The organism is Mycobacterium sp. HM-7 (assembly GCF_053852335.1).
Genome location: NZ_CM132657.1, coordinates 1,921,992 through 1,979,250 on the forward strand (window position 1 = coordinate 1,921,992; position 57,259 = coordinate 1,979,250).

The following is a 57,259-nucleotide window of genomic DNA, read 5'->3' on the forward strand; positions in this document are numbered from 1 at the left end:
CTGTCGGCCGCGTTCGGGGCCGATGCCGCCGACGAGATTGCCGCTGCGCTGGCGTAGCCCAGCGCCTTCGGCACAGCCCTGGGCTGATCACCGCCGAGAGTGCGGGAAACGACCGAATTCACGTCGAATTCGCGGTCGTTTCCCGCACTTTCGTCGTAGTGGTCAGAGTTCGACGGGGTAGACGGGCTCGCTGATCTGCGGTGTGACGCTGCCCTCGATGAAGATGGCGTGCCACAGCATGAAGATGAGGACCGTCCACAGCCGGCGGCTGTGGTCGCTGACGCCATTGCGATGTTCCTCGAGCATCTGGCGGACGGCGTCGAGGTCGATCAGATGCCCGGCCTGCGACGCGTTGACCGTCGCGTAGGCCCACTCCAGCAGCTCGCCGGAGCGCAGCCAGTGCCGGATCGGCACCGGGAAACCCAGCTTCGCGCGGTGCAGCACATGCGCGGGGACGATGGGCTCCAGCGCCCGGCGCAGCGCGTATTTCGTTGTGGTCCGGGTGATCTTCTGTTCGTACGGCAGCTTCGACGCCACCGCGAATACCTCGGGATCCAGGAACGGCACGCGCAATTCCAGCGAGTTGGCCATGGTCATCTTGTCGGCTTTGACCAGGATGTCGCCGCGCAGCCAGGTGAACAGGTCCAGGTGTTGCATGCGCGCCACCGGGTCCCAGCCGGCGGACTCGGCGTAGATCGGCGCCGTCACATCGGTGTGGGTCCACTCCGGATCGAACTGCGCGAGAGTCGACTGCAGCTGCTCGTCGGAGAAGCTGCGGGCGTTGCCGTAGTAGCGCTCCTCGAGCGTCAACGACCCGCGGTGCAGCAGGCTCTTGCCGCGCATACCGTCCGGCAGCGATTTCGAAGCCTTGCCGAGCCCGCGCCGCAATCCCCGCGGGACGCGATCAAAGGCCTTGAGCGACAACGGTTCCCGGTAGATGGTGTAACCGCCGAACAATTCGTCGGCGCCCTCGCCGGAGAGCACCACCTTGACGTGCTTGCGGGCTTCGCGGGCGATGAAGAACAGGGGCACCAGCGCCGGGTCGGCCACCGGCTCGTCGAGGTACCAGACGATCTCGGGCAGCGCCTCGACGAACTCGGCCTGGCTCACCACCTTGGTCACATGCCGCGCCCCGATGGCCTCGGCGGAGGCGACGGCCACGTCGACCTCCGAAAAGCCTTCGCGCTCAAAGCCCGTGGTGAACGTGATGAGTTTGGGGTTGTGGCGCATCGCCAGGGCGGCGATCGCGGTGGAGTCGATACCGCCGGACAGGAACGCGCCGACGGTGACGTCGGCCCGCATGTGCTTGGCGACCGAATCCTCCAGAACTGCGGTGATCTCGTCGTACCGGGCCTGCTCCTGCCCTGTGACAAACGGCACAGCCGCGAATTTCGGCTTGAAGTAGCGCGTCACCTCGGGCTGCTGGCCCGGGTGGATGCGGGCGTAACTGCCCGACTCCAGCCGCCGGATGCCGCGCTGCAGCGTCTCGGGCTCGGGCACATACTGCAGCACTGTGTAGTGCTGGACGGCGCGCTCATCGATGCTCAGGTCGACGCCGGCCCGGGCCGCCAGGTCGAGGATGCACTTCTTCTCACTGCCCACGATGGTGCCGCCGGGGCCCGTCGCCAGGTACAGCGGCTTGATGCCGAACGGGTCACGCGCGCAGAACAACTCCCGGGTCTGGGTGTCCCACAGGGCGAAGGCGAACATTCCCCGCAAGCGGCCGAGGGCCGCGGTGCCCCAGTAGTGGTAGGCGGCGACGATCGTCTCGCTGTCGCCCTCGGTGGTGAATTCGGCCCCGAACTCGCTCCGCAGTTCCTCGCGCAGTTCCAGGTAGTTGTAGATCTCGCCGTTGAACACCAGCGCGTAGCGGTTCGGCGACTCGGGTGGACCCCAGCGCAGCGGCTGATGGCTGTGCGCGATGTCGATGATGGAAAGCCGGTTGAAACCGAATACGACAGCGGCCGAGCCGCTGAGATCGGCATCGGCGTGGTGTCCGCTTGCGTCGTCAGCCCAGGCGCCCGACTCGTCCGGACCCCGGTGGCGCATCGGATGCGTGGCATCCGAAACCGCGCTCACCAGGTCAGTCGAAGGGTCGGCAAGAGGGTCGGCCAAGTAGGCCAGCAGTCCGCACACGGCGCCAGTATGCCTGTTCAGGCAGGTGAACTCAGAACTGGCGCTGCCGATTGGCCGGTCGCTTCGCTCGGCGTCGCGGGCGTGGTCTACGCTGCGTAGTATTCGACCGGCTTGACCGACCTCTAGGAGGGCCTCAACGTGACCGCTCGCGGGCTCCGTTTGGTGGCGTTGTCCGCCATTCTCGGCGCGTCGACGCTGCTGCTCAGCGGATGCAGCTGGCAGGAAGTCTTCGGCCTGGGTTGGCCGACCGGCATCACCCCAGAAGCTCACGCGAACCGTGATCTCTGGGTGTGGTCGGTCATCGCCTCGTTCGTGGTCGGCGCCATCGTGTGGGCGCTGATCTTCTGGGCGATGGCGTTCCACCGCAAGAAGAAGACCGACACCGAGCTGCCCCGTCAGTTCGGCTACAACATGCCGCTGGAGCTGGTGTTGACGGTCGTGCCGTTCCTCATCATCTCGGTGCTCTTCTACTTCACCGTCGTGGTGCAGGAGAAGATGATGGACCACAGCAAGCCTGCTGAGGTCACCATCGACGTCACCGCGTTCCAGTGGAACTGGAAGTTCGGCTACCAGAAGGTGGCCTTCAAGGACAACACTTTCTCTTACGACGGCGCTGACGCCGCCCGCAAGGAAGCCATGAAGTCCAAGCCCGAGGGCAAGGACGAGCACGGCGAGGAGAAGGTCGGCCCGATCCGCGGCGAGAACCCCGAGGACCGCAGCTACCTCAACTTCGACAAGGTCGAGACCATCGGCACCAGCACCGAGATCCCGATCCTGGTCCTGCCGAAGGGCAAGCGCATCGAGTTCCAGATCGCGTCGGCCGACGTCATCCACGGCTTCTGGGTGCCGGAGTTCCTGTTCAAGCGGGACGTCATCCCGAACCCCGAGGCCAACCACTCGGACAACATCTTCCAGGTCACCGAGATCGAGAAGACCGGTCCGTTCGTCGGCCGCTGCACCGAGATGTGCGGCACGTACCACTCGATGATGAACTTCGAAGTTCGCGTGGTGGAGCCGGAGCAGTTCAAGGCCTACCTGCAGTACCGCATCGACCACCCGAAGGCGACCAACGCCGACGCGCTGGTGTCGATCGGTCTGCCCCCGGTGGCCCAGACGACGCATCCGTTCGACTCTCGCCGCGGCGAGCAGGCCGGCTCGCCGGCTCAGGCGAGCAAGTAGGGGATACGCAATGCATATCGAAGCCCGACTTTTCGAGATTCTGACTGCCTTCTTCGCGTTGGCGACCGTCGGCTACGGCGCGCTGACCGCGCTGTACGCCAACGGCGGCATCGAGTGGGCCGGCACCACCGCGCTGGTGCTGACCACCGGTCTGTCGCTGATCATCGGCACGTTCTTCCGGTTCGTGGCCCGTCGTCTCGACACCCGGCCCGAGGACTACGAAGACGCCGAGGTGTCCGACGGTGCAGGCGAGCTCGGCTTCTTCAGCCCGCACAGCTGGTGGCCGTTGCTGATCGCCCTGTCGGCTTCGACCACCGCGGTCGGTATCGGTCTGTGGCTGCCCTGGCTGATCGTCGCCGGTGTCTGCTTCGTGCTGGCCACCGTCGCCGGCCTGGTGTTCGAGTACTACACCGGCCCCGAGAAGCACTGACACGCACGGCCCCTGTGACCTGATCGCTCTGCGGTCAGGTCACAACCGTATGTCAGATGGTTCTCTGGCCCCGTCCGGTACGGCCATGCCGGGCCCATGTTGGGTAATGTCTGCCGAAGCGCTGGAATGTCGCCGCAGGCGGTGTTCCTCAGCTGCAGCGACACAGTGGTCGAGAGGGATAGGCGTACGTGAGCGGGTCACATTCCCCGGGCTCGGATGATGCGGCCCGGGAGCCATCGGGCGTCGGTGAAGGCACCGGCGAAACCGAGATCTATTCTCAGGCCTACTCTGCGCCCGAGTCCGAGCACTTCACCGTTGCTCCGTACGTGCCGCCCGAGCCGGGGCTGTACGACTACGACAGCTACGAGGCCAAAACCGACACTGACGACGCCCCGCCGCCGCGGTGGCCGTGGGTCGTCGGCGTCGTGGCGATCATCGCCGCCATCTCGCTGGTGGCATCCGTCGCCATCCTGGTGACTCGCAATACCGGCTCGGAGAATGTGGCGACGCCGTCGACGAGCACCACGTCGGCCCCGCCGTTCCAGGACGAGTTCACCACCACGACCACGCCGCCGCCTCCGCCCACGTCGACCGAGGCGCCTCCGCCGCCACCGCCCCCTCCGCCGCCGTCGACGGTGACGGTGACCCAGCCGCCGCCGACGTCGGAGGAACCTCCGCCACCCCCGCCGCCCAGCACGGCCGCGGCCGCACCGCCGGCAACGACGTCTGCCCCGCCGACCGGGCCGCGGTATGTCACGTACCGGATTTGGGGCACGAAGGCGCCGCTTGACCGTATTTCGGTGACGTATACCGACGCCGCAGGGCGCCAACGTACCCAGCAGAACGTCTACATCCCGTGGATGATCACTCTGACACCGATCTCGATGTCCGATGTGGGCTCGGTGCAGGCCTCCAGTCTGCTGCGGCTGAGCCACCTGAACTGTTCGATTGTGACCAGCGACGGCCAGACCCTGGCCTCGCAGACAAACGATGATTGGCAGACGAGCTGTTAAATGCCGTACAACGCTGAGACTTCAACCCGGTCGAGAGTGACCGGCGGCAGCCCCGAGCAGTTGGACCGTCTTCTGCTCGGCGGATGTGTCGCCCTGTGGCTGGCGGCCCTGGGCGCCGGGGTGGCGGCTGTCGTCGCGCTGGTGGACCTCGGCACCCGGCACCCGTCCGGCGCCGCGTCGTCGCACACGCCGTGGTTGCTGTATTCGGTCATCGGGGTATCCGCCGCGGTCATCGTGGGCGCCATCCCGCTGTTGTTGCGCGCCCGTCGCGGTGGAGCTGCACCGCTGCCGCTGCTCGGGGGCGGGCCTTCCGCGGCCGACGACCGTCGTCCCGGCGGTGAAGTCCCACAGAGCGCGCTGCGATCGTTCGACGATCCGGTGGTGCGCCGCTATTCGGCATCGCCGGCGACCAGCATGGTCGGCTTTCCGGTGGCGGCGGTGGAACAGCTGTGGCTGCGCTGCACGCTCGGGATTGCCGCCGCCATGGGCGGCGCGACGCTGTTTGTCTTCCTGGGTGCGTACATGCTGGCCGACCGCCATGACGAGCTGGCGTGGATTCTGTACGCCCTCGCAGTCCTCATCACCGCCGCCATGGTGGCCATTCCCTGGTACTGCCTGCGTGGTCTGCACGCCGTGCTGGAAGCGTCGGCCGAGGAAGCCCGGGCGGCGTAGCGCTCTAGTGCTCCGCGAAGGCGCGGATGGCGCGCCGAGCGGTCTCGCTGAGATATGCGGGTGTCACCGCGTCGACGGTGAACAGGGTGCGGAAATAGACCGGGCTGGCGGCCATCTCCAGCAACGCGCGCGGATCGGTGCCGGATGGGACTTCGCCGCGGGAGATCGCACGTTCGACGACCGCGCCGCTGTGCCGGAAGCGTTCCTCCCAGAACCTGGTCTGCGTGACCCGGACGTCGTCGCTGCCGTCGGCGCCGGTCAACGCGCCGTAGAGGACGGCTCGGACGGCCCGGTTGGCCAATGTGGTGACGATGTCGGAGAGCAACTGCTCGAGGTCGCTCTGCAGTGACCCGGTGTGACGAGGCGAATGGCTTCCATGCGCGGCTGTGCGTCGAATTCCCTTGGCTCACTGCGTCTTACCTGGTCGCTCAGCATCGATGGCACCTGGCGTGCGAGTTCGGCAACTGGATCGAAGCGGCGTTCGCGCCCCGTTGAGTCTGTGCCCAGGGCGCGGGTGGGGTAGGGGAGTGGACCCCAAAACGACTTCGGCCCGGTCTGGTGGAAACCAGACCGGGCCGAAACCGTGAAAGCGAACTAGTGGTGCCCGTTGGAACCGTTGGGCGAGATTTCGTCCTGGTATTCCTTGATGGCGGTGAGTGCCTTGTGCTCGGCGGCGTGTTCGGCGTCGGCGAGGGCGGCTTGTTCGACGGCGGAGTCGGCGAACAGGAAGCTGCCGGTGCCGGGGGAGCCGGCGGACCCGAGCTTGTTCATGCGCTTGGGCAGTGCGGCACCCTGGTATTCCAGCGGGAGCGGGTGGCCGTGGTCGTCGACCGGGCCGAGCGGCTGGTGCAGCTCGACGTACGCGCCGTGCGGCAGCCGCTTGATGATGCCGGTCTCGATACCGTGTTCGAGGACGGCGCGGTCGCTGCGTTGCAGACCCACACACCAGCGGTAGGTGAGGTAGTAGACGATGGCGGGCAGGACCACCATGCCGATACGACCGATCCAGGTGGTGGCGTTCAGCGAGATGTCGAACTTCAGCGCGATGATGTCGTTCATCGCGGCGAGGGTGAGCACCATGTAGAACGCGATGGCCATGGCACCGATGGCGGTGCGGACCGGTACGTCACGCGGACGCTGCAGCAGGTTGTGGTGAGCGTCGTCGCCGGTGAACTTCTTCTCCAGGAACGGCCACGCGATCAGCAGACCGAACACCACACCCATGAGCAAGGCGACGCCCATGACGGCGGGGATGGTGTGGCCGAAGGGGTAGAACTCCCACGCCGGCCAGATACGGGCGAGGCCTTCGGTCCACATCATGTAGAAGTCTGGCTGGCTACCGGCGGACACCTGCGAGGGCTTGTAGGGGCCCAGCTCCCAGATCGGGTTGATCTGCAGCAGACCACCCATGATGCCCAGGATGCCGGTGACCAGCGCGAAGAACGCGCCACCCTTGATCGCGAACACCGGCATGACGCGCACGCCGACGACGTTCTTCTCGGTACGGCCGGGGCCGGGGAACTGCGTGTGCTTCTGGAACCACACCAGCGCCAGGTGGGCACCGATCAGGGCCAGGATGATGCCCGGGATCAGCAGGATGTGCAGGGCGTACATGCGCGGGATGATGATGTTGCCGGGGAAGTCGCCACCGAACAGGGCCCAGTGCATCCAGGTGCCGATGACCGGGATGCCCAGGGTGATCGAGGACAGCGCGGCACGCAGACCGATACCGGACAGCAGGTCGTCGGGCAGCGAGTAGCCGAAGTAGCCCTCGAACATGGCCAGGATCAGCAGCAGCGAGCCGATCATCCAGTTGGCCTCACGCGGGCGGCGGAACGCGCCGGTGAAGAAGATGCGCGCCAGGTGCACCATGATCGACGCCGCGAACATCAGGGCGGCCCAGTGGTGAATCTGGCGGACGAACAGACCGCCGCGGACCTCGAACGAGATCTCCAGGGCCGACTCGTAAGCGCGCGACATCTGCACGCCGCGCAGCGGCTGGTAGACGCCGTTGTAGATGACCTCGGTCATCGACGGGTCGAAGAACAGGGTCAGGTACACACCGGTGAGCAGCAGCACCAGGAAGCTGTACAGCGCGATCTCACCGAGCATGAACGACCAGTGCGTCGGGAAGACCTTGTTCAGCTGCCGGCGTACGGCGGCCGACGGGTGGTACCGCGAGTCGATCGCGTCGCCTTGTGCGGCAGCGATGTCAGCGAGCTTGGGACTCATGATTTGCGCTCCCAGAATGCCGGTCCGACGGGTTCGATGAAGTCGCCGTTGGCGACCAGGTAGCCCTCTTTGTCAATCGTGATCGGCAGCTGCGCCAGGGCGCGGGCCGCCGGCCCGAAGATCGGCCGCGCGAAGTGCAGCGCGTCGAACTGCGACTGATGGCAGGGGCACAGGATGCGGTAGGTCTGCTGCTCGTACAGCGACGAGGGGCAGCCCAGGTGCGAGCACACCTTGGTGTACGCGAAGAAGTCACCGAAGTTGAAGCTCTCCTGGCCCTTGCGCTTGACCACGCGGGTCAGGTCCTCGGGCTTGATGCGGATGAGCATCACCGGGTTACGCACGCCCAGCGCGATCTCGGACAGCTTCTCGTGCGACTCGATGGTGGTGCCGTCGCCGTCGGACTCGCGCCACGGGAACACGGTCTCCATGCCGCCCGCGTCGAGGTCCTCGGGACGCATCTTCACGAAGGGGGACTCACCCGGCAGGCCGGTGGCCCGCGCCAGGTAGATCGTCTCGCCGTGGAAACGCGGGGTCCAGCCGGACGTCCACAGGACGGCCTTCTTGCCGTCGGCGGTCGGCACGACCGGCTTCCACGGGTTCTTGATCAGACCGCCGATGAAGGCGACCGCGGTACCCAGACCGAAGGCACCCAGGCCGACGCCGAGCGACAGGCCGATCAGCTTGCGGCGCTTGAGGGTCGAGCCCTCGAGCGCGTCGGTCAGGTTGGCCGCGACGGTGGCGCGGTGGACCTCGGGGGATGCGCCGTCGTGGCGGTCCTGGATCGAGATCTCCTCGGGGATGAACTTCTTCTGGAAGAGCACCGCACCGATGCCGATCGCCAGGATCGACAGACCGAAGGTCAGGCCGTACAGCGGAGTGGCCAGCGAGTAGATGAACTCGCCCTCCGACTCGAACGGCTTGTACTCCCACGGCCAGAACAGGAACACCAGCAGCAGAGCCAGGCCGGACAGGCCACCGAGCAGCAGCCAGGCCGCAACCTGACGCTCGGCGCGCTTCTCCGCCTTGGTGCCCTCGACGGGCCAGCGCGGTTCCTTGAAGACGGTCGTGACGCCGTCGATCTTTCCGCCCAGTTCGACGAGTTCCTCGCGCGACATCTCGCGCAGTTCAGCGTCGCTGGGAGTGTTCACGTTCTCGCTCATGCGCGAGCTCCGATCCACATAGCCGCGCCGATCACGGCGACCATCCCGATAATCCACATCGCCATGCCCTCGGGCGCGGGGCCGAAGCCACCGAGGCCGTAGCCGCCCTGGCTGCGAGCGTTCGCCGACTCGTGGACGTAGGCGACGATGTCGCGCTTCTCCTCCGGGGTCAGCTGACGATCCGAGAACTTGGGCATGTTCTGCGGGCCGGTGAGCATGGCGGTGTACACCTGCGCCGGCACTTCGGCGGCCTTGCCGAGGTCGGGCGCGTACTTGCCCGACGACAGCGCGCCACCCTTGCCGGTGAAGTTGTGGCACGACGCGCAGTTCAGGCGGAAGAGGTCGCCACCGCGGGCGACGTTCTCACCGAGGAACGAGTGCTGGTTGATCTGGCCGTTGGCGTCACGCGGGACCTGCGGGCCGCCGCCGTTGGCCTGGATGTAGGCACCGAGGGCGTCGATCTGGTGCTCGTCGAACGCCGGGTCCTTACGGGGCGCCTGGGCCTCACCGCGCATGGCAGGCATGCGGCCGGTGGACACCTGGAAGTAGACGGCCGCGTCGCCGACGCCGATGAGGCTCGGGCCGCGGTCCGTCACACCCTGCAGGTTGGCGCCGTGGCAGGAGACGCACGACGTTTCGAACAGCTGCTTGCCGGTGCGCAGCAGAGCCAGCTGCGACTCATCTGCCTTCGCGACCTGGGGCCGCGGAGTCAGGGTGGCCGCCAGGCCACCGGCGACTAGAAGTCCGAGCAGCAGCAGCATCGCTGCTGACAAACGTCGTCGCAACCGGCGCTGGCGCATTGTCGCCGGCCTCCCGGCTCCGCGGGACTTGCTGGTCATCGAACCCCTTCTCATAGGAAGCATCGGCGAGCCGATCAGCGAACGAAGTAGATGGTGGCGAACAGGGCGATCCACACGATGTCGACGAAGTGCCAGTAGTAGGACACAACGATGGCAGCGGTGGCCTGGGCCGGGGTGAACTTGCTCATCTTCGTGCGGGCCAGCAGGTAGATGAACGCGACCAGACCGCCGATGACGTGCAGGCCGTGGAAACCGGTCGCCAAGTAGAAGACCGAACCGTAGGCGCTGCTCGGGATCGTGGTGCCCTCGCTGACGAGCATGTAGTACTCGAACGCCTGGCCGCCGACGAAGAACGTGCCCATGATCAGCGTGATGACGTACCACCGGCGCAGGCCGAAGACGTCGCCGCGCTCGGCGGCGAACACGCCCATCTGGCAGGTGAACGACGACGCGATCAGCACCAACGTCACCGGCACGGCCTCAGCCAGATTCAGGTGCGTGGGGGGAGGCGGCCATACGCCGCCTGCCTGGGCGCGCGCGGTGAAATACATTGCGAACAGTCCAGCAAAGAACATCAGCTCACTGGAAAGCCACACAATGGTGCCGACACTGACCATATTCGGCCGGTTCAGCGAATGCACCCGCGACGTGATCGCGGTTCCGGAGGTACCTACAGCGCTCGTCACAGCGGTAAGTATGACGCTTTGTAGTTGTTGAACTCCACCCGGGTGCCGACATTGGCCATAATCAGGTCCGTGCCAACCACCGATCCTCATCAGGAACCGACCACCGACGGGCCGCTGTGGCCCCAGATCCTTGGCCGGCTGACCACCGGCCAGAACCTTGCCGCGGGTCAAGCGGGGTGGGCAATGGACCAGGTCATGACAGGTACTGCCACCCCGGCGCAGATCGCTGCATTCGCCATCGCGATGAAGATGAAGCGACCGACCTCCGCCGAGGTGTCCGAGCTCGCCGATGTGATGTTGCGACACGCCCGAAAGGTGCCCGCCGACGCGCTTGCGGCGATCGGCAGCGATGTGGTCGACATCGTGGGGACGGGCGGGGACGGCTCCAACACCGTCAACCTGTCGACGATGGCGTCGATCGTCGTCGCCGCGTGCGGCGTGCCGGTCATCAAACACGGGAACCGGGCCGCGTCGTCGTTGTCCGGTGGCGCGGACACCCTGGAAGCCCTGGGCGTCCGGATCGACCTGTCGCCGGGCGACGTGGCCCGCTCGGTCGCGGAAGTGGGTATCGGGTTCGCGTTCGCCCCGCAGTTCCATCAGTCCTACCGGCACGCGTCCTCCGTGCGGCGCGAGATCGGGGTGCCGACGGTCTTCAATCTCCTGGGGCCGCTCACGAATCCGGCGATGCCGCGGGCCGGCCTGATCGGCTGCGCCTGGGCGGAACTGGCCGAGGTGATGGCGGGCGTGTTCGCGGCGCGGGGGTCCAGCGTCCTGGTCGTCCACGGCGACGACGGCCTCGACGAGCTGACCACCACGACGACGAGCACCATCTGGCGCGTGCAGGCCGGCACCGTCGAGCGACTGACGCTGGACCCGAAGGCATTCGGGTTCGCGCGCGCCGAACTGAGCGAGTTGCGGGGCGGTGACGCCACGGCCAACGCGGAGTCGGTGCGTGCGGTACTGGCGGGCCAGACCGGGCCGGTCCGGGATGCCGTGGTGCTCAATGCCGCTGGGGCCATGGTGGCTCATGCGGGCCTATCCAGCGACGCCCAGTGGGTGCCGGCGTGGGAGCGGGGCCTGACCCGCGCCACCGAGGCGATCGATTCGGGTGCGGCCGAGCAGTTGCTCGCGCGGTGGGCTCGGTTCACCCAGAAGGTCTGATCGCTCCGCCTGCTGCGCCGCCGCCCGGGCCGACCGGGCGGTGGCGGCCCACTCGGCCCACCGTCCGGCCGCGGTGATCGGCAGGCAGTAACCGGCCCCAGAACCAGAACCAGAACCGGCACCGGAATCGGTGCGCACGATGCGCACGCCGGGCGCCGCCAGCCAGCGCACGATCAGCGCCACTTCCTCGACCGGTGCGCCGCCCAGTGGCCGCTCCGATGTCAGGATCACTTGTGCCGCAGCGGATATCGCGTCGACGACGGGCATCGGCGGCACCCGCCGCGGGGCGTTGCCTGCGGCCGCCAGCTGGCCGTACCGCACCACGATGAGATGCCAGCCGCCGGCGCCGTCGGGCCGGGCGGCCACGAGCTCCGGCAACGCGGTAAGGGCCCGCAGCCGTTGCCCGCGCCACAGTCCGTCGATCACGGTCGCGGCGTGGTCACGCAGTCGCGCAGCGGTCTCGTAGCGGCCCTCCAAGGCCAGTTCGTCGATATGTCTCAGCGCCGTACTGAGCGCGGAATCATCAACGCCGGCAATGTTTTCCGCGGCCCGCTCGGCGAATTCGGCGTAGGCGCCCGCGGTGATGCCGCGAGGTGCCGGGCATGGCGAGAGTTCACGCTCCGGGCACTGCGGCCCGTGTTCGGCAGCCCGCGCCAGCCGCGTCGTGCAGGTCCGCACCCCTGTGAAGCGAGCCAGCAGCGCGGCCGCGTCGACGGCGTCGGCATGGGCCCGGAACGGGCCGACCGCCTGATCGTGCCGCGGAGCCCGCACCACGCTGAATCGGGGGAATGCTTCGTCGGTCAGCACCACCCACCACCATTTGTGCGGCGCCTTGGAGCGCCGGTTGTAGGGCGGCGCGTGCGCGGCGAGCAGTCGCAGTTCGCGCACCCCGGCCTCCAGCTCGTGCGCACACTCCACGTGATCGACGCGGATGGCCAGTGACGCCATCTCTTTCATACGGGCGCGCGGGTCGGCGCCGGTGAAGTACTGCCGAACCCGGCGCCGCAGGTCGACCGCGGTGCCGACGTACAGCACCTCCTCGGACGGCCCGCGGAACAGATAGACGCCGGGGGAGTTGGGTAGCGCGTCGGCGAGCTTGCGGTTGCGGCGCTGCGCGTTGGTGACGTCGGGCAGGTAGCCGCGCAGTTCGGCCAGCGTGTGCACGCCCTGGTTGCCGATGCGCTCCAGCAGTCCGTGCAGCACGTCGACGGTGGCGCGGGCGTCGTCGAGGGCGCGGTGGGTGGGGGTGGTGGTGGCGCGGAACAGCCGGGCCAGCTCCGAGAGCCGGACGCTCGGCGCCTCGTCCCGGGTCAGGACGCGGCGGGCCAGCTTGACCGTGCACAGCACCGGTGGGCCGGGCCAGGGCAGCTGCGCCCGCTCGGCCGCGGCCCGCAGGAAGCCGACGTCGAAGCCCGCGTTGTGGGCAACCAGGACAGCGCCCCGGCAGAACTCCAGAAATGCGGGCAGCACCGATTCGATGCGCGGGGCGTCGTGGACCATCGCCGTGGTGATCCCGGTCAGCTGCACGATCTGGGGTGGGATGGCGCGGCCGGGGTCGATCAGGGTGGCCAGTTCGCCGATGATCTCGCCGCCGCGCACCTTGACCGCGCCGATCTCGGTGATGGCGTCCCAGCCGCCTCCGGTGTCGTCCGCGCGGGCCCGCCCGCCGGTGGTTTCCAGGTCGACCACCACGAACGTGGTGTCCCGCAGCAACGCCTCATCAAGATCGAATGCCAGCTGGTCGGTGGCGCTGCCGGAACCCATGACGTGACAGTAGGGGCCGGCACCGACAAGAAATCCCATCGATGTCATTCCGTTATCCGGTTGCTGATCACCCGCGCTTTTTGTCGGTGGACGTCGCTAGCGTGCGCCTCAACCGATGAAGGAGTCAGAGATGAAGTTCGACAACGGGCCAGTGAAGATCGACTGCGACGACTGCGCAGTGCGTGGTCCCGGCTGCGGCGACTGCGTGGTCAGTGTTTTGCTGGGCGTGCCCGAGACGTTGCTGGACGACGAGCGCCGCGCGCTGGAGGTGCTCGCCGATGCCGGACTCGCGCCGCGTCTGCGACTGGTGCCGATCGGCCGGCCGAAGGGTGCGGCAGACAGTCAATCCGGTCCGAAGTCAAGCACTACGGGCGTAGCGTGACGACCCTCACATTGTGATGCTGGTTAACGTGATCGAAGTCCGGGCTGATAGATTGGCCATTCCCGTTGGACAACGCCGATGCTGTTTCGTAACCTATTCGAGACCTGACTGAGTTCGAAGCGGCTCGAACCCGCAGTTGAAGGACGCGAAATCTTGAGTCTTCACCGCACGCACCGCACCATATGCGGTCTTAAACGACCAGTAGCCGGTGCGATCGCGGGGCTCACCATACTTGGCAGCGCATTTGCGGGCAACGTCCTGGCCGAGCCGGCGGACGACGCCGTAGCAAAGCTCAACGAGCTCTCGCGCCAGGCCGAGCAGACCACCGAGGCCATGCACGCCGCGCAGCTCGATCTGGACAAGAAGCTGGCTGCCGCGAAGGCCGCCGACACCAAGCACGAGGCCGCCGCCGCAGCCGCGGAGGTCGCCAAGGGTGACCTGGCTACCTATCAGACGTCTGTCGACCAGATTGCTGCAGCGCAGTACATGGGTGGCCGCACCGACGGCATCGACGCCATCCTGACCGCCGATTCCCCGCAGGGCCTCATCGACCAGCTCTCGGTCCAGCGTGTGATGGCCAGCGAGATGTCCGCGCAGATGGCCAACTTCCACAGCGCCTCCGACTCCGCCACCAAGGCCGAGGCCGACTCGGCCAAGTCGGCGTCCGAAGCCAAGACCGCAGCCGAGCAAGCCGCGGCGGTGCGGGCCGACCTGCAGTCCAAGCAAAGCAAGCTGCAGGTGCAGATCGCCATCGTCAAGTCCCGCTACACCGCGCTGACGCCGAGTCAGCGGCAGGCCCTCGCCGCGCTACCGCCGGCCCCGGCCGCCGCGCCGCCGGCCCCGCTGCCGGACGGTGTGCCGCCGGCTCCTGACGCGCTGCCGCCGGCACCTGGCCAGGATCCGTCCATCAACGCCGCCGGTCCCAACCCGCCGGCCGAGGGCGCACAGCTGCCGGACATCGCCGGCGGTACCGCCGCCGGACAGATCGCGGTACAGGCCGCACTGACCCGGATCGGTGACCCCTACTCGTGGGGCGCGGCCGGACCCGGCGCGTTCGACTGCTCGGGCCTCGTGATGTGGGCGTTCCAGCAGGCGGGCATCTCGCTGCCGCACTCGAGCTACGCGCAGGCCGCCGGCGGACAGCCGGTGTCGCGTGACCAGATGCAGCCCGGCGACGTCGTGACCTACTACTCCGACGCCTCGCACGTGGGCATCTACATCGGCGACGGCATGATGGTCCACGCCTCGACGTTCGGTGTGCCCGTGCGGGTGGCACCGGTCGACAACGCGCCGATCTACAACGTGCGTCGCTACTGAGCCTCTCCCGTCGCGTAGTTCTCGGCGTATTCGCCGCAGAGGCGGCTGCCGCCGCATTCGTGCTGAGGCGCGGCCACACCGTTGACGCTCCGGTCGGTCCGTCGCGGCCAGGGCCACCTCCGCCCGCGCCGCCGACCACCATACGGCTGGCCGACGGCCGGAGCGTCGACCTCCTCGTCCTGGATCCTGGTTCGACCCTGCCCGGACGAATCACCCGCGAACTCGACGGCGCGGCCGCCGCGATCACCGCTTTCTGGGGCGACGACTGGCGCCGTCAGATCACCATCGTGACCACCGGTACCGACGAGGAATTCCGGGCGCTGGCCGGTGGGAAAGAGGAGTTCGCCGCCGCCACCACCGTCGATCGCATCGTGTTCGCGCCCGGTGCCGCCGCGATGGGGCCCGGCGCGCTGCGAATTGTGTTGCGCCACGAGCTTTTCCACTACTCGTCCCGGCCCGTCACGGCCGCCGACGCGCCATGGTGCCTGACCGAGGGCCTTGCGGACTACGTCAGCCGCCCGCGTACCGCGCGACCCGCACCCGCAGACATGGCCGTGCTGCCCGGTAATGCCGATTTCCAGGTCACCGGGCCGGCGCTGTCGTTGGCGTACGACCGTGCTTGGTGGTTCGCCCGGTTCGTCGGTGCGCGGTTCGGCGATCCGGCCCTGCGCCGGCTGTATCTGGCCGCGTGTGGCGTCGGACATCCCGACCTCGACACCGCGTTGGCCGCGACTCTCGGCTCGGACCGCGACGCTTTGACCACCCAGTGGCGGCAGTGGCTCGCGGCCCGGGGCTGACGCGATAACCTGACCGCGATGTCATCCCCGTCGCTCCGCTCGCCCCAGACGTCCCGGGTGCTGCTGCTGACCAACGATTTTCCACCCCGCCGCGGCGGCATCCAGTCGTATCTGGAGAGCCTCGTCGGCGAGCTGGTCGGTCGCGGGTCGCACGAGCTGACGGTGTACGCCCCGAAATGGAAGGGCGCGCCGGAATACGACAAGGCCGCCGCGGCCGCCGGATATGAGGTGGTCCGCCATCCGACGACGCTGATGGTGCCCGAACCGACCGTCGCGCTGCGGATGCGCCGCCTGATCGCCGAGCACGACATCGACACGGTGTGGTTCGGCGCGGCCGCACCGCTGGCGCTGCTGGCCCCGCTGGCCCGCGACGCCGGGGCGACCCGGGTGGTCGCCAGCACGCATGGCCACGAGGTGGGTTGGTCGATGCTGCCCGTCGCGCGAAACGCGTTGCGCCACATCGGAAACAACACCGACGTGGTGACCTTCGTCAGCCACTACACGCGAAACCGGTTTGCCGCGGCGTTCGGGCCGGACGCGGCACTGGAGTACCTGTCGCCCGGGGTGGACGTCGACCGCTTCGTCCCCGACGAGGTGGCCCGGGCGGAGTTGCGGGCCCGCTACGGGCTGGGGCGGCGACCGGTGATCGTCTGCCTGTCGCGTCTGGTGCCACGCAAGGGGCAGGACATGCTGATTCGGGCACTGCCCACGATCCGGCACCGGATCGACGGCGCCGCGCTGGTGATCGTCGGCAACGGGCCGTATCGCGACGATCTGCAGAAGCTGGCCCAGCGCTATGACGTCACCGACCACGTGGTGTTCACCGGCGGGGTGCCCGGCGACGAGCTACCCGCGCACCACGCGATGGCCGACGTCTTCGCCATGCCGTGCCGTACCCGGGGCAGTGGCCTCGACGTCGAGGGGCTCGGCATCGTCTTCCTCGAGGCTTCCGCGTGTGGTGTGCCGGTGATCGCCGGTGATTCCGGTGGCGCACCGGAAACCGTCGTCGAGGGCAAGACCGGCCACGTGGTCGACGGTCGCGACGTCGCCGCGATCGCCGCCGCCATCGGTGACGTCCTGGCGGACCCCGACCGGGGCGCCGCGATGGGCGCCGCCGGCCGTCAGTTCGTCGTCGACAACTGGCAGTGGAAGCTCAAGGGCGAGCGGCTGTCAGAGCTGTTGTAGCTCTGCTCAGCTGTAGAGCGCCGCGATCTCGGCCGCGAACTTCTCCGCGACCACCTTGCGCTTCACCTTCAGCGTCGGCGTCAGCTCGCCGGTGTCCTCGGTGAAGTCGACCGGGAGAATCTGGAACTTCCGGATGGCCTCGGCTTTGGACACCGTCTGGTTGGCGTCGTCGACGGCCTTCTGGATCTCGGCGACGAGTGCCGGGTCCGCGGCGAGGTCGCCCACCGAGGCGCCGGCGTCCTTGCCGTTGCGCTGCTTCCAGCCCTCGAACGCCTCGGGGTCGATGGTGATGAGCGCGGCGATGAACGGCTCCTGATCGCCGACGCACATGGCCTGGCTGATCAGCGGGTGCGCGCGCATGACGTCTTCCAGCGGGGCCGGGGCGACGTTCTTGCCGCCGGCGGTCACGATGATCTCCTTCTTGCGCCCGACGATCGACAGGTAGCCGTCGTCATCGATGGCGCCGAGGTCACCGGTGTGGAACCACTCGTCGGTGAAGGCCTCGCCGGTGGCGGTCGGGTTGTTCCAGTAGCCGCTGAACACCACGCCGCCGGACAGCAGCAGCTCGCCGTCCTCGGCGATGCGCATGTTGTTGCCGGGCACCAGTTTGCCGACGGTGCCGACCTTCAATTCGCCGATCCGGTTGACGGTGATGGCGGCGCTGGTCTCGGTCAGGCCGTAGCCCTCGTAGATCGTGACGCCGACGCCGCGGTAGAAGTGGCCGAGACGCGCGCCGAGCGGGGCACCGCCGGAGATGGCGCCCACGCACTCGCCGCCCAGGGCGGCCTTCAGCTTGCCGTACACCAACTTGTCGAACACCGTGTGCTTGAGGTTGAGCAGCAGGCCGGCACCACCGGGGGTGTCCTGGGCCTTGCTCCACTCGATGGCGGTGTCGGCGGCGATCTGGAAGATCTTGCCCTTGCCGTCGTTCCGGGCGTTCTGCTCGGCGGTGTTGTAGACCTTCTCGAACACGCGCGGCACCGACACGACCAGCGTCGGCTTGAACACGCCGAGGATCGGCACCAGATTCTTGATGTCGCTCGTGAAGCCCAGGGTCACCTGGTTGCTGAAGCCGGCCACCGCGACGGCGCGGGCCAGCACGTGCGCCAGCGGCAGGAACACCAGGAGCTTCTGGCCCTTGGCCAGCAGGTCGGGGAAGCAGGCCTTGACGCCGCGCAGCTCCGACAGCAGGTTGGCGTGGGTCAGCTGGCAGCCCTTGGGGCGGCCGGTGGTGCCGGAGGTGTAGATCAGGGTGGCCGGGTCGCTCGACTTGATCGCGGCCAGGCGGGCGTCCAGCTCGGCGCGGTCCACCCCGGCGCCGGCGGTGGCCAGCTGCTCGAGTGCGCCGCCGTCGATCACCAGCACCTCGCCGAGGGTGGGCACCTCGGCCCGGATCGACTCGATCTTGGCGGCGTGGGAGTCGGCCTCGGCGAATGCCAGGACGGCGCCGGAGTCGGCGAGTACGTGCCGGATCTGATCGGCGGCGGAGGTCTCGTAGATGGGCACCGTCACCGCGCCGATCGACAGAATGGCGAAGTCGATGATCGGCCATTCGTAGCGGGTCGCCGACAGCAGCACGACGCGGTCGCCGGCCTTGACGCCCTTGGCGATCAGGCCGAGTGCGGTGGCCCGAACCTGGGCGGCGACATCGGCGCTGGTCACATTCGTCCAGGCATCTCCGACCAGGCGCTGGATGGCTACGTGGTTGGGATCATCGCGCTCGAGGGAGTACACCGGGGCGACGACATTGTCGTATTCGCCGATGGTGAACGATGCGGGAACGCTGAACTCACGCACGGTATGGCCTTTCGGGTCTGGGCAAAGCAGTACTGGCAGCAGTGCCGTGACAGCAATGCCGTGCTCAGCGTAGTCGGGTGCTTCATCACACTGTGGGGGCGTATGTGAAGCTGGTGGGGATGAACAGCATCCAGATCGCCGACGAGACCTTCGTGTGCGCCGACCCAGCCGCAGTCGGTGCCGCCGTGGCGAACCCGAGCAGCTGGCGGCGCTGGTGGCCGGACCTCAAGCTGACGGTCGTCGAAGACCGCGGTCCGGCGGGGCAGCGGTGGACCGTCGCCGGCGCACTGACCGGCACCATGGAGGTCTGGCTGGAAGCCGTGATGGACGGCGTCGTGCTGCATTACTTCCTGCACGCCGAGCCGGCGGGTGTGTCCGGCGCGGCGTTGGCCGACCTCAACCTGGCCGACCTCAACCACCGTCGCCGAGTGGCCGGGAAGAACATGGCTTTCGAGATCAAGACCGACCTCGAGCGGACCCGCCCGGTGGGCGTATCCAGGTTGGCTTGAGGCCCGGATCACCCGGCCGGCGCTGGGCGCTGGCGGTACATTGAGAGCTCGGCAGACGGGCGCCTGACGCCTGCGCCGGCATCGTCAACTCGGGAAGTGGACACGTGGCGGACAAGACTGCGCAGACCATCTACATCGACGCCGACCCGGCGACCGTGATGGACGTCATCGCCGATATCGGCTCGTACCCCGACTGGGTCGCCGAGTACCCGGAGACCGAGGTCCTGGACGTCTACGCCGACGGTTACCCGAAGACGGCCCGGATGGTCCTCGACGCCACGGTGCTCAAGGACACCATGGTGTTCGCCTACCAGTGGCCCGCCGACCGCAAATCGGTGAGCTGGTCCCTGGTGTCCAGCTCCCTGCTGAAAGCGCTCGAAGGTACATACCGCTTGGCGCCCAAGGGTTCTGGTACCGAGGTGACGTACGAACTGTCGGTCGACCTGATGATTCCGATGATCGGATTGCTCAAACGCAAGGCTGAGCGCCGCCTGACCGACACGGCACTCAAGGACCTGAAGAAGCGAGTCGAGTCTGAGTGAGACGGACCCTGCTGGGCGTGCCAGGATCAGTCTGTTCGTCGGTAAGGGTGGAGTAGGCAAGTCGACGGTGGCCACGGCCACCGCGGTGCGTGATGCCCGGGCCGGTCAGCGGGTGCTGATCGTGTCGACGGACCAGGCCCACTCCACCGGCGATGTCCTCGGTGCGGACGTCCCGCCGACCGGCCTACGGGTGCCCACGCAGGTGCCCGTCGACGACGGCGCCGGCGTCGTGCTGGATGCCCTGGCGCTCGACACCTTGGCGCTGCTGGAGGCGCGGTGGCGTGAGGTGGCCGCGGTGCTGGTCGCGCGGTTCCCGGAATCCGATGTGGGAGACGTTGCACCGGAAGAACTTTCGGCACTGCCCGGGATTCAGGAGGTGCTGGGGCTGCACGAGGTCGCCGAGCTCGCGGCGTCGGGCAACTGGGACCACGTGATCGTCGACTGCGCCTCGACCGCCGACGCCATGCGGATGCTGACCCTCCCTGCGGCGTTCGCCCTGTACCTGGAGAAGGCGTGGCCGCGGCATCGGCGCCTGTCGGTGGGCCTGGCCGATGCGAAGACGGCCGCCATGGTCGTCCTCGTCGAGCGCCTCGCCGCCGCCACCGAGGCGCTCGGTGCGCTGCTCGATCAGCCGGACGTCACCGCGCACCTCGTGCTCACCCCGGAACGGGTCGTCGTCGCCGAGGCGGTGCGGACGCTGGCCTCGCTCACCCTGATGGGTGTGCACGTGTCCGAGCTGATCGTGAATCAGGTTCTGATCCAAGACGATTCGTACGAGTACGTGAACCTGCCCGCGCATCCCGCCTTCGACTGGTACGCCGAGCGCATCGCCGAGCAGCGCAGCATGCTCAGCGACCTGGATGCCGCCGTCGGTGATGTGCGTCTGGTGCTGGTGCCGCACCTGGCCGGCGAGCCCATCGGGCCGAAGGCGCTGGGGGAGCTGCTGGAGGCGTCGCGGCTGCGGCACGGCGCCCCGCCACCCGCCCCGCCGCGTCCCATCGTCGACCGCGAATCGGGCTCAGGATTGGCCGCTGTCTACCGGCTGCGGATAGAATTGCCGCAAATCGACCCGGAGTCTCTGACGCTGGGGCGCGTCGACGATGACCTGATCATCGGCTCGGGTGGCACCCGGCGCCGGGTACCGTTGGCATCTGTCCTGCGCCGCTGCATCGTGATCGGCGCGACGTTGCGCGGCTGCGAACTGACCGTCCGTTTTCGCCCAGACCCGGAGGTGTGGCCCAAGTGACGCACACCAATTTCGGGGCGGATGCGCTGGGCGACCTACCGGTGGACCTACGGCTGCTGGCCCAGGCCCTCATCGACAAGATCGATCCCGTGGTGCGACTTTCCGTGGCCATGATCGCCGACGGTGAGAACCCGAGTGCCTGCAACCAGGTGTGGTGCCCAGTGTGCGCGCTGGTCGCGTTGGCCAACGACGAGCAGCATCCGATGCTGACGGCCATCGCCGAACACAGCACCAGTTTCCTGGACGCGGTGCGCGCGGCGCTCGCCGACCAGGGGCCTGCCGGCGCGCCTCCCGAACCGCCGACGGATCCGTCCGGTCCCGGTGGCAAGCACCGTCAGCCCGACGATCCGGAGGGCCCACCAGGTCCGGGTCGATATCAGTCCATTCCGGTATCTGTGGAGGAATGACCAGTCCGCTGCGGGCTGTGGTCGGGCCGACAGTCGGTGGGTAAAGTTGTCGGGGGCACCGTCCGGGGGCCCTCAGCGGGAGGTTCGATGTTCTTCTGGTTCTACAAGTACATCTTGATGGGCCCGTTGCTGCGTTTTCTGGGTCGGCCGAAAGTCACGGGGCTGGAATACGTCCCAGACCAGGGGCCGGTGCTGTTGGCCAGTAACCACCTGGCCGTAGTCGACAGCTTCTACCTGCCGCTGGTGCTGCGTCGCCGAATCTTCTTCCTGGCCAAGGCCGAGTACTTCACCGGCACCGGCATCAAGGGCAAGCTGATCAAGTTCTTCTATTCGTCGACCGGGCAGGTCCCCATCGACCGCACCAATGCCGACTCGGCGGCGGATGCGCTGGCGGCCGCAGCCAAAATCCTGGACCAGGGCAAGTTGCTCGGCATGTACCCCGAGGGCACCCGCTCGCCGGACGGAAAGCTCTACAAGGGCAAGACCGGGCTGGCCCGCATTGCGCTGGAGACGGGCATCCCCGTCATTCCCGTCGCCATGATCAACACCGACGTGGTGAACCCGCCGGGCAGCAAGATGTGGCACCGTGCCCGCGTCGAGGTGAAATTCGGCAAGCCGATGGACTTCCGCCGCTTCGAGGGCCTGGCCGGCAACCGGTTCATCGAACGCGCCGTGATCGACGAGGTCATGTACGAGCTGATGCGCCTCTCGGGCCAGGAGTACGTGGACCTCTACGCGGCCGACGTCAAAGAGGGAAAAACACCGCCGGCCGAGATCAAGGCCGGCTGAACTCCTAGTTCGTCGCCGAGACCGGCGCGATGTGTTCCGTCGCGCCGGTTGACGGCGTGCCGCGGCCGGTGATCGTGCCTGCCGCCGCGATCACGGCAAGCCCCCACCACACGTACGAGCTGCCGATCACCTGACGCCACAGTGTCGCGTCGGTCTCGTGGTGCTCGGGCAGCAGCCGGATCGGCGTGAAGACCAGCAGGAAGGCGCCGACCGCGCTCACCGTGGCGAGGGCGGCGCTGCGTTCCCGGTAGGCGACGACGGTGATGGTGACCATGGTCGGCAGAGCCCATACCCAGTGGTGTGACCACGACACCGGCGACACCACCAGGCCGAACATCGCCACGCACATCAAGGCCAGCACCGGCTGTCCCGCGCGGAGCACGCGATGTGCCGCCCACACCGTCAGCGCCAGCACCACGAAACACAGCAGCACCCACAGCACGAACCGCGGCGTCGCCGTCAACCCGAACCGGGCGAGCGTGCCGGAGATGTTCTGGTTGGTGTTGAGCGTCGCGGTGCCGATGCGGTCGGTATTGCCGATCGTCTTGGTCCAGTACTCAAGCGAGTCGCGCCACGCCAGCGCGAACGCGACGAGCGTGACGGCGGCCGACGATGCCACCGTGGTCAGCAGAGCCCGGAAATCGCGACGCAGCAAGAAGAACAGCAGGAACACGGCGGGGGTCAGCTTGAGGGCGATCGCCACGCCGAGCAGGATGCCGCGCGGCCACGGGGTGCGGCGCGGGACGCAGTCGGCGATCACCAGCGTCATCAGGACGACGTTGATCTGACCGAAGTTGAAGTTGGCCCGCACCGGTTCCAGATAGAGCACGGCCGGTCCGACGATGGCGGCGGCCAGCCAGCAGCGGCGGGCCAGGGCCGAGCCGCCCAGCTGCGACTGCGGCCAGACGTCCAGCCGGGTCAGCACGATCATGATCGACACCAGCAACAACACGAACGTCGTCACCGTGATGGCAATGCTGGCTCCGGGCAGGGGGAGCCAGGCGAACGGTGCGAACATGATGGCGGCCAGCGGCGGGTAGGTGAACGGCAGGTCGACGCCTGCCTCCGTGCGGAAAATCGTGCTCTCGCTGTACAGCGGGGTGTTGTTCAGCCAGGCGCGGCCGCCCATCCGGTACACGTCGATGTCGATCCGGTAGGGCGTATGACCCAGCAGCCGCCAGGCGCCCCATACCAACGTCACCACGGCCAGCAACTGCAACAGCCGCCAGGCCAGCCATCCAGCGGAGGTAGGCCACAACCCCGGTCTGATACGCATCTCGCCGGACAGCCTATCGGGGGGACCGGCGCGTCGGTGCCCTGCGGGGCGGTGACACGCGTACCCGGGCGTAAGTTTCTGGCCGTGCGGTCGCCCTTACCTACGGAGTTCGTGTCCAGTGGGCGGCTGCCGTTGTTGTGGTGCCTGATTGCGTTCATCCTGACGTTTATCGTGACGCGCACCGTGGTGCGCTATATCCGCGCTCACGCCGACAACCCGGCCCCGCGCAAATGGTGGCAGCCACGCAACTTCGGTCACGGCAGCCTGCACATCCACCACGTGGTGATCGGGGTCGTGCTGGTGATGGTGTCCGGGGTGACGATGGTGACCCTGGCGGTCGACGGCGGGGTCCCCGAATTCACCGTGGCGGCAATCTTTTTCGGTATCGGTGCGGCCCTGGTCCTGGACGAGTTCGCGTTGATCCTGCACCTGTCCGACGTGTACTGGGCCGAGGACGGCCGCACCTCGGTCGACGCGGTGTTCGTCGCGATCGCGGTGGCCGGGCTGCTGATCCTGGGGTTCAACCCGCTGTCGTTCTTCGACATCACCGTGTGGCGGGACGACCAGGACGTGGCTGCCCGGATCATGGTGGTGGCGCTGGCCCTCGTCACGCTGGCGATGGCGGTGATCGTGCTGCTCAAGGGCAAGGTGTGGACCGGCCTGATTGGGATGTTCATCACACCGCTGCTGGTCATCGGTGCAATCCGGTTGTCGCGACCGCACGCGCCGTGGGCCCGCTGGCGCTACACGAGCCGGCCGCGCAAGATGCATAAAGCGCTGGAACGCGAGCGGTGGCTGCGCCGGCCCGTGGTGCGGGCGAAGCTGTGGTTACAGGATGCGGTCGCCGGTATGCCAAAGTTTCCCGACGACGCGGCCGTGGACCAACAGCTCGACCGCGAGATCCACGCGGCACCCGCGCCGCCGGACCGAACGCCGACCGAGGTTGCCTGAATGAAGTTTTTCTACGACACCGAGTTCATCGACGACGGTCGCACCATCGAACTGATCTCGATCGGTGTGGCCGCCGAGGACGGGCGCGAGTACTACGCCGTCTCCTCGGAGTTCGACCCCGACCGGGCCGGCTCCTGGGTGCGTAAGAACGTGCTGCCGAAGCTGCCGTCACCGTCGTCGAAGGTGTGGCGGTCGCGCCGGCAGATCCGCTCGGAGCTCGAGGACTTCTTCAACATCGACGGCGACGAGCCGATCGAACTGTGGGCCTGGGTCGGCGCGTACGACCACGTCGTGCTGTGCCAGTTGTGGGGGCCGATGGCCGACCTGCCGCCGGCCATGCCGCGCTTCACCCGGGAACTACGGCAGTTCTGGGAAGACTGTGGCAGCCCGCGGCTGCCGGCGCGGCCGCGGGATTCGCACGACGCCATCGTCGACGCGCGGCACAACCTGGACCGCTACCGGCTGATCGCCGAGATGATGACGGCGCCCAGATAATTCGACCCAGCTAGCTCATCCGCTGAAATTCACCAGGCTCGGAACGGCACACCGGCGACGGCGGCGTCGTTCGGGCCGAACTGCACCGTCAGCTGCAGCGTCCACAGCCCCGGCCGCGGCGCCGTCGCGTAGCTGCTGTGCCAGCGGCCGTCGGGGCCCGCGGTGAAACGTACCGGCAGGGAGGCGATCTCGGCGCTCGACAGGGTGCCGCGCAGCGCCGTCGCGCCGCGGACAGTGACATCGATCGGGATGGCACCATGCCGGGTGGTGTCGAGATGTACCCGCGCCTCGCGACCCTGATCCAGAGCGGTGGTGGCGGTGAATTCAGGGCCGTAGGTGGTGCGGGCCGGCGGCTCACCGGTCAGGACCGTGGTAACGATTAGGACCGACACGGCGAGCGCAGTCTCCAGCGGCACGGTGCGACGCAACCGCTCCGGGGTGAGTCGACGCCGGCCCAGATACGCCAGGGCCGCCATGAGGGTCACCAGAAAGATCTTGACGCACAAGGCCATCCCGTAGCCGGTGGACCACAGCGACTCGATGGGCGACACCTGCCGCCAGGCCTGGTATTCGCCGCTGAGCAGGACCGCCGCGACACAGCCGAACGCCACCCGCGACCACCGCTGTAGTTCGCCGCTGCGGCGGGCGGGCAGGACCGCCAGTGTCAGTACACACAGCCCGCCCAGCCACAGCGCCATGGCCAGCAGGTGGACAGTGGTGACGGTGGTGGCCGGCCACGGGTCAGGGCCGGCCGAAGCGTGCCCCGAGGCCGCGACGGTGGCCGCGAGCGCCGTGGCAAGCGAGAGGAACACCGCAGTACCGGCGCGGGTGGTCACCGCAAGCACGACGAGGAGGGTCGCCTGCAGGTAGAGCCGGACATCTGCTCCGGTACTGACGGCGTCGACGACGGTCGCGGCGGCCAGCAGCACCCATCCGACGCCGGCCAGCACGCGGATCCGGCGCAGTGTCAGCGCCCAGCCCCACACCAAGCGGGCCGCCGCGAGTACGCCGACGCACAGCACCAGACCGGTGTACGTCAGGCCGCGGGCCACGTCCGCCGCCAACGACGACGAGGCGACCGGGCGCACCTCCGCCGGTGCGTCCGGCACCTGCTGGACGCCGAAGCTCACCGAGCCGGACACCTCGTGCCCGTCGGCCGACATCAGCCGCCAGGTGGCGGTGTAACTGCCGCGCGGCAGGTTCGTCGGCAGCTCGAGCTCGACGGTGGTGTTGCCCGACTGCTGCCGCACACCCTGGTCGACGCGCGTCCCGGTTGCCGAAATCACCTGTACCGCACCCGAAATCAGGCGAACCGGTTCATCGAAGGTCAGCGTGACCCGGCTGGGCGCGGCCGGCAGGGTGGCGCCGTCGACCGGATCGCTGGAGACCAGGACGGCATGCGCGTGCGCCAGGGGCGCCGGCAGCAGGAGTGCGAGCAGAGCTGCCAATAGGACGACCGGCAGTGCTGCGACCGATCTCAATTCTTTCGTCGTGACATCGCCAGGTTAGCGATGCCCAGCAGCAGCGCGACCACCGACACGGCCAGCGCCGTCAGCCCCGGCCACGCCGGTGTCGCGGACGCCTGGGCAGCGGCTGCGGGTCGGTCGTGGTCGCCGCCCGCGGGCTTCAGATGCAGGCTGGGCGCCGGGTGCTCGGGCTCGGGCTGCCCCGGGGTGGCCTTCTCGTTCCAGTTCACGGTCTTGCCGTCGCTGTAGGTCTGCACGGCGGGCAGTGTCAGCGTGTTGGTCTTGGGCAGCGGGCCGGCCGAGATCGCGAAAACGTTGAACTGATGCGGCGGGATGGCGGCATCGGGGGCGGTGGCCTTCCACTCGACGGACGAGACGTAGTCGGTGACCTCGGCGCCGTCGTCATCCTTCTGCGGAGCGGGCAGCTTCTTCTTGGTGATCGTGGGGGTCCAGCCCGCCTTCTGCTGCGTGCTGACCGAGATGATCGGCTGGTCGTCGGGCAGGACGACCAACAAAGAAGTGGTCGACGCGGTGTCCGACTCGGTCGGCACCCGGAAGTTCAGTACGCCCCAGCCGCCCTGGGTGGCGTCGCCGGTGACCTTGACGTGGGCGGCGGCCGGTGCGGCCAGGGCGACCGTGCAGGCGGCCGTCGCGGTGACGGCGGCAATGGCCTGCATCGGCTTGGGGGCCTGAAACAGCTTGGGCATGTTGTCCTTTCGGGGCGGTGAGAGGTTTAGAGGTTCAGAGAGCCATGACGGCGAAGGCAGCGCTCATTCCGAGTGCCATGAGCAGGTCGGCGTACGGGCGCTTCGGCCCACGCACCAGCAGATAGAACCACCACAGTGCGGCGACGCAGAATCCGGCCGCGAGCACGGCGCACACCACCGTGAACCAGGCCGGGGGAGTCACGGCAATGGCGCCGTGACCGAGATGCGCGCTGTGATGACCGGAGGCTTGCGCCCCGGAACCCGCCACTGCCACCGGAATCCCGGCGTTCGGCGCCATCAGCAGGCCCATCGACGCCATCGCGGCCATCATCGTGCAGTGGTACACCGGGTGCGGCAGCTCGAAGCCGAACAGGGCGAGATAGGCGAAGTACAGCGCGCCGGCGGTGAACACGAGGACGTACACCAGCGGCGACACCCGCATGCCGGCCGGCCACAGCATCGCGATCATCCCGGCCGACGCCAGCGCATGCAGCACCCCGACGCCGCGCTGGCCCGGTACCCGCCGCCCGGCGCCCGCGAACAGCAGCGCCGCCACCGCGAACACGGCAGTCAGCGCCCAGCGCAGGGCGGAATCGGCGATCACGCTGTCATTAGTCGTACGAAACCGGTGTTCAGTTCCCGGAAGGCTTGAACCGCATGTCGGGTTGAGACCGTTCCAACGGCGTCAGCACCACACCCAGCCAGCACACGGCCAGCGTCGCGGCTGACACGAAGCCGGCCAGCGGCCACCACACGGCTACGCGGGCCGGTGACGTCTGGCACCACCAGACCGCGCCGAACCCCGCCGCGGTGGCCACGCCCGACAGATACAACGCCGCGCAGCTCACGCGAAACCGCTTGCGCCACAGCGCCGTTGCCGATGCCACCGCGGCCAGGGTGAACAGGATGGCGACGACCTTCAGCACCCATCGATGCGATTCCGACCAGCTGATCCCTGCCGACACCGCGAGCACGACGACGGCGACGGCGGTGGGGTAGCGGCGTGCGGGACCGATCCAGACCTCATCGAACACCCGGCGCCCGATGGCGCTCAGGGTGTGCTCGAGGTCGATCGCGTGGCGGGTGGACAAGCCGAACTCCGTTCAGTCTGCAGACCAGTTTCGCAGACTTGGTCGGATGAGCGGCGGCGTGGGTTCCGGGGCGGCTCAGCCCGCGCTCTGGTCCTGGTTCCCCGCCCGAAGCAGGTCGTCGCGGGCTCGGGCGACCCGGGAGCGGATGGTGCCGACGGGGCAACCGCAGATTTCGGCGGCCTCGGCGTAGGACAGGCCCAGCACCTGGGTCAGCAGCAGCGCTTCGCGGCGGTCGGAGTCCACGCCGTCGAGCAGCATGCGGATTTCGACGATGTCCTCGAACCGGGCGGTCGGCTGGTGCATGTCGATGACGGTCTCGGGTTCGATGGCGCCGCTGCTGCGCGGGCGGCACTGCTTGCGCCGGATGTGGTCGACGACGACGCGCCGTGCGATCGACAACAGCCAGGTGCGGGCGGTCGAGCGGCCACGGAACCGGGGCAGCGAGCCGAGCGCCCGCAGGTAGGTCTCCTGCGTCAGGTCGTCGGCGCTGCCAGGCTCGTCGAGATAGGCGACGGTGCGCCACACATCGCGCTGGGTAGCCTTGATGAACTGCTCCAACGCGGCGCGATCACCCCGACCGGCCGCCAAGGCGAGGCGGGTCACCTCGTCGTCATCGCCGCGGCTGTTCACGGCCCGACCATATGTGACGACCGCCGGGAACTCACAGCCGGGCACGTCCGACCAATATTTTGGGCAGCTCGGTTCCCGCGGGGACAATAGGAGGATGATGACGGCCAGCTCGGTCAGCACAGTGGTCGGCAGCGCCGAGGACACGGCAGGCGCTGCCACAGCTGCCGACGACTTGCGTCGGGTGCAGCTCGACGTGACCGGCATGTCGTGTGGCGCCTGCTCGGCGCGGGTCGAGCGGACGCTCAACAAGATGCCTGGCGTCCGCGCCTCGGTGAACTTCGGCACCCGCGTGGCCACGGTCGACGTCCTTCCCGAGGTCGCCGATTCCGATCTGTGCGACGCGATCCGCAAGGCCGGCTACGAAGCCGAGCCCCGCTCCGGGGTGATCGCCGGCGACCGCGACGACGAAGACCTGTCGCACGCCCACTATCTGCTGCGCCGCCTGTTGGTGGCCGCGGTGCTGTTCGTCCCGCTCGCCGATCTGTCGGTGATGTTCGCCGTCGTCCCCAGCACCCGCTTCACCGGCTGGCAGTGGGTGCTCACGGCGCTGGCCCTGCCGGTCGTCACGTGGGCGGCCTGGCCGTTCCACCGCGTCGCGTTGCGCAATGCTCGCAACCGCGCGGTCTCCATGGAGACCCTGATCTCGGTCGGCGTGTCCGCGGCCACGATCTGGTCGCTCTACACAGTGTTCTTCGGGCACCACGCCACCGAGGCCACCGGCATCTGGCAGGCCCTCGTCGGCAGCGACGCGATCTACTTCGAGGTCGCCGCAGGCGTAACGGTGTTCGTGCTGGCGGGCCGCTATTTCGAGGCCCGCGCCAAGTCCAAGGCGGGCAGTGCGCTGCGGGCGCTCGCGGCGCTGAGCGCCAAGAACGTCACGGTCCTGCTTGCCGACGGCACCGAAATGGTGATCCCGGCCGAGGAACTCGCCGAACAGCAGAAGTTCGTGGTGCGCCCTGGCCAGACCATCGCGGCGGACGGACTCGTCGTCGAGGGCTCGGCCGCCGTCGACACCAGCGTCATGACCGGCGAAGCCAAGCCGGTGCGGGCGACGCCCGGCAGCAGCGTCATCGGCGGCACGATCGTCCTCGACGGCCGGCTGATCGTCGAGGCGGCCGCCGTCGGCGCCGACACCCAGTTCGCCGGCATGGTCCGGCTGGTCGAGGAAGCGCAGGCGCAGAAGGCCGAGTCGCAGCGGCTGGCCGACCGCATCGCTTCGGTGTTCGTACCGTGTGTCTTCGGCATCGCCGCGCTGACCGCACTGGGCTGGGCCCTGGCCGGCGCAGGGCCCGACAAGGTGTTCGCCTCCGCGTTGGCGGTCCTGGTGATCGCGTGCCCGTGTGCGCTGGGCCTGGCCACGCCGACGGCGATGATGGTGGCGTCCGGGCGTGGCGCCCAGCTCGGCATCTTTTTGAAGGGGCACCGGTCGCTCGAGGCGATCCGCGCCGTCGACACCGTCGTCTTCGACAAGACCGGCACCCTGACCACCGGGCACCTCGCCGTCACCGCGGTCACCGCGGTGGACGGTTGGGAGTCCGACGATGTGCTGGCCCTCGCCGCGGCGGTGGAGTCGGCTTCCGAACATGCGGTCGCGGTGGCGATCACCACGGCGGCGCCGGATCATCCGGATGTCAGCGACTTTCAGGCCGTTCCGGGTCGCGGCGTCGTCGGCACCGTGGGGGAGCGCGAGATACGCATCGGCAAGCCGTCGTGGGCGGCCGGCCGGGCCGCGGTGCCCGCGGCCCTGGCCGAAGCGCGCCGAAGTGCCGAATCTCGCGGGGAGACGGTGGTTTTCGTGGCTGTCGACGACCAGCTGTGCGGTGCCGTCGCGGTCGCTGATGCGGTCCGGGAATCGGCCGCCGGCGCCATTGCCGCGTTGCACGAGCGTGGGCTGAAGACCATCCTTTTGACCGGCGACAATCCGGCGGCCGCCGCCGCGGTGGGTGCCGCGGTGGGAATCGACGACGTCATCGCCGACGTGCTCCCGGACGGCAAGGTCGACGTCATCCAACAGCTGCGCGACCGCGGACGCATGGTCGCGATGGTCGGTGACGGCATCAACGACGGCCCGGCGCTGGCCTGCTCCGATCTGGGTCTGGCGATCGGCCGCGGCACGGACGTCGCGATCGGCGCGGCGGACATCATCCTGGTCCGCGACAGCCTGGATTCGGTGCCGCAGGCCCTGGACCTGGCCAAGGCGACCATGCGCACCATCCAGATGAACCTGGTGTGGGCGTTCGGCTACAACATCGCCGCCATCCCGGTGGCGGCGGCCGGCCTGCTCAACCCGCTGATCGCGGGTGGGGCCATGGCCTTCTCGTCGTTCTTCGTGGTGTCGAACAGCCTGCGGCTGCGCAACTTCAAGTGATTTGTGCACGATTTTCCGCGTGTGACGCGGATTTTCGTGCACAAATCACTGGTTGACGTCGGGATTACTGCTGGCCGCGCTGGCGGGCCAGTTCGCGCAGCATGGCGTTGTAGGCGTCCAGGTCGTCGTCGCCGTAGTTGGAGTCCGAGTGCCGGTCCGAGCGCGATGCGGCGCGGCGATCCTGCTTGGCCCACTGCGCCACCAGGGCGATGACCACCAGGATCACCGGCAGTTCGCTCGAGCCCCAGGCGATCGCGCCGCCGAGGTGCTGATCGGCGCCGATGCTCGACAGCCAGGGCAGGCCGACGAACTTGTAGAACGGCCCGCCGATGGTGTCGGTCATGGTCATGGTCGCGATGCCGAAGAAGGCGTGAAAAGGCATGACCGCGAACAACAATCCGAGCCGGCCCAGGAACGGCAGACGCTTCGGTCCCGGGTCGATGCCGATGATGCCCCAGTAGAAGAGGTAGCCGACCAGCAGGAAGTGCACGCTCATCAACTCGTGGCCCCAGTGGTAGCGGACCAGCGTGTTGAAGATCGGGGTGAAGTACACCGCGTACAGCGACGCCACGAAAAGCACGAAAGCCACGATCGGATTCGACAGTGCGGCCGTGACTTTCGAGTGCACCAGCCACAGAATCCATTCGCGCGGCCCAGGCGGGGCGCCCTCACCGGCGGGCGACAGCGCACGCAGCGCCAGGGTCACCGGGCCGCCCAGCACCAGCAGCACCGGGACGAACATGTTGAGGGTCATGTGCTCGCCCATGTGCACGCTGAACATCGCCGACCCGTAGGCGCGCACACCCGAGCTGCTGGTGAAAAGCAGTGCGCCACAACCGATCAGCCACGCGATCAACCGGCCCACGGGCCACTCGTCGCCGCGGCGACGCAGCTTCAGGTACCCGTAGACATACAGCCCGGCGAGCGCGATCGCGCCGACGCCGATGAACGTGTCGAACCGCCAGACCGTCAGCAGCCGAACCACGTTCGGCGGGTCTGGCAGCTCGTAGCCGAGGAAGACATCCCAGGTCGTGTACTTGTGGTGCAGCAGGCGCGGCGCCGTCTGCACCGCCATTGCGGACACCGCGGCGAGCGCGGTGATCGCAGGCAGGCAGCTGGCCAACCGGGACGGCTTGCCGCGGCCCAACGCCGCGACGTCGGTGATCCAGGAGGCGGCCAGCGCGATCGCGGCCACGATGGCCCACCGGCCATATCCACTGCCTGTCAGGCCGGTGGGGCCGAGCTGTTCGGCCAGTAGCAGCACGCCGTAGATCAGCGCCGCGGTTCCGCTTGCCACCTGGATGACGAGCACCCGCCGGTACAGGCCGGCAGCCGGCGGACTGACGACGGCCGCGATCTTCGTGCCGGCCAGCACGGCCAGCGCCACGGCGAACACGATGACCGCGCTGGTCGTGTAGTCGTGGTCAGGACCTTCGCTCGCGTTCCCGGTGACCGGCAGCGCCAGCACGCCGATCACGCTGGGCAGCAGCAGCACGACCATGGCGATCCACCGCACGCTGAACCGGAGCGTCAGTGCCACGACCGCGGCACACACGGTGGCGACGACCCAGCCGCGGGCCATCTCGGATGCGCCGATGGCCTCGCCCAGCCGGCCGCTCTCCACGAGCCGCAGCGCGGGTGCGCCGGCGTCGGTCGCGGCCTGCACGACGACCATGAACGCCGAGGCGACCAGCCAGACCAGCGAAACCCGTTCCAGCACAAGGTGGATGCGGAAGGCCGGCGGGTCGATGATGCCGTTCGAATCGGGGCGGGCGGTGGTGACGACGTAGGCCAGGCCGCCGAGGCAGACCGCGGCGGCGAGGATGGCCGTGAAGTACCCGACAGGTTCGGCGCACGAGGTGAATGTCCCGGGGTAACTGTCGCCCGTGGCGACGAAGCGCTGGTCGCCCGAGACGATCGCGTAGGTGACAAGGGCAGCTACCGCGGCCAGATAACCCAACAGCGGCACGAGATGATCCCGTCGCTTCACTCGCCCTGCGGCGAACCTGCCGGCCTGGCGCGGCGACGGCGCCTCGTCCGAGCCCATCGACATACCGGCCTTCCACCTGAAGAACTGATCACCGCCAGTCTACGACCAGGTGTCGTAGAAATTTTCCGGGCGCAGGAACTCCTGGCGCCGCCGGCCGACCAATACCAGTTGTGAGTCATACCCAACTGCCCGAATCGGACGTTCCTGTCGCGTCCGATCCATCGGTGTGGAAGCGCTTTCGCCCGGCATTGCTGCGGCTGCACTTCTATGCCGGCCTGTTCGTCGCGCCGTTCATCCTCATCGCCGCGGTCACCGGGCTGCTGTATGCGGTGATCCCGCAGATCGACAGCGCGGTGTACCGGCACGAGCTCACCGTCGACCGGGTCGGCGAACGGCAGTTGCCCCTGGCCGGTCAGCTGGCCGCCGTCCGCGCCGCCCATCCGGAGGGCACCGTCACCAGCATCCGGCCGCCTGCCGCGCCCGACGAGACGACGCAGGTGACGCTGGCAGTCGACGACGTCCCGGCCGACTACGCGCGCACGGTGTTCGTCGACCCGTACACCGGCGCGATCCGCGGCGCCCTGACCACCTACGGCCAGTGGCTGCCGGTGCGGGCCTGGTTCGACGAACTGCACCGCAACCTGCACCTCGGGGCTGTCGGTCGGAACTACAGCGAGCTGGCCGCCAGCTGGTCGTGGGTGATCGCCGGGGTGGGGCTGCTGCTGTGGATCGGACACAACAGGGGACAACCGCGCCGGCTGGTCGTCCCGGACGTGCGGGCGTCCGGACGTCGCCGGCTGCTGTCGTGGCACGGCACGCTCGGGGTCTGGATTCTCGCGGCGGTGGCGCTGCTCGCGGTGTCGGGGATGACGTGGTCGCGGTTCGCGGGTGAGAACGTCGCCCAGTTGCGGACGCAGCTGAGCTGGACCAGCCCGTCCGTGGACACCGCACTACCGGGGCAGGCCGCGGGCGCGCCCCTCGACGAGGCCACCGCGCTGCGCGGGGCCGACGCGACGCTGCGGGTGGCGCGCGACGCGCACCTGCGGACTCCGATGTGGATGTATCCGCCGGCGACGACCGGCCAGGGCTGGCAGGTCGCCGAGCGCAAACGTGACTGGCCGACGCAGTACGACGCGATCGTCGTCGACCCGGCGACCAGCAAGGTGACGTCGCGGCTGGACTTCGCCGAGTGGCCGCTGATGGCGAAAATGACCGACTGGGTCATCGACCTGCACATGGGCATCCTGTTCGGCCTCGTGAACCAGCTGGCGCTGATCGCGGTCGCCGTCGCGATGATCGTCGCGATCCTGTTGGGGTACCGGATGTGGTGGCGACGGCGGCCCACCCGGGGCGGCCTGCCCACCGGTCAGCGTCGCGGCGCGCTGGCGGCGCTGCGTCCCTACGAGGCCGCGCTGCTGGTGCTGGTTCTGGCCGGCGTCGGCTACTTCGCGCCGCTGTTCGGCCTCACGCTGGCCCTGTTCGTCGCGGTCGACGTCGCCCTCGGCTGGCGCCAGCGCCGAAAGGCCGCCCAGTGATCGCCGACATCTGGCTCCGGTTGTTCGTGACCGGCCTGTTCCTGCTGAGCGCCGCGCAGTGCGTCTACGCCCTGATCACGGCGCGAGCGGACCGGACCCGGGTCGACCAGACGAGTCGTGCGCTACATCTGCTGATGGCCGTGGCGATGCTGGTCATGGCGTGGCCGGCGGGGATGGCTGTGCCGAACCGGCCGCCGATGGTGTTCTTCCTGCTGGCCGCGGGCTGGTTCGCCGTGGTGTCGGTGCTGCGTGCCGGCCACCGGGTCGCCGACGGCTACCACGCGGTCATGATGCTCGCGATGGCGTGGATGTACGCCGTGATGGACGGGCAGGTGCTGCCCGCACAGTGCGCCGGGACCGCCGTCGACGCGCCGAAGTCGGCGTCCTCGATGCCGTCGATGCCGGGCATGGACATGTCGGGGACGACGGCGCATTCCGGCGCGATGGGAGCCTGCGGGCACCCGTCGGCATGGGTCGGCGCGGTGAACTGGGCGGTCACCGCGCTGTTCGGTGTTGCCGCGCTGTGGTGGGTGATCCGCTATTTCGGCGTGCGGCAGCAGCGCCCCGTCGCCCCGGCCCGTCTGTGGTTCGCGGTGGCCTGTCAGGCCATGGCGGCGGCCGGGATGGCGATCATGTTCGCCGTGCTGGTTTAGCCGGTCCGGGCGCTCAGGCCGCGTTGCCGTCGGTGGGCCACAGGTGGCCCCGGCGGCGGCCGCGGGACGCATTGTCCGGCAGCGTGATGTCGTCCAGGGTGGGTGCCGCGTCGCGGTCCGGCCGTGGCGGCTCGAGGGGGTGGCGGCGCCACACCAGCACCGTCAGCACCACTCCGGCCAGCGCCGGCAGATGGCTCAGCATGCGGACCGCGCCCACCGCGCCGGTCAGTCCGTCGACGACGACGTAGCCGGTGAGTACCAGGGTGAAAACCCCGCCGACGATCGCCAGGCCCATGGCCGCGGCGGGCCGGGCGGCGGCGACCAGCATGCCGACGCCGAGTGCGACGGACCAGGCCGTCGACTCGTTGACCACGTGACCGCCCATCGAATGTCCGACATGCACGCCGATGCTGACGCCCGCCGCCTGCAGCACGGCCAGGACGATCTGGATGGCGCCCACCGCCGCGAGGCCGCCGCGCAGCCAGTCGATACCGGCGTGGTTGCCGGGCAATGCCGCGGCGGCGGGTGGCGCGACGCTGTCGGCCACCGCGGTGATCCGGGTGCGATCAGAGGCGATCAGCCCACGCAGCAGCTGCATCTGGCTGTTCATCTCGTCCTGCCACTGCCGGCACTCGGGGCAGGTCGCCAGGTGCTCGTCGACGCGGCGCGCGGGGACGGGTTCGTGCTCGCCGTCCATCCGCGCGGACAGCGCCTCGCGGGCAATCTCGCACTCCACATCGTCAATAGTCGCGCACCGGGCCCGGTTTTCTCCCGGTGGTCCCAAATCTGTCGTTCGGTGCCAGATTGGCGGGTAAATACCCGCTGGTCGGCGCCGGTACCATAGACACGTGAACTGGACCGTCGACGTACCCATCGACCAGCTGCCCGAGCTGCCCCCGTTGCCCGAGGACCTGCGCGCGCGCCTTGCCGACGCGCTGTCCCGTCCGGCGGCGCAGCAGCCCAGCTGGCCCGCGGACCAGGCTGCTGCGATGCGCAAGGTGCTCGAAAGCGTGCCGCCCATCACCGTGCCGTCCGAGATCGAGAAGCTCAAGCTCCAGCTGGCCGAGGTGGCCCAGGGCCGGGCGTTCCTGCTGCAGGGCGGCGACTGCGCCGAGACCTTCGTCGACAACACCGAGCCGCACATCCGGGCCAACATCCGGACCCTGCTGCAGATGGCCGTCGTGCTGACCTACGGCGCCAGCATGCCGGTGGTCAAGGTGGCCCGCATCGCGGGGCAGTACGCCAAGCCGCGCTCGTCGGACATCGACGCGCTGGGCCTGACGTCCTACCGCGGCGACATGGTCAACGGTTTCGACCCGGACCAGGCCGTGCGCGTGCACGACGCGTCGCGCCTGGTGCGCGCCTACGCCAACGCCAGCGCCGCGATGAACCTGGTGCGCGCGCTGACGTCGTCGGGTCTGGCGTCGCTGCAGCAGGTGCACGAGTGGAACCGCGAGTTCGTCCGGACCTCGCCGGCGGGTGCCCGGTACGAGGCGCTGGCGGGCGAGATCGACCGTGGCCTGAACTTCATGACGGCCTGCGGCGTCAACGACCGCAACCTGCAGACCGCCGAGATCTACGCCAGCCACGAGGCACTGGTGCTCGACTACGAGCGCGCCATGCTGCGGCTGTCCACCGAATTCGACGAACCGCGCCTGTACGACCTGTCGGCGCACTACGTCTGGATCGGCGAGCGCACCCGGCAGCTCGACCATGCCCACATCGCGTTCGTCGAGACCATCGCGAACCCGATCGGTATCAAGATCGGCCCGACGACGACGCCCGAGATGGCCGTCGAGTACGTGGAACGCCTTGACCCGCACAACATCCCGGGCCGGCTCACGCTGGTCAGCCGGATGGGTAACGGCAAGGTGCGCGACGTGCTGCCGGGCATCATCCAGAAGGTCGAGGCCTCCGGCCATCAGGTCATCTGGCAGTGCGACCCGATGCACGGCAACACCCACGAGAGCTCGACGGGCTACAAGACCCGGCACTTCGACCGCATCGTCGACGAGGTGCAGGGCTTCTTCGAGGTGCACCGCGCGCTGGGCACCCACCCGGGCGGTATCCACGTCGAGATCACCGGTGAGAACGTCACCGAATGTCTTGGTGGCGCACAGGATATCTCCGACGACGACTTGGCCGGCCGCTACGAGACGGCGTGCGACCCGCGCCTGAACACCCAGCAGAGCCTGGAGTTGGCGTTCCTCGTCGCGGAGATGCTGCGCGACTAGAACTGCCCGCCGAGTGGCCACTTATCGCACGATTTTTTCCGAGAATTCCGTGCCGTAGGTGGCCATTCGGCGTATCAGAACAGCCCGTTGAGGTTGGTGCCGAGCGTCCAGGCGCCGGCTGCGGTCAACGCCGTCAGCGTCAGGATCGCGATGACCCAGAACAGCACGGCGCGCCGCGACCGGTGCCGGGCCCAGGCGAAGTCCTCGAGGTCGATGCCCGCGAATTGCTTTGCCACCACCGGTGATTCGAGCTGTGCGGGATCCATCGCCGGATCCATCGTGAACTGCAGGGTGTGCTGCGGCGCGGGTTTCGGTGCCGCCGCCCGGCCCGTCGCGACCGTGGTGCGCTCCGCGCGGCCACGCTGGGCGGCCGCCGCGGTGTGTTGTGCCGAGTTCTGCGGTGCGGGCACTCGGAATTCGGGCAGATCCAGGTCGGTGACGATCGCGGCCAGCTCGGCTGCCATATCGCCGGCGTCGTGGTAGCGATCGTCCACCGCACGGGCCGTCGCGCAGGCCACCAGGTCGTCGAATTGCTTTGGTACACCGGCGATTGCCGAGCTGGGCGGCGGCACATCCTGATCCAGCCGCTGATACGCGACGCTGAGGGGATTGTCGCCGGTGAACGGCGTGGTGCCGGTCAGGAGTTCGTACGCCAGGATGCCGACGGAGTAGACGTCGCTGCGGGGGTCGGCGTCACCGGTGCTGACCTGTTCGGGGGAGAGGTACGCCGCGGTCCCGAGGATGACGCTCGTGGACGTGATCTTCGCCTCAGCGACGGCGCGCACGAGCCCGAAGTCGGCGATCTTGACGTCTCCGCCGTCGGAGATCAGGACGTTTTCGGGCTTGATGTCGCGGTGCACCAGACCCGCTTGGTGGGCCACGGCGAGGCCGTCGAGCATCGGGGCCAGCACGGCTGCCACCGCATGCGGGGGCATCGGGCCGCGCTCGCGCAGCAACTCGCGCAGCGTGCCGCCCTCGACCAGTTCCATCACGAGATACGGCGCCGCCCGGCTGATATCTCCGCCACCCTGGTCGTAAACCGCTACCAGCCCAGGGCTTTTCAGGCCGGCGGCGGCCCGGGCCTCGCGCTGGAACCGGGTCAGGAACTGCTGATCGCCCGAGTACCGCGAATCCATGACCTTGAGTGCCACCAGGCGGTCGAGTCGGGTGTCCATGCCGCGGTACACCGTCGACATGCCGCCACTGGCGATCGGTGCATCCACCCGGTAGCGCCCGTCCAGCACCGCACCGATCAGTGGGTCCGGTTGGTGGGATGGCTGCACCCGGCAATGGTACGGCTCTAGAATCTCCTGGGTGAGCAGCATTCCGGCCGCAGAGGACGTTATCGGTCCCGATGAAGCGGTCTACGACCTTCCCGCGGTGGCATCCATGCTGGGTATCCCGGTGACCAAGGTGCATCAGCAGTTGCGGGACGGGCACCTCCTCGGAGTGCGCCGGAACGGTGCCATCGTCGTGCCCAAAATCTTCTTCGACGACAAAGGCCATGTGGTCAAGCAACTGCCCGGCCTGCTGGTCGTGCTGCGCGACGGTGGCTACCACGAAACGGACATCGTGCGGTGGTTGTTCACCGCCGACGAGTCGCTGACGCTGACCCGCGACGGCAGCACCGAACGCACCGCCAACGCGCGTCCGGTCGACGCACTGCACTCGCACCAGGCCAGGGAAGTGCTGCGGCGCGCCCAGGCCATGGGTTACTGACGGCACCGCCGTCGATGGGCTACTGACGGCACGGCCGTCGATGGGCTACTGGACCTGGTCCGGCGACAACAGCCCAGTCAGCACCGGCGCCATGATCCGCACGATGTCGTCGTCGGAGGCAGCGGCCAGGTCGGGGAACTGCAGCAGGTAGCGCTGGCTCGCGATGCCCATCAGCACAGCGCTCAGCAGGGCCGCCCGGAGCCGGGCGTCGGGCCCGTCGATGGTCGCCGCAACCGCTGTGACGGCCTGATCGGTCACCTGGGTCCGTAGCAATTCCAGGGCGTCCGGGCTGGTCATCGCGGTACGCAGCAGGACCGCCATGGGGCCGTCGGGGTCGGCGGCCCAGGCGGCGAGTATGCCCTGCAGGAAGTTCTGAGCCGTCTCGGCGGGATCGGCGGTGGTCATCTCCGCGACGGGGATCGTCCACTGCACCGCCTCGTGGAGCGCTCGCCGCAACGCAGAAGTGGGCACCGTGATCGACAACCGACATCATCCGGATCACACCCACCCGCATCATCGCGTGGGGTATCGACGGCGACGGGACGCGGGCCCGGAACGTCTAGACGGCGGTGTCGGCGGGCCTGGCGGGCTCGGGCGGCCCCGCCGCTGGTTCGGGCGCGTGCGCCAGCGAATACCACGCTGCCACAGCGCATCCCGTCGCGAGAATGACATGGAGCCAGGAGTACATGCCGTGCGATCCGTCGGGTTTGAAGATCACCATGATCCAGGTCGAGAATCCGGCGATCACGGCGATCGCGGACCGGCTCTGGGCCAGCGCCGAGACGATTGCCAGCGGCCACGTGTAGTACCACGGCAGGGCGGCGGGCACGAACAGCACCACGACGGCCATCACCAGGGCGATGCCGATCAGCGCTTCCCGGTCGGTGTGCCGGAATCGCCACCACAGCAAGGGAAGTGAGATCGCGATGATCGCGATGCCGATGATCCGGGTGACATCGAGCACCGCGTAGAAGCTGACGGTGGTGAACAGCCCGCCGATGGCGTGGATCAGGTTGGCCACGGCCGTCGGGATGGTCAGCCAGTTGACGATCTTGACCGAGCCGGCCAACGCGGTCAGCCAGCCGAGGCCGACGCCTGCCGCCACTGTCACCACGGCGAACACCACCGTGAAGATCGCCCCCGACGCCGCGGTGGCGATCACCCAGGTGCGGACCGCACCCCACGGATGCCGTTCCCGCAGCTGCCGCATCCAGACCCACACCATGAATGGAAGTGCCAGTCCCGCGGTGGCTTTCACCGCCACCGCGAGGGCGATCAGGCTGACGCCGGCGATGGGGTGGCGCTCGAAGGTCAGCGCGATGGCGGCCATCATCAGCCCGACCATCAGCATCTCGTTGTGGACGCCACCCATCAGATGGATGATCACCAGCGGGTTGAGGACGCAAATCCACAGGGCCGCAGCGCTGTTGGCGCCGACGTGCCGGGCAACGCGGGGCGCCGCCCAGATCAGCATGATCAGGCCGGGCAGCATGCACAGCCGAAGCAGCATGGTGCCCTGCACCACGTGGTCGCCGACGATCATGGTGACGAATTTGGCCACCAGGATGAATGCCGGTCCATACGGCGCGGTGGTGGTCGTCCAGATCGGACTCACGTTGTCCAGCAATGGGTTCGGGTTGTCCACCGGCCCGACGAGGTAGGGGTCCAAGCCGTCGCGCAGCAGCGCGCCCTGCGCCAGGTACGAATACGTGTCGCGGCTGAACACCGGCACGCTCAGGAGCAGCGGTGCCAGCCAGAAACCCGTCGTCGCGATCATCGTGTAGTCGGTGGCCGTACGGTCGACGACGCGCCGTCCCAGCGCCAGCCAGGCAACGAGCATCAGTGCCACACCGGTCCACAGCAGAATCGACGACAACACCAGCCCGTGCCCGAACCGGAACCAGGACAGGTGCAACGACTCCAGGAGGGGGTCGTGCTGCCGGGTGCTACCGGCGCCCAGTCCGCCGAGGGCGATCAGGATGGCGCCGGCGAAGCCGAGCAGAGCGGGGCGGCCTTCGTCGGACCGCCCGAAGGCGGTCAGTCGGGCCAGCGGTCGCGGCGCCGTGGTCGAGGTCGACATGGTGGTCAACTACGCGGACCGGTTCGACGCCCGGCGGGCGAGTTCGGTGAGTCCGGCCTTGGCGCCGTCGTCGATGGGCGCCGCCGCGAGCGCGTCCAGTCCGCGTTCGGTGAGCAGCGCGATGCGCTGTTCGACGGCGCTCAGCGCGCCCACGGCCTCGATCACGCCGCAGAGTTCACCCACCTGTCCGTCCGTCAGATCGGTGCCGATCGAGGTGCGCAGCAGGTCCGCTGCGGCCGGGTCGGAGTTCCCAGCCAGTTCGACGGCCTCGGCCAGCAGCACGGTCCGCTTGCCGGATCGCAGGTCGTCACCCGACGGCTTGCCGGTGACCGCCGGGTCACCGAAGACTCCGAGCACGTCATCACGCAGCTGGAACGCGATGCCCAGGTCGGTGCCGACCGCATGGAAGATCTTCTGTACGTCGGGCCGGTCGGCAGCCGCCGCGGCGCCCAGCTGCAACGGCCGGGTGACGGTGTACGACGCGGTCTTGTAGAGGTTGACGTTCATGGCCGAGGCCACGGTGTCGGCGCCGCTGGATTCGGCGACGATGTCGAGGTACTGCCCGCCGAGGACCTCGGTACGGATGTGCGCCCACACCTCGTTGACGCGTCGCCGCGCGTCGGCGGACAGGTCGGCGTTCGAGATCACGTCGTCCGCCCAGGACAGGGCGAGGTCGCCGAGCAGGATGGCCGCGGACAGCCCGAACTGCTCCGACGAGCCACGCCAGCCCTGCTGACGGTGTCGTTCGGCGAACAGCCGGTGCACCGTCGGCAGGCCGCGCCGGGTCGCCGAGCAGTCGATGACGTCGTCGTGGACCAGCGCACAGGCCTGTAGCAGCTCGAGTGCGGAGAACAGGCGCAGCACCCCCGGGTCGGCGGGGTGTCCCGGGTCGGGTGCGACGGCGCGCCAGCCCCAGTAGGCGAACGCCGGGCGGACCCGCTTGCCGCCGCGGAGCACGAATTCTTCGAGTGCCCCCGTCACATCGGCATAGGCGTCGCCGATGTAGGCGCTGTCCCGCCGGCGCTCGGCGAGATAGTCGCGCAGTTGATCTGTGATGGCATTCGCCAGCTCGCCAGCCGACGGACCTGCGGCATCGACGCTCAGTGCGCGTCCCCTCTCCTGACCCCGGATTCGTGCATCCAGATTAGAGGGTGCCGGGTCAGTGGTCGGAGACAGTGACAAAGTCACTCATCGGACACCGCGGCGAACTTGGGGGACCGGTCGCGGCTCCAGTAGGCGAGGCCACCGATGACGCCGGCGATCGCGAAGGCCAGGACGGCCATCCAGATCGCGGCCGTGGTGAACGAGCGCGCGCTCGGATCGGTGTAGCGGGCCTGGGCCTTCATAGTGCTCACGACGCCGGGCTTGAGCTTCCATTGGACGATGTCGCTGGCCACCCGCTCGCCGTTGGTCGATGTGACGTCGCCGGGGAAGGCCACCGACAACGTGACGTCGGAATCCGGATCGGCCACCGTGGTCAGGTCGACGCGGCCTTCGAGGATTACGAGGTCACCGGCGCGGCGCAGGGAGATGTCGGCGCCGGCCGAGTCGCGGCTCAGGTTGGCCAGCTGGGGCACCTCGGAGAAGCTCAGGTCCGAGAACACGGCCTCGGAGCCGACGTAGTCGTCCTTGTGGTAGTCCGAGACCGCGACTTTCTGCGCGAACGGCAGGTTGTTGGTCAGCTGCGGGCCCTTGTCGTCGCCGTCCTTGGCTTTCACGGAGGCGACGATCTGGCCGGACACCCGGTCGTCGGGCGAGATGGTGAGCGAGGTGTGGACGCGCACACAGCCGACCGCCAGGGGGAGCAGCATCAGTAACAGCAGCAAGGCGCGCAGGTGGCGGCGGCGGTTCACGCCGTTATCGTGCCAGATGGGGGCGGTCACAGCGGTTCAGAGTGGCAAGGCTCGGCCCAAAATGGCGAAAGGCCGCGGGTCGCCGGGGAAGAAGTAGCTGCGCATGACGTCGTGGAAACCCAGCCGGCGGTACAGCCGCCAGGCCCGGTTGCCTTCGCCGAGGACCTCCGGGGTGGACAGCAGGACGTGGGATTGCGTGGCGCCGGCGAGCAGCCGGCGGGTGAGTGCCTCGCCGAGTCCTTGACCCTGTGCCCGCGGATCGATGTGCAGCTCGGTGAGTTCGAAGTACCCGTCCATCAACTGGTCGATGCGTTCGCCGGGGGTGCCGACGTGCCGAAGGCCTGTTGCGACCTGTTGGTACCACCATTGATCGGGTGCGCCGCGGTACCCGTAGGCGACGCCGAGCATGGGTGCGGACCGGAGTGCCGCCTCCGGAGCCTCGTCGGGTGTTTGCACGTCGAACGCGGCGACGCCCGTCCAGCCTTCTCGGCGGGTGTGTTCCAGCCACATCGCGGCGCGCTGGCGTTCGGTACCCCGTGGGTACCGCATGGCATCGACGTAGACGGACAACGCGTCGTCGAGTCGATGCTGCATGTCAGCCGGCGACAGATCGGTCAGGAGCGTCGCCACGGTGTGAGCCTTTCGGTGCGGCAGGGAACGTCGGTGTCGGGTTGCTGAACAGGCGCTGTCGCCCGGCCGACGTCCCAGTCTTACAATTCGGGAGTCTGAAGTATGTGGTACGTGTCTGTGTGACCTCGTATCATGACTGTTAGGGATCCGTGACCACGGGTGCAGACGTCAGGGGCCGCTGCGGGCAGCGGTGTGAGTTGGGAGGCGCGGATGCCACTCTCCGATCATGAGCAGCGCATGCTCGACCAGATCGAGAGTGCGCTGTACGCCGAGGACCCGAAGTTCGCTTCGAGCGTCCGGGGCGGCACGCTGCACGCGCCGTCGGCACGACGGCGACTGCAAGGCGCGGGGCTGTTCGTCCTGGGTCTGGCGTTGCTGGTGCTGGGTGTGGCGTTTCGGATTCTGTGGATCGACCAGCTCCCGATCCTGAGCGTCATCGGTTTCGTGGTGATGTTTGCCGGTGCCGTGTTCGCGGTGACCGGCCCCCGGGTGCTCTCCAAGGAGAAGTCGGCGCCGTCGTCGGGCAAGTCCAAGCGGGCGCGTGCCGGCAACTCGTTCACCAACCGCATGGAAGACCGGTTCCGTCGCAGGTTCGACGAATAGAGCCTGACGCGTGACGCAGGGGTAGCCGATTCGGCTGCCCCTGTTTTTATTTGTTGACGGTTCCGCTGGCGGTGTGACGCGCGACACGCCGGATCGGTAGCGAAATTTGCCGGCGACGACGCGTGTCGCAATTTTCAGGGGCTGCGCTCCGCGGCTCCCCACAACGCCCCACCAATCTCCCGCATGGCCGCCCAGCTGGGATTTCGGTGTTCATCCAGGCCATTTGCGGCCCTCCTTCCCTCCCGGGTTCTCGTGATTGCTGCGTCAGGTGGGGCGGATAAGGCCATTTTTAGACTTTGAATGGAGAGAAGTGGGGGATTGTGGGGTAATGTGGCGGACGTCGGAGAGACCGGACTCCGGAGTGGTGGGAGGTGCCAGATGTTCCTGGGTACCTACACGCCGAAGCTCGACGACAAGGGGCGACTGACGTTGCCCGCCAAGTTCCGCGATGCACTGGCAGGAGGGTTGATGGTCGCCAAAAGTCCCGATCACAGCCTCGCCGTGTACCCGAGGGCCGAGTTCGAAGAAGAGATCGCCCGCCGGGTGGCGAGCACTCCCCGCAACGACCCCGCCGCTCGTGCCGACCTGCGCGTTTTCGCCGCGGGCGCCGACGAGCAGCACCCCGACGCCCAGGGCCGCATCACCCTGTCCGGTGACCACCGTCGCTACGCGAGCCTGATCAAGGAGTGCGTCGTGATCGGTGCGGTGGACTACCTCGAAATCTGGGATGCCGCGGCCTGGCAGACCTACCAAGAAACTCACGAAGAGAACTTCTCCGCGGCAAGCGATGAAGCGCTCGGCAGCACCCTTTGACCTGCAGGCCCGTGCAGCGTGGCCTCTGCCCGAACCGGCCCTGGCGTACTTCCCCAACGTCAGGTTCGCGAACTCGGACAGAGACCTCGCTGCAGGGGCCGCACAAATCCACCAGCTGAAGCCTTTTGGGGGTGTTGCGTTGACCGATCGTCGGCCGCACATTCCGGTGCTGCTGGACCGCTGCGTCGAGCTGCTGGCCCCGGCACTCACCCGCAACAGCGCCGACGGTGCCGGCGCCGTCATGATCGACGCGACGTTGGGCGCCGGGGGCCACTCCGAAGCCTTCCTCACCCGATTCCCCGGTCTGACGCTCATCGGCCTCGACCGCGACCAGACCGCGCTGCGGCTGGCGGGGGAGCGCCTGGCGCCCTTCGGTGACCGGTTCCGTCCCGTGCATACCCCGTACGACGGCATCGATGACGCACTGACCCAATCCGGTTATCGCCCAGGGGAATTGGACGGCATCCTGTTCGACCTCGGGGTGTCCTCGATGCAGCTCGACCAAGCCGAGCGCGGTTTCGCCTACGCGCAGGACGCGCCGCTGGACATGCGGATGGACCAGAGCACCGGGCTGACGGCCGCGGACATCCTGAACACCTACGACGCCCGGACGCTGGCCCGCGTGCTGCGCGAATACGGCGAGGAGAAGTTCGCCTCCCGCATCGCCAAGGAGATCGTCCGGGAACGGGAGCGCCGCCCGTTCACCACGACGACCGAACTGGTGGAGCTGCTCTACGCGGTGATCCCGGCCCCGGCGCGTCGCACCGGTGGCCATCCGGCCAAGCGGACGTTCCAGGCGCTGCGCACCGAGGTCAACGGCGAGCTGGACTGTCTGCGAGCCGCGATACCCGCCGCGCTGGACGCGCTGCGTCCGGGCGGCCGCATCGCGGTCGAGGCCTACCAATCGCTGGAAGACCGAATCGTCAAGGGGTACTTCACCGAAGCCATCGCATCGCGTACCCCGGAGGGTCTGCCGATGGAGTTGCCCGGCTACGAGCCGCTCTTCACCTCGTTGACCCGGGGCGCCGAGCGCGCCGACGAACACGAACTCGAATTGAATCCGCGTAGCGCGTCGGTTCGCCTGCGCGCACTGGAAAAAGTGGCCACAAGGGGAGGTCTGTGATGGCAAAGCGGCCAGCACCGGTACGCGGCGGCAGCACTCGGCGGGACACCGACCCGGACCCGCGCCGGCGCACCGCCCGCGGTGGCGCTGTGGCGGCTCGCCGGGGTGGTGACGAGCCTGTGGCCCGTCGCGACGCGGGCAAGCGGGAAGCCAAGCGCGACAACAAGACCGACGCCCGCGTCAAGCGTGGCAAGCGGGACGTCCGGCCGCAGCGGGCCAAGCCCACGGGTGCCGGCCCGCAGACGACGCCGTTCGGCCGGCCGACCGCGGCACCGTCGCGTCCCAAGAATGCTTCGCAAGCCAAGGCCCGGGCCAAGGCGCGCAAGGCCAAGGCGCCCAAGGTTGTTCGCACCCCGCTGCGGGAGCGGCTGCTCATCCGCATCGCCGAGATGGACCTGAACCCGCGGCACCTGATCGCGCGGGTCCCGTTCGTCGTGCTGATCATCGGTGCGTTGGGCATGGGCCTCGGTGTCACCCTGTGGCTGTCGACCTCCGCGGCCGAGCGGTCCTACGAGTTGGGCCGGGCCAAGGAGATCAATCAGGCTCTGCAGCAACAGAAAGAAGCGCTCGAGCGGGACGTGCTGGTTGCGCAGGCCGCCCCGGCGCTGGCCGACGCGGCCCGCAACCTCGGCATGATCCCGTCGCGCGATACCGCGCACCTGGTGCAGGACCCGACCGGCAACTGGCTGCTGGTTGGCAGTCCCAAGCCGGCGCAGGGGGTTCCGCCGCCACCACTGAACACGCCGCTACCCGAGGCGGCCCCGCCGGCCCCGGCTGCCGCGCCACGCCCGGCTCCGGCCGCCGCGCCCGCGCCGGTTGCGGCACCTGCGGCCGCTCCCGTCCCGGCTCCGGTCGGTGTCCCAGCCCCGCTGGGTGTCCCGGTTCCGGGTGCTGCTCCCGCCCCCGTCGTGGTCGACCCGCGTGAGCAGGTCGTGCACGCTCCGGCGCCTGCGGCTCCGGCTCTTCCGGCCCCCGCCCTCGCAGCGCCCGTGCCTGCGGCTCCGGCACTCCCGGTGCCCGGGCTCGGCACCCTGCCCGGCCCGGCCCTGCAGCCTGACAACGTGCTTCCCGCGCAGGCTCCGGTTCAGCTCCCGGCTCAGACACCCGCTCAGGTTCAGGCCCCCGCTCCGGCTCCGGCTCCGGCGCCTGCACCGGTGCAGGTCCCAGCCCAGCTTCCGGCACAGCCCGCCCCCGGCCTTCCCGCATGAGCCGCCCCGGTCCGCGTATGAAAGGCGTTCCGGGTGCTCGTGGGTCGGGTGCGCCGCGCAAGCGGCAACCCGCAGCCAAACCGCGTACCGCTCAACCGCATTCGGCCCATGACCGGCGCACCCGCGAAGCCGTCGTGCCCGAGGGCCGCACCGGCTCGTTCGGGTTCCGGCACAAGGCCGGCAACATCGTCATCGCGCTGGTGCTGGTGACGGCGGCCGTTCAGTTGTTCTTCCTGCAGGGTCCCCGCGCCGCCGGTCTGCGCGCCGAGGCGGCCAGCCAGCTCAAGGTCACCGATGTGCAGAAGGCGGTGCGCGGCAGCATCGTCGACCGCAACAGCGCCAAGCTGGCGTTCACCATCGAGGCCCGCGCGCTGACCTTCCAGCCGAACCGGATCCGCCAGCAGCTGACCGAGGCGAAGGCCAAGACCCCGGCGGCCCCCGACCCTGACAAGCGGCTCAACGAGATCGCGGTCGGTGTGGCCGGTCTGCTGAACAACAAGCCCGACGCCGCGACCCTGGCCAAGAAGATCACCGGACGGGACTCGTTCGTCTACCTCGCGCGGGCCGTCGATCCGGCGATCTCCGACGCCATCACCAAGAAGTACCCCGAGGTCGGCGCGGAGCGGCAGGACATCCGGCAGTACCCCGGCGGCTCGCTGGCCGCCAACGTCGTCGGTGACATCGGCTGGGACGGCCACGGCCTGCTCGGCCTCGAAGATTCCTTCGACGCAAAGCTTTCCGGCACAGACGGTTCGGTCACCTACGACCGGGGCTCGGACGGTGTGGTGATCCCCGGCAGCTACCGGGACCGGCACGACGCCATCAACGGCGCCACCGTGCAGCTCACGCTCGACAACGACATCCAGTACTACGTCCAGCAGCAGGTGCAGCAGGCCAAGGACATGTCCGGCGCGCACGACGTCTCCGCGGTGGTCCTGGATTCGAAGACCGGCGAGATTCTCGCCATGACGAACGACAACACGTTCGATCCGGCACAGGAACTGAGCCGGCAGGACGACAAGCAGATGGGCAACCTGCCTGCGACGTCGCCGTTCGAGCCGGGCTCGGTGAACAAGATCGTCACCGCGGCCTCGGTCATCGAGTTCGGGCTCTCGAATCCCGATGAGGTGCTTCAGGTTCCGGGCAGCTACAACATGGGTGGCGTCACGATCCGCGACGCCTGGGGCCATGGCGTCGACCCGTACACCACCACCGGCGTCTTCGGGAAGTCGTCGAACATCGGCACCCTGATGCTGGCCCAGCGCGTTGGCCCGGAGCGGTTCGCGGACATGCTGACCAAGTTCGGCCTCGGCCAGCGCACGGGGTCCGGACTGCCCGGTGAGAGCGCGGGTCTGGTGCCGCCGATCGATCAGTGGTCGGGCAGCTCGTTCGCGAACCTGCCGATCGGACAGGGCCTTTCGATGACCCTGCTGCAGATGACGGGCATGTACCAGGCCATCGCGAACGACGGCCTGCGCATCCCGCCGCGCATCGTCAAGTCGATCGTCTCGGCCGACGGCACGCATCAGGACCAGGCGGCGCCCGAGGGCGTCCAGGTCGTGTCACCGCAGACCGCGGCGACGCTGCGCAACATGTTCCGCGCGACCCTCCAGCGTGACCCGCGCGGCACCCAGCAGGGCACCGGCTGGCCGGGCGCCGTCGAGGGCTACCAGATGGCCGGCAAGACCGGTACCGCCCAGCAGATCAACCCGGCGTGCGGCTGCTACTACGACGACGACCACTACTGGATCACCTTCGCCGGCATGGCGCCGTCGGACGACCCGCGCTACGTCGTCGGGATCATGGCCAACAACCCGCTGCGCAACGCCGACGGCACGCCGGGGCACTCCATGGCGCAGCTGTTCCACAACATCGCCGCGTGGCTGATGCAGCGGGAGAATGTGCCGCTGTCACCGGACCCCGGTCCGCCGTTGGTCCTGCAGGCGACCTGACGAGCCGGGTGCCCGTCTCCGGCCCGGTACTGTGTCATGGCCATGTCTTCGCCTACCTTGCGCCCCGCTGACCCTGTCGGAGCCGCGCTGGGCTCGTTGGCCGACCACGTTGGCGCAGCGCTGCCTTCCGATGCCCAGGCCCGGGCGCTGCGGGTCACCGGCGTCACGCTGAGCAGCCGGGACATCGTCGCGGGTGATCTGTTCGCGGCCCTGCCGGGCTCAGCCGCACACGGTGCGCGGTTCGCCGCCGACGCCGTCGCTGCGGGCGCCGCCGCGGTACTGACGGATCCGGCAGGTCTGGACCTGCTCGACGTGTCCGTCCCCGTGCTGGTGCACGACGACCCGCGGGCCGTGCTCGGCGAAATCGCCGCCGAAATCTACGGCCGGCCCTCGGAGCGACTGCGCGTCATCGGGATCACCGGGACCTCCGGCAAGACCACGACCACCTATCTGGTGGAGGCGGGGCTGCGCGCCGCGGGGCGGGTGGCCGGACTGATCGGCACGGTCGGCATCCGGATCGACGGCCGCGACCTGCCGAGCTCCCTGACCACTCCGGAAGCGCCGGCGCTGCAGGCGCTGCTGGCCGCCATGGTCGAGCGCGGCGTCGACACCGTCGTCATGGAGGTGTCCAGCCACGCGCTGTCGCTGGGCCGGGTGGACGCCCTGCGTTTCGCCGCCGGCGGGTTCACCAATCTGTCGCGCGACCACCTCGACTTCCATCCGACGATGGACGACTACCTCGACGCCAAAGCCCGGCTGTTCCAACCGGATTCGCCCAACCACGCCGAAGTGGCGGTGGTGTGCGTCGACGACGACTGGGGCCGGCAGATGGCCACCCGGGCCGCCGACCCGGTGACGGTCAGCACCACGGGCGACGCCGACTGGACCGTCACCGATATCGAGGCCGACCGCGGTGGTCAGCAGTTCACCGCCATCGGGCCCGACGGCGCCCGGCACGCGCTGCGGATCGGTCTGCCCGGCGGCTACAACGTCGCCAACGCGCTGCTGGCCGTGGCGCTGCTCGACGCGGTGGGCGTCACGCCGGAGCAGGCCTCGCCCGGGCTGGCCGCCGCCACCGTCCCCGGCCGCTTGCAGCCCATCGACCGTGGACAGGACTTCCTGGCCCTCGTTGACTATGCGCACAAGCCCGGCGCTCTCGAGGCGGTGCTGCAGACCCTGCGCCCGCAGACCCGGGGCCGCCTGGCCGTGGTGTTCGGCGCCGGCGGCAACCGGGATGCCGGGAAGCGCGAACCGATGGGACGCATCGCCGCGGAACTGGCGGACCTCGTCGTGATCACCGACGACAACCCGCGCGACGAAGACCCCGAGCTCATCCGGGGCACCATCGCGGCGGGGGCCGCGGATGGCACGGCCGAGGTGGTGGTGATCGGTGACCGCCGGGCGGCCATCGACCACGCCGTCGGCTGGGCCCGTGCGGGGGACACCGTGCTGGTCGCAGGCAAGGGCCACGAGTCGGGTCAGACCCGCGCCGGTCAGACCCGGCCCTTCGATGATCGTGATGAGTTGGCGGCCGCACTGGACGCGGCGGCCGGGAAAGCTGGGGAGTCACCCGCATGATCGACCTGACCCTGGCGGAGATCGCCGACATCGTCGGCGGCGAGCTGTCCGACATCTCGCCTGCGGCTGCTGCCGCGACACGCGTGACCGGGACCGTGGAGTTCGATTCGCGGGCCGTCACCGCGGGCGGGCTGTTCCTGGCGTTGCCGGGAGCCCGGACCGACGGACACGACTTCGCTGCGGGCGCGGTGGCAGCCGGTGCGGTCGCGGTGCTGGCCGCCCGTCCGGTCGGGGTTCCGGCGATCGTGGTGAAACCGGTTGCCGGACAGGTTGACTCGGCCTCGGGAGCGCTGGAGTTCGACACCGACGGCTCGGGCGCCGCGGTGCTGGCCGCCCTGGGCAAGCTCGCCCGCGCGGTGGCCGACCGGCTGGCCGCCGGAGGACTGCGGATTATCGGCGTCACCGGCTCGTCGGGCAAGACGTCGACCAAAGACCTGCTGGCCGCGGTACTGGCCCCGCTGGGTGAAGTGATCGCGCCGCCCGGATCGTTCAACAACGAGCTCGGCCATCCGTGGACGGTGCTGCGCGCCACCGGCGACACCGACTTCCTCGTGCTGGAGATGTCCGCGCGGCACCCTGGCAACATCGCCGCGCTGGCCGCGATCGCACCGCCGTCGATCGGTGTCGTGCTCAACGTCGGCACCGCGCACCTCGGCGAGTTCGGTTCGCGGGACGTCATCGCGGCGACGAAATCCGAGCTGCCGCAAGCTGTTCCGTCGACCGGTGTCGTCATCCTCAACGCCGACGACGGCGCCGTGGCCGCCATGGCGGAGCGCACCCGGGCCCGCGTGGTGCGGGTGTCCCGGTCACCCGGAGCCGATCTCTGGGCGGGTGACGTCACCCTCGACGAGCTGGCCCGCCCGCGCTTCACCCTGCACGCGGGGGAGCAGCAGGTCGACATCGCACTCGCGGTGCACGGCGATCATCAGGTGTCCAACGCGCTCAGTGCCGCCGCCGTCGCGCTGGAATGCGGCGCGACCCTGCCGCAGGTGGCCGACGCGCTCGCCGGCGCGGGTCCCGTCTCCAAGCACCGCATGCAGGTCAGTACCCGCGCCGACGGCGTCGTCGTGGTGAACGACGCCTACAACGCCAACCCCGACTCGATGCGCGCGGGCCTCAAGGCGCTGGCCTGGATGGCCAAGTCTGCGCGCGCCGAGTCCGGTGCGCCGGTGCGTAGCTGGGCGGTGCTCGGCGAGATGGCCGAACTGGGTGACGACGCGATTGCCGAGCATGACAGCATCGGTCGACTGGCCGTGCGTTTAGATGTGTCACGACTGGTCGTCGTCGGAACCGGGAGGACTATGGGCGCCATGCAACACGGCGCGGTGATGGAAGGTTCGTGGGGCAGCGAGGTCTCGCCGGTCCCCGATGCCGACGCCGCGCTTGATTTGCTGCGCGCCGAGCTGGAGCCCGGCGATGTCGTGCTGGTCAAGGCCTCGAACTCCGCGGGGCTCGGCGCGCTGGCCGAGGAGCTGGCGCGGGAGGGGCAGGCATGATCCAGATCCTGTTCGCCGTCGGTATCGCGCTCGCGGTGTCGATCGTGCTGACGCCGGTGCTGATCCGGCTGTTCACCCGCCGGGGTTTCGGCCATGAGATCCGTGAGGACGGTCCGGCCAGCCACCAGAAGAAGCGCGGCACGCCCTCGATGGGTGGCGTGGCGATCGTCACCGGGATTTGGTGCGGGTATCTCGGTACCCACCTCGTCGGCTTGCTGGTCGACGGCGAAGGGCCGTCGGCCTCGGGCCTGCTCGTGCTCGCGCTGGCCACGTCGCTGGGCGCCGTCGGCTTCATCGACGATCTGATCAAGCTCCGGCGGGCTCGCAACCTGGGTCTGAACAAGACCGCCAAAACCATCGGTCAGCTGGTGTCGGCCGTCCTGTTCGGTGTGCTCGTGCTGCAGTTCCGCAACGGCTACGGGCTGACGCCGGGGAGCGCCGGCCTGTCGTATGTGCGCGAGATCGCGACCGTCACCCTGGGCCCGCTGCTGTTCGTGCTGTTCATCGTGGTGCTGGTCAGCGCGTGGTCCAACGCGGTCAACTTCACCGACGGTCTGGACGGACTGGCGGCCGGTGCCATGGCGATGGTCAGCGCGGCGTACGTGCTGATCACGTTCTGGCAGTACCGCAACGCGTGTGCCACCAGCCCGGGACCGGGCTGCTACAACGTGCGCGACCCGCTGGACCTGGCGCTGGTCGCGGCCGCCACCGCGGGTGCCTGCATCGGGTTCCTGTGGTGGAACGCCGCGCCGGCCAAGATTTTCATGGGCGATACCGGCTCGCTGGCGCTCGGTGGCATCATCGCCGGCCTGTCGGTGACCAGCCGGACCGAGACGCTCGCCATCGTGCTCGGCGCGCTGTTCGTCGCTGAGGTGACCTCGGTGGTGGTCCAGATTCTGGCCTTCCGCACCACGGGGCGCCGGGTGTTCCGGATGGCGCCGTTCCATCATCATTTCGAACTGGCCGGCTGGGCCGAGACCACCGTGATCATCAGGTTCTGGTTGCTCACCGCCATCGCCTGCGGGCTCGGCGTGGCGCTGTTCTACAGCGAGTGGCTGTCGGCGGGCGGCCGCTAGACACGCGGCTCCCGGCCTACAACCAGCTTTTGCGCGGTGGTGCCGGACCCGCTGTTAGGGTTCGCGCCATGAATGTCGAGAAATACCTGGTCGGGCCCGTTGCCGTGCTGTCGGGTGCGGCGTTGATCGCGGGCTGCGGGGGTTCGGACGGCAAGTCCGGGAGTGGCAGCCAGGCCGCGGCGAAGTACGACATCTCGAAGGTCGGCAGCGCCAAGAGCAGCCTGCCGCCGGGTTATGACCCGATGGATCTGGAGGCCGACACCGTCACCCAGGAGAAGCTGGACGCGCCCGGTGTCGGCGCGCTCACCACCACGCCGCCGTCGGTCGTCACGCCCGCCGAGTGCGCGTCGTTGCTCAAGCCGCTCGCGCCCGCCGGCGTCGGTGCCAAGACCGTGGGCTTCATCGGCAGCAACCAGGAGGCCCACACCATCATCGTGATTGCGGCGGAGGCGGCGAACGCCGTCGGCGAACTCGGCCATGCCGGCTGCGATCACCTCACCGTCGACTCGACCGACGGCGTCACCGCGACGGTCGAGCGGGTCCCCGGCCCCGACATCGCGGGCGCAAAGACGATGGGCGTGCAAGCGCACATCATCGCCAACGGTAAGGCCATCGAGGAAGCCACGTACACCGCCGTCCTGGGCGACAAGACCGTCGCCGTCGTCCAGGCCGACATCGACCCGCAGGTCGCGAAGGACCTGCTCGTCAAGGCGGTCACGGCAATGAAGGCCTAGGCCGAAGCCGCGAGCAGCTCGCCGGGCGCCCCCGCCTCGCGACTGTGCGGACGGATCGCGAAAATCGCTCGCGAGGGGCGCTGATCGCACACTCGGTCGATTGCATCCTCACCCTGTGGCAAATCGCTCCATTCCGGCGACACGCGCCGGATGTGCCGCGTCCGACGGGCGTGACAGGGGAGGATTTTGGGATGCAAGGGACAGTTGTGGTTTTTGTGACCAATGTGAACGACGAGGTCGGGTAGTCACATGCCGGACATCCTTGCAAAGCTCCGCCGGAGCAAAGCCGGCCCCGAGAGCCCGCAGGCTCCCGACGATCAGCACGCGGCCCCGACCGGTGACGCCGGCAAAGCTGCCAAAGACGCCACCGCGGAGTCGGCGGCCAAGCCGGCCGAACCCAAGCGGCAGGGGCCCCGGGCCCGGTTCGGGGCCTGGCTGAGCCGTCCGATGACGTCGTTCCACCTGGTCATCGCCTGCGCGGCACTGTTGATCACGCTGGGCCTGACGATGGTGTTGTCGGCCTCGGGCGTGCACTCGTACGACGAGGACGGCTCGCCCTGGACGATCTTCGCCAAGCAGGTCCTCTGGACGATCATCGGCCTCATCGCGTTCTACGTCGCGCTGCGGCTGCCCATCGCGTTCATGCGCCGGATGGCGCTGCCGGCGTTCATCGTCAGCCTCGTGCTGATCGCCCTGGTGCTGATCCCGGGAATCGGCCACCTGTCCAACGGCGCCCGCGGCTGGTTCGTGGTCGCCGGCTTCTCGATGCAGCCGTCCGAGCTGACCAAGATCGCGTTCGCGATCTGGGGTTCGCACCTCCTCGCGACCCGCCGCATGGAGCACGCCGGACTCAAGGAACTGCTGTTCCCGCTGCTGCCCGCGGCGGTGCTGGCGCTCGCCCTGATCGTCGCCGAGCCGGACCTCGGGCAGACGGTGTCGGTGAGCATCGTCTTGCTCGGTCTGCTCTGGTACGCCGGTCTGTCGCTGAAGCTCTTCCTCACATCGCTGGTCGCTGCAGTCGGCGCTGCCGCGGTGCTCGCGGTCTCGGCCGGCTATCGCTCCGACCGCGTGCGGGCCTGGCTGGACCCCGACTCCGACCTGCAGGGCATCGGTTACCAGTCGCGGCAGGCCAAGTACGCGCTGGCGAACGGTGGCATGTTCGGCGACGGGCTGGGGCAGGGCACCGCGAAGTTCAACTACCTGCCCAACGCGCACAACGACTTCATCTTCGCGATCATCGGTGAGGAGCTCGGCTTCATCGGTGCGGCGGCCCTGCTCGCGCTGTTCGGCCTGTTCGCCTACGCCGGTATGCGGATTGCCCGCCGGTCGGTCGACCCGTTCCTGCGGCTACTGACCGCCACCACCACGCTGTGGGTGGTCGGTCAGGTGTTCATCAACGTCGGCTATGTGCTCGGCCTGCTGCCCGTCACCGGCATCCAGCTGCCGCTCATCTCCGCCGGTGGAACAGCAACGGCCACAACACTTCTGTTGATCGGACTGATCGCCAATGCCGCGCGCCACGAGCCCGAGGCGGTGGCGGCGCTGCGGGCGGGCCGCGACGACCGGATGAACCGCATCCTGCGACTGCCGGCGCCGGTGCCGTATTCGCCGACCACCCTGGACTCGGCCCGGGACCGGCTGCGTGGCCGCGGAGACAAGGCCGGGGCCAAGCCGGCCCGCAAGCCCGCCGCCCGGCAGGCCAAACCCGCCAAGACGGCAAAGCCCACGAAGGCCGCCCGCCCCACCCGGCAGGAACCGTCGGCCCGGCAGCGCCGGACCGACGCCCCGAAGCGCGCGCGCCGTACCGAGGAACCGGACCGGCGATCCGGTCAGAGCCGCCGCAACCCCGTACCGGCCGACGGGGCCGGACGGCGTGCAAGGCAAAATGGTGACCTCAAGGGTCAACAAAGACGTGACCCGCGCCGGTCGGACCCACGGGTCCGCACATTGGAAGGTCAGCGGTACGGGTGAGTCAGGATTGGGTGTGAGTTCGGGCCCAGGCGAGCGGAGCGGCGGGGAATCGCACCGAGATGAGCGGGGAACTCGCGGCATCTCGGTGGTTCTGGCCGGAGGTGGCACCGCAGGCCACATCGAACCCGCGATGGCGGTTGCCGACGCGCTGGTGGCGCTGCGGCCCGACGTCCGGATCACCGCTCTCGGTACGGCCCGCGGGTTGGAGACCCGGCTCGTCCCAGAACGCGGCTACGACCTCCAGCTGATCACCCCGGTTCCGTTGCCGCGCAAGCCTTCTGCTGACCTACTCCGGCTGCCGCTGCGGGTCCGTGCCGCCGTCCGGGAGACCCGTGACGTCCTCGACGCGGTGCAGGCCGACGTCGTCGTGGGTTTCGGTGGCTACGTCTCGCTGCCCGCCTACCTGGCCGCCCGCGGCGGTGGGCTGCGCCGGCGCCGCGCCGTTCCGGTTGTGGTGCACGAGGCCAACGCCAGTGCGGGCTGGGCCAACAAGGTCGGCGCCCGCTCGGCGCGCCGGGTGCTGGCCGCGGTGCCGGATTCGGGTCTCAAAGGTGGCGAGGTCGTCGGCATCCCGGTGCGTGAGTCGATCACCTCACTCGATCGCGCCGCCCTGCGCGCGGAAGCCCGCGCCTTCTTCGGTTTCGCCGATGACGCCCGGGTGCTCCTGGTGTTCGGCGGCTCCCAGGGTGCGCAGTCGCTGAACCGTGCTGTCTCGGGCGCGGCAGAAAACCTCGCCGCGCAAGGTGTTTCGGTCCTGCACGCGTATGGGCGAAAGAACACGCTGGAACTGCCGGACCCCGCACCGGGTGCCCCGCCGTACGTC

Annotated in this window: 54 protein-coding genes and 1 pseudogene (2 of these 55 only partly in view); 33 read left to right on the plus strand and 22 right to left on the minus strand. The window is 68.8% G+C overall.

All coding sequences use genetic code 11. From position 1 onward, the window contains the following. Positions 1-57, plus strand: the end of a protein-coding gene (locus tag ACWW1C_RS09210; RefSeq protein WP_455983146.1) for a carbohydrate kinase family protein. 918 nt of this gene lie to the left of the window's left edge; 57 of the gene's 975 nt are visible here — the last part of the coding sequence; the start codon falls outside the window, past its left edge; it ends in the stop codon at positions 55-57. 105 nt (positions 58-162) lie between these two features. On the opposite strand, the gene asnB is transcribed toward ACWW1C_RS09210, so the two are convergent. Continuing rightward, the gene (asnB, locus tag ACWW1C_RS09215; RefSeq protein ID WP_455983147.1) at positions 163-2,136 is read right to left on the minus strand and encodes an asparagine synthase (glutamine-hydrolyzing); all 1,974 of its coding nucleotides are present in this window, start codon (positions 2,134-2,136) and stop codon (positions 163-165) included. Between the two features lie 138 nt (positions 2,137-2,274). Between asnB and ctaC the strand changes: the two genes are divergently transcribed. The 4 genes from ctaC to ACWW1C_RS09235 all read left to right on the plus strand — a co-directional run bounded on the left by ctaC (position 2,275) and on the right by ACWW1C_RS09235 (position 5,430). After that, a complete protein-coding gene (ctaC, locus tag ACWW1C_RS09220; protein ID WP_455983148.1) occupies positions 2,275-3,315 on the plus strand; it encodes an aa3-type cytochrome oxidase subunit II in 1,041 nt (346 codons plus the stop codon). A 10-nt stretch (positions 3,316-3,325) separates the two neighbouring features. After that, positions 3,326-3,745 carry a cytochrome c oxidase subunit 4 gene (locus tag ACWW1C_RS09225; protein ID WP_020103569.1) on the plus strand — a complete coding sequence of 140 codons (420 nt, stop codon included), beginning with the start codon at positions 3,326-3,328 and terminating at the stop codon, positions 3,743-3,745. Between the two features lie 188 nt (positions 3,746-3,933). Further along, positions 3,934-4,758 (plus strand): hypothetical protein, encoded by an 825-nt coding sequence (locus tag ACWW1C_RS09230; RefSeq protein WP_455983149.1) that lies wholly within the window; start codon positions 3,934-3,936, stop codon positions 4,756-4,758. Further along, complete coding sequence (locus ACWW1C_RS09235) at positions 4,759-5,430, plus strand: DUF2561 family protein (RefSeq protein ID WP_455983150.1); 672 nt, start codon at positions 4,759-4,761, stop codon at positions 5,428-5,430. It begins immediately after the preceding gene. A 4-nt stretch (positions 5,431-5,434) separates the two neighbouring features. On the opposite strand, the gene ACWW1C_RS09240 is transcribed toward ACWW1C_RS09235, so the two are convergent. From ACWW1C_RS09240 to ctaE, 5 genes are all read right to left on the minus strand, one after another. After that, positions 5,435-5,755: a TetR-like C-terminal domain-containing protein gene (locus tag ACWW1C_RS09240; RefSeq protein ID WP_455983151.1), complete on the minus strand. Its 321-nt coding sequence runs from the start codon at positions 5,753-5,755 to the stop codon at positions 5,435-5,437. Between the two features lie 269 nt (positions 5,756-6,024). Beyond that, positions 6,025-7,662 (minus strand): cytochrome bc1 complex cytochrome b subunit, encoded by a 1,638-nt coding sequence (qcrB, locus tag ACWW1C_RS09245; protein WP_455983152.1) that lies wholly within the window; start codon positions 7,660-7,662, stop codon positions 6,025-6,027. Beyond that, positions 7,659-8,822 (minus strand): cytochrome bc1 complex Rieske iron-sulfur subunit, encoded by a 1,164-nt coding sequence (qcrA, locus tag ACWW1C_RS09250; protein ID WP_455983153.1) that lies wholly within the window; start codon positions 8,820-8,822, stop codon positions 7,659-7,661. Before qcrA ends, qcrB begins: the two co-directional genes overlap by 4 nt. Continuing rightward, complete coding sequence (gene qcrC / locus ACWW1C_RS09255; protein WP_455983154.1) at positions 8,819-9,661, minus strand: cytochrome bc1 complex diheme cytochrome c subunit; 843 nt, start codon at positions 9,659-9,661, stop codon at positions 8,819-8,821. Before qcrC ends, qcrA begins: the two co-directional genes overlap by 4 nt. 35 nt (positions 9,662-9,696) lie before the next feature. Beyond that, positions 9,697-10,308, minus strand: a complete 612-nt coding sequence (ctaE, locus tag ACWW1C_RS09260) for an aa3-type cytochrome oxidase subunit III (protein WP_455983155.1) — start codon at positions 10,306-10,308, stop codon at positions 9,697-9,699. Positions 10,309-10,359: 51 nt separating this feature from the next. Here ctaE and trpD point away from each other — a divergent pair, with 51 nt between their 5' ends. Beyond that, the gene (gene trpD / locus ACWW1C_RS09265) at positions 10,360-11,469 is read left to right on the plus strand and encodes an anthranilate phosphoribosyltransferase (protein ID WP_455983156.1); all 1,110 of its coding nucleotides are present in this window, start codon (positions 10,360-10,362) and stop codon (positions 11,467-11,469) included. On the opposite strand, the pseudogene ACWW1C_RS09270 reads toward trpD, so the two are convergent. Next, a pseudogene (locus ACWW1C_RS09270) lies at positions 11,407-13,281 on the minus strand (DEDD exonuclease domain-containing protein); the annotation flags it as partial. The gene trpD and the pseudogene ACWW1C_RS09270 sit on opposite strands and share 63 nt — an antisense overlap. A 67-nt stretch (positions 13,282-13,348) precedes the next feature. Between ACWW1C_RS09270 and ACWW1C_RS09275 the strand changes: the two are divergent. The 4 genes from ACWW1C_RS09275 (at position 13,349) to ACWW1C_RS09290 (ending at position 16,914) form a co-directional block, all read left to right on the plus strand. Then, positions 13,349-13,615, plus strand: a complete 267-nt coding sequence (locus ACWW1C_RS09275) for a hypothetical protein (protein WP_455983157.1) — start codon at positions 13,349-13,351, stop codon at positions 13,613-13,615. 153 nt (positions 13,616-13,768) lie between these two features. Continuing rightward, positions 13,769-14,932 (plus strand): peptidoglycan hydrolase RipC, encoded by a 1,164-nt coding sequence (gene ripC / locus ACWW1C_RS09280; protein WP_455983158.1) that lies wholly within the window; start codon positions 13,769-13,771, stop codon positions 14,930-14,932. Positions 14,933-14,991: 59 nt separating this feature from the next. Next, a complete protein-coding gene (locus ACWW1C_RS09285) occupies positions 14,992-15,729 on the plus strand; it encodes a peptidase (protein WP_455983159.1) in 738 nt (245 codons plus the stop codon). Positions 15,730-15,747: 18 nt separating this feature from the next. After that, on the plus strand, positions 15,748-16,914 hold the full coding sequence (locus ACWW1C_RS09290; RefSeq protein ID WP_455983160.1) for a glycosyltransferase family 4 protein: 1,167 nt from the start codon (positions 15,748-15,750) through the stop codon (positions 16,912-16,914). A gap of 6 nt (positions 16,915-16,920) precedes the next feature. On the opposite strand, the gene ACWW1C_RS09295 is transcribed toward ACWW1C_RS09290, so the two are convergent. Then, positions 16,921-18,711 (minus strand): AMP-dependent synthetase/ligase, encoded by a 1,791-nt coding sequence (locus tag ACWW1C_RS09295; protein WP_455983161.1) that lies wholly within the window; start codon positions 18,709-18,711, stop codon positions 16,921-16,923. Positions 18,712-18,830: 119 nt separating this feature from the next. Here ACWW1C_RS09295 and ACWW1C_RS09300 point away from each other — a divergent pair, with 119 nt between their 5' ends. The 5 genes from ACWW1C_RS09300 (at position 18,831) to ACWW1C_RS09320 (ending at position 22,204) form a co-directional block, all read left to right on the plus strand. Then, positions 18,831-19,220, plus strand: a complete 390-nt coding sequence (locus ACWW1C_RS09300; RefSeq protein WP_455983162.1) for a polyketide cyclase / dehydrase and lipid transport — start codon at positions 18,831-18,833, stop codon at positions 19,218-19,220. A gap of 104 nt (positions 19,221-19,324) precedes the next feature. Next, on the plus strand, positions 19,325-19,762 hold the full coding sequence (locus ACWW1C_RS09305; RefSeq protein WP_455983163.1) for an SRPBCC family protein: 438 nt from the start codon (positions 19,325-19,327) through the stop codon (positions 19,760-19,762). Continuing rightward, entirely contained in the window at positions 19,755-21,008 is a 1,254-nt protein-coding gene (locus ACWW1C_RS09310) for an ArsA family ATPase (RefSeq protein WP_455984208.1), read from the plus strand. Before ACWW1C_RS09305 ends, ACWW1C_RS09310 begins: the two co-directional genes overlap by 8 nt. Next, positions 21,005-21,415 carry a hypothetical protein gene (locus ACWW1C_RS09315; RefSeq protein ID WP_455983164.1) on the plus strand — a complete coding sequence of 137 codons (411 nt, stop codon included), beginning with the start codon at positions 21,005-21,007 and terminating at the stop codon, positions 21,413-21,415. The genes ACWW1C_RS09310 and ACWW1C_RS09315 overlap by 4 nt, the downstream gene beginning before the upstream one ends. 87 nt (positions 21,416-21,502) lie before the next feature. Continuing rightward, positions 21,503-22,204, plus strand: coding sequence for a lysophospholipid acyltransferase family protein (locus tag ACWW1C_RS09320; RefSeq protein WP_455983165.1), 702 nt, complete (start codon positions 21,503-21,505; stop codon positions 22,202-22,204). Positions 22,205-22,208: 4 nt separating this feature from the next. Here ACWW1C_RS09320 and ACWW1C_RS09325 read toward each other — a convergent pair whose 3' ends face one another. Next, positions 22,209-23,480: a glycosyltransferase 87 family protein gene (locus ACWW1C_RS09325; protein WP_455983166.1), complete on the minus strand. Its 1,272-nt coding sequence runs from the start codon at positions 23,478-23,480 to the stop codon at positions 22,209-22,211. A 111-nt stretch (positions 23,481-23,591) separates the two neighbouring features. Between ACWW1C_RS09325 and ACWW1C_RS09330 the strand changes: the two genes are divergently transcribed. Together ACWW1C_RS09330 and ACWW1C_RS09335 are read left to right on the plus strand one after the other, a co-directional pair. Then, a complete protein-coding gene (locus ACWW1C_RS09330; RefSeq protein WP_455983167.1) occupies positions 23,592-24,431 on the plus strand; it encodes a hypothetical protein in 840 nt (279 codons plus the stop codon). Beyond that, entirely contained in the window at positions 24,432-24,926 is a 495-nt protein-coding gene (locus ACWW1C_RS09335; protein WP_455983168.1) for a polyadenylate-specific 3'-exoribonuclease AS, read from the plus strand. It abuts the gene before it with no gap. Positions 24,927-24,955: 29 nt separating this feature from the next. Here the strand turns inward: ACWW1C_RS09335 and ACWW1C_RS09340 are convergent, their stop codons facing one another. The 5 genes from ACWW1C_RS09340 to sigC form a co-directional block, all read right to left on the minus strand. Further along, the gene (locus ACWW1C_RS09340) at positions 24,956-26,407 is read right to left on the minus strand and encodes a copper resistance CopC/CopD family protein (protein ID WP_455983169.1); all 1,452 of its coding nucleotides are present in this window, start codon (positions 26,405-26,407) and stop codon (positions 24,956-24,958) included. Next, positions 26,404-27,099: a YcnI family protein gene (locus tag ACWW1C_RS09345; RefSeq protein WP_455983170.1), complete on the minus strand. Its 696-nt coding sequence runs from the start codon at positions 27,097-27,099 to the stop codon at positions 26,404-26,406. The genes ACWW1C_RS09340 and ACWW1C_RS09345 overlap by 4 nt, the downstream gene beginning before the upstream one ends. 34 nt (positions 27,100-27,133) lie before the next feature. Then, a complete protein-coding gene (locus ACWW1C_RS09350; protein ID WP_455983171.1) occupies positions 27,134-27,703 on the minus strand; it encodes a DUF5134 domain-containing protein in 570 nt (189 codons plus the stop codon). Positions 27,704-27,731: 28 nt separating this feature from the next. Further along, positions 27,732-28,190: a hypothetical protein gene (locus ACWW1C_RS09355; RefSeq protein ID WP_455983172.1), complete on the minus strand. Its 459-nt coding sequence runs from the start codon at positions 28,188-28,190 to the stop codon at positions 27,732-27,734. Positions 28,191-28,265: 75 nt separating this feature from the next. Continuing rightward, entirely contained in the window at positions 28,266-28,820 is a 555-nt protein-coding gene (gene sigC / locus ACWW1C_RS09360; RefSeq protein ID WP_455983173.1) for an RNA polymerase sigma factor SigC, read from the minus strand. Positions 28,821-29,022: 202 nt separating this feature from the next. Here sigC and ACWW1C_RS09365 point away from each other — a divergent pair, with 202 nt between their 5' ends. Beyond that, positions 29,023-31,188: a heavy metal translocating P-type ATPase gene (locus ACWW1C_RS09365; protein WP_455984209.1), complete on the plus strand. Its 2,166-nt coding sequence runs from the start codon at positions 29,023-29,025 to the stop codon at positions 31,186-31,188. A 64-nt stretch (positions 31,189-31,252) separates the two neighbouring features. Here the strand turns inward: ACWW1C_RS09365 and ACWW1C_RS09370 are convergent, their stop codons facing one another. Then, complete coding sequence (locus ACWW1C_RS09370; protein ID WP_455983174.1) at positions 31,253-33,241, minus strand: cytochrome c oxidase assembly protein; 1,989 nt, start codon at positions 33,239-33,241, stop codon at positions 31,253-31,255. 107 nt (positions 33,242-33,348) lie between these two features. Here ACWW1C_RS09370 and ACWW1C_RS09375 point away from each other — a divergent pair, with 107 nt between their 5' ends. Together ACWW1C_RS09375 and ACWW1C_RS09380 are read left to right on the plus strand one after the other, a co-directional pair. Continuing rightward, positions 33,349-34,713 carry a PepSY-associated TM helix domain-containing protein gene (locus tag ACWW1C_RS09375; protein WP_455983175.1) on the plus strand — a complete coding sequence of 455 codons (1,365 nt, stop codon included), beginning with the start codon at positions 33,349-33,351 and terminating at the stop codon, positions 34,711-34,713. Beyond that, positions 34,710-35,366: a DUF5134 domain-containing protein gene (locus ACWW1C_RS09380; protein WP_455983176.1), complete on the plus strand. Its 657-nt coding sequence runs from the start codon at positions 34,710-34,712 to the stop codon at positions 35,364-35,366. Before ACWW1C_RS09375 ends, ACWW1C_RS09380 begins: the two co-directional genes overlap by 4 nt. A gap of 13 nt (positions 35,367-35,379) precedes the next feature. On the opposite strand, the gene ACWW1C_RS09385 is transcribed toward ACWW1C_RS09380, so the two are convergent. After that, complete coding sequence (locus tag ACWW1C_RS09385; RefSeq protein WP_455983177.1) at positions 35,380-36,102, minus strand: zf-HC2 domain-containing protein; 723 nt, start codon at positions 36,100-36,102, stop codon at positions 35,380-35,382. Positions 36,103-36,214: 112 nt separating this feature from the next. Here ACWW1C_RS09385 and ACWW1C_RS09390 point away from each other — a divergent pair, with 112 nt between their 5' ends. Then, positions 36,215-37,600 (plus strand): class II 3-deoxy-7-phosphoheptulonate synthase, encoded by a 1,386-nt coding sequence (locus tag ACWW1C_RS09390; protein ID WP_455983178.1) that lies wholly within the window; start codon positions 36,215-36,217, stop codon positions 37,598-37,600. Positions 37,601-37,674: 74 nt separating this feature from the next. Here the strand turns inward: ACWW1C_RS09390 and ACWW1C_RS09395 are convergent, their stop codons facing one another. Continuing rightward, complete coding sequence (locus ACWW1C_RS09395) at positions 37,675-38,925, minus strand: protein kinase domain-containing protein (protein ID WP_455983179.1); 1,251 nt, start codon at positions 38,923-38,925, stop codon at positions 37,675-37,677. Between ACWW1C_RS09395 and ACWW1C_RS09400 the strand changes: the two genes are divergently transcribed. Further along, positions 38,915-39,319, plus strand: coding sequence for an Rv2175c family DNA-binding protein (locus tag ACWW1C_RS09400; protein ID WP_455983180.1), 405 nt, complete (start codon positions 38,915-38,917; stop codon positions 39,317-39,319). The two genes, ACWW1C_RS09395 and ACWW1C_RS09400, sit on opposite strands and share 11 nt — an antisense overlap. Before the next feature lie 45 nt (positions 39,320-39,364). Here the strand turns inward: ACWW1C_RS09400 and ACWW1C_RS09405 are convergent, their stop codons facing one another. The 5 genes from ACWW1C_RS09405 to ACWW1C_RS09425 form a co-directional block, all read right to left on the minus strand. After that, positions 39,365-39,790: a TetR/AcrR family transcriptional regulator gene (locus tag ACWW1C_RS09405; RefSeq protein ID WP_455983181.1), complete on the minus strand. Its 426-nt coding sequence runs from the start codon at positions 39,788-39,790 to the stop codon at positions 39,365-39,367. Positions 39,791-39,878: 88 nt separating this feature from the next. Continuing rightward, on the minus strand, positions 39,879-41,399 hold the full coding sequence (locus tag ACWW1C_RS09410; protein ID WP_455983182.1) for an alpha-(1->6)-mannopyranosyltransferase A: 1,521 nt from the start codon (positions 41,397-41,399) through the stop codon (positions 39,879-39,881). A gap of 9 nt (positions 41,400-41,408) precedes the next feature. Further along, entirely contained in the window at positions 41,409-42,467 is a 1,059-nt protein-coding gene (gene idsA2 / locus ACWW1C_RS09415; RefSeq protein ID WP_455984210.1) for a bifunctional (2E,6E)-farnesyl/geranyl diphosphate synthase, read from the minus strand. 116 nt (positions 42,468-42,583) lie between these two features. Then, positions 42,584-43,210, minus strand: a complete 627-nt coding sequence (locus ACWW1C_RS09420; protein ID WP_455984211.1) for an LppM family (lipo)protein — start codon at positions 43,208-43,210, stop codon at positions 42,584-42,586. Positions 43,211-43,288: 78 nt separating this feature from the next. Beyond that, positions 43,289-43,882, minus strand: a complete 594-nt coding sequence (locus ACWW1C_RS09425) for a GNAT family N-acetyltransferase (protein WP_455983183.1) — start codon at positions 43,880-43,882, stop codon at positions 43,289-43,291. 210 nt (positions 43,883-44,092) lie between these two features. On the opposite strand from ACWW1C_RS09425, the gene ACWW1C_RS09430 reads away from it, so the two are divergent. The 11 genes from ACWW1C_RS09430 to murG form a co-directional block, all read left to right on the plus strand. After that, entirely contained in the window at positions 44,093-44,485 is a 393-nt protein-coding gene (locus ACWW1C_RS09430) for a DUF3040 domain-containing protein (protein ID WP_455983184.1), read from the plus strand. A 378-nt stretch (positions 44,486-44,863) separates the two neighbouring features. Beyond that, the gene (gene mraZ / locus ACWW1C_RS09435; RefSeq protein ID WP_455983185.1) at positions 44,864-45,298 is read left to right on the plus strand and encodes a division/cell wall cluster transcriptional repressor MraZ; all 435 of its coding nucleotides are present in this window, start codon (positions 44,864-44,866) and stop codon (positions 45,296-45,298) included. After that, on the plus strand, positions 45,273-46,421 hold the full coding sequence (gene rsmH / locus ACWW1C_RS09440) for a 16S rRNA (cytosine(1402)-N(4))-methyltransferase RsmH (RefSeq protein WP_455983186.1): 1,149 nt from the start codon (positions 45,273-45,275) through the stop codon (positions 46,419-46,421). The genes mraZ and rsmH overlap by 26 nt, the downstream gene beginning before the upstream one ends. After that, the gene (locus ACWW1C_RS09445; protein ID WP_455983187.1) at positions 46,421-47,629 is read left to right on the plus strand and encodes a hypothetical protein; all 1,209 of its coding nucleotides are present in this window, start codon (positions 46,421-46,423) and stop codon (positions 47,627-47,629) included. Before rsmH ends, ACWW1C_RS09445 begins: the two co-directional genes overlap by 1 nt. 17 nt (positions 47,630-47,646) lie before the next feature. After that, entirely contained in the window at positions 47,647-49,581 is a 1,935-nt protein-coding gene (locus ACWW1C_RS09450) for a peptidoglycan D,D-transpeptidase FtsI family protein (RefSeq protein WP_455983188.1), read from the plus strand. A 36-nt stretch (positions 49,582-49,617) separates the two neighbouring features. Beyond that, positions 49,618-51,159 carry a UDP-N-acetylmuramoyl-L-alanyl-D-glutamate--2,6-diaminopimelate ligase gene (locus tag ACWW1C_RS09455; protein ID WP_455983189.1) on the plus strand — a complete coding sequence of 514 codons (1,542 nt, stop codon included), beginning with the start codon at positions 49,618-49,620 and terminating at the stop codon, positions 51,157-51,159. Continuing rightward, positions 51,156-52,655 (plus strand): UDP-N-acetylmuramoyl-tripeptide--D-alanyl-D-alanine ligase, encoded by a 1,500-nt coding sequence (locus ACWW1C_RS09460; protein WP_455983190.1) that lies wholly within the window; start codon positions 51,156-51,158, stop codon positions 52,653-52,655. The genes ACWW1C_RS09455 and ACWW1C_RS09460 overlap by 4 nt, the downstream gene beginning before the upstream one ends. Next, entirely contained in the window at positions 52,652-53,731 is a 1,080-nt protein-coding gene (gene mraY, locus ACWW1C_RS09465) for a phospho-N-acetylmuramoyl-pentapeptide-transferase (protein ID WP_455983191.1), read from the plus strand. The genes ACWW1C_RS09460 and mraY overlap by 4 nt, the downstream gene beginning before the upstream one ends. Positions 53,732-53,799: 68 nt before the next feature. Further along, positions 53,800-54,465, plus strand: coding sequence for a DUF5642 family protein (locus ACWW1C_RS09470; protein WP_455983192.1), 666 nt, complete (start codon positions 53,800-53,802; stop codon positions 54,463-54,465). Between the two features lie 249 nt (positions 54,466-54,714). Beyond that, on the plus strand, positions 54,715-56,436 hold the full coding sequence (gene ftsW / locus ACWW1C_RS09475) for a putative lipid II flippase FtsW (RefSeq protein WP_455983193.1): 1,722 nt from the start codon (positions 54,715-54,717) through the stop codon (positions 56,434-56,436). Between the two features lie 130 nt (positions 56,437-56,566). Then, positions 56,567-57,259, plus strand: partial view of an undecaprenyldiphospho-muramoylpentapeptide beta-N-acetylglucosaminyltransferase gene (murG, locus tag ACWW1C_RS09480; RefSeq protein ID WP_455984212.1) — the 5' portion only. It continues 378 nt past the right edge of the window; the window shows 693 of its 1,071 coding nt (coding positions 1-693); the start codon lies at positions 56,567-56,569; the stop codon falls past the right edge of the window.

What these genes read in the sequence shown, in the direction of transcription:
- ACWW1C_RS09395 (WP_455983179.1), bottom strand. Translation starts at nt 38,925, where the DNA reads ATGCTGCTCACCCAGGAGATTCTAGAGCCGTACCATTGCCGGGTGCAG.
- ACWW1C_RS09420 (WP_455984211.1), bottom strand. Translation starts at nt 43,210, where the DNA reads ATGCTGCTCCCCCTGGCGGTCGGCTGTGTGCGCGTCCACACCTCGCTC.
- ACWW1C_RS09470 (WP_455983192.1), top strand. Translation starts at nt 53,800, where the DNA reads ATGAATGTCGAGAAATACCTGGTCGGGCCCGTTGCCGTGCTGTCGGGT.
- qcrC (WP_455983154.1), bottom strand. Translation starts at nt 9,661, where the DNA reads ATGACCAGCAAGTCCCGCGGAGCCGGGAGGCCGGCGACAATGCGCCAG.
- ACWW1C_RS09320 (WP_455983165.1), top strand. Translation starts at nt 21,503, where the DNA reads ATGTTCTTCTGGTTCTACAAGTACATCTTGATGGGCCCGTTGCTGCGT.
- qcrA (WP_455983153.1), bottom strand. Translation starts at nt 8,822, where the DNA reads ATGAGCGAGAACGTGAACACTCCCAGCGACGCTGAACTGCGCGAGATG.
- ACWW1C_RS09450 (WP_455983188.1), top strand. Translation starts at nt 47,647, where the DNA reads ATGAAAGGCGTTCCGGGTGCTCGTGGGTCGGGTGCGCCGCGCAAGCGG.
- mraY (WP_455983191.1), top strand. Translation starts at nt 52,652, where the DNA reads ATGATCCAGATCCTGTTCGCCGTCGGTATCGCGCTCGCGGTGTCGATC.
- ACWW1C_RS09300 (WP_455983162.1), top strand. Translation starts at nt 18,831, where the DNA reads ATGAACAGCATCCAGATCGCCGACGAGACCTTCGTGTGCGCCGACCCA.
- ACWW1C_RS09335 (WP_455983168.1), top strand. Translation starts at nt 24,432, where the DNA reads ATGAAGTTTTTCTACGACACCGAGTTCATCGACGACGGTCGCACCATC.
- rsmH (WP_455983186.1), top strand. Translation starts at nt 45,273, where the DNA reads ATGAAGCGCTCGGCAGCACCCTTTGACCTGCAGGCCCGTGCAGCGTGG.
- ACWW1C_RS09225 (WP_020103569.1), top strand. Translation starts at nt 3,326, where the DNA reads ATGCATATCGAAGCCCGACTTTTCGAGATTCTGACTGCCTTCTTCGCG.
- ACWW1C_RS09290 (WP_455983160.1), top strand. Translation starts at nt 15,748, where the DNA reads ATGTCATCCCCGTCGCTCCGCTCGCCCCAGACGTCCCGGGTGCTGCTG.
- ACWW1C_RS09445 (WP_455983187.1), top strand. Translation starts at nt 46,421, where the DNA reads ATGGCAAAGCGGCCAGCACCGGTACGCGGCGGCAGCACTCGGCGGGAC.
- ACWW1C_RS09235 (WP_455983150.1), top strand. Translation starts at nt 4,759, where the DNA reads ATGCCGTACAACGCTGAGACTTCAACCCGGTCGAGAGTGACCGGCGGC.
- ACWW1C_RS09325 (WP_455983166.1), bottom strand. Translation starts at nt 23,480, where the DNA reads ATGCGTATCAGACCGGGGTTGTGGCCTACCTCCGCTGGATGGCTGGCC.
- mraZ (WP_455983185.1), top strand. Translation starts at nt 44,864, where the DNA reads ATGTTCCTGGGTACCTACACGCCGAAGCTCGACGACAAGGGGCGACTG.
- qcrB (WP_455983152.1), bottom strand. Translation starts at nt 7,662, where the DNA reads ATGAGTCCCAAGCTCGCTGACATCGCTGCCGCACAAGGCGACGCGATC.
- ACWW1C_RS09430 (WP_455983184.1), top strand. Translation starts at nt 44,093, where the DNA reads ATGCCACTCTCCGATCATGAGCAGCGCATGCTCGACCAGATCGAGAGT.
- ACWW1C_RS09345 (WP_455983170.1), bottom strand. Translation starts at nt 27,099, where the DNA reads ATGCCCAAGCTGTTTCAGGCCCCCAAGCCGATGCAGGCCATTGCCGCC.
- ACWW1C_RS09365 (WP_455984209.1), top strand. Translation starts at nt 29,023, where the DNA reads ATGTCGTGTGGCGCCTGCTCGGCGCGGGTCGAGCGGACGCTCAACAAG.
- ACWW1C_RS09460 (WP_455983190.1), top strand. Translation starts at nt 51,156, where the DNA reads ATGATCGACCTGACCCTGGCGGAGATCGCCGACATCGTCGGCGGCGAG.
- ACWW1C_RS09410 (WP_455983182.1), bottom strand. Translation starts at nt 41,399, where the DNA reads ATGTCGACCTCGACCACGGCGCCGCGACCGCTGGCCCGACTGACCGCC.
- ACWW1C_RS09370 (WP_455983174.1), bottom strand. Translation starts at nt 33,241, where the DNA reads ATGTCGATGGGCTCGGACGAGGCGCCGTCGCCGCGCCAGGCCGGCAGG.
- ACWW1C_RS09275 (WP_455983157.1), top strand. Translation starts at nt 13,349, where the DNA reads ATGAAGGAGTCAGAGATGAAGTTCGACAACGGGCCAGTGAAGATCGAC.
- ftsW (WP_455983193.1), top strand. Translation starts at nt 54,715, where the DNA reads ATGCCGGACATCCTTGCAAAGCTCCGCCGGAGCAAAGCCGGCCCCGAG.
- ACWW1C_RS09455 (WP_455983189.1), top strand. Translation starts at nt 49,618, where the DNA reads ATGGCCATGTCTTCGCCTACCTTGCGCCCCGCTGACCCTGTCGGAGCC.